Below are 57,671 nucleotides of genomic sequence, written 5' to 3' on the forward strand. Positions count from 1 at the left end.
AAATCCGCATCCCATATCTCGTTGCACTCAACAAGAAGGTGACACAGCGACGTTTCTACTTTGCAGAAACAGGACACTTTAACTTTGCGGCTACACACAAAGATCGCATAAGATAGCTTATGGAACTGCGTGTGATGTCAGCGGATGGCAGTAAGTCGCTGCGATGTAACCATCAAACAATTGACATCTGCACGTTCGAGGAGTTGAACTGCGTTGCGCAAGCCGCAATTATCAGTAGCCCCTTGCCGCCACCACACTTTGATCCCACAGACTATATTGCTCGCCCGATGGTCTTCATCGACCCGTCGACAACTGTCCCAGCGAGTGGAAAGCCAGAACAGATAAAATGTCCCAATCAGTTGAACGTTCAAAGCGTCCGTTGATTATTGCCTCGATCGTGCTGGCAACTTTCATGGTCGCCATCGAAGCCACGATCGTTGCCACAGCCATGCCAAGGATTGTCGGGCAGCTTGGTGGCTTCACCTATTACAGCTGGGTTTTCTCGGCGTTCCTATTGGCGCAGTCCACGACAACTGTCGTCTACGGCAAACTGTCGGATATTTTCGGCCGCAAACCAATTCTGATCGGCGGTATTGTCATTTTCCTCATCGGCTCTGCGCTGGCAGGTTTCGCCTGGTCCATGACATCACTGATCGCATTCCGATTGTTGCAGGGTCTTGGCGCGGGAGCGATCCAGCCGGTGACAATGACCATTGTCGGTGATCTCTATAAACTTGAGGAACGGGCCAAGGTCCAAGGCGTGCTTGCCAGTGTCTGGGCCATCTCTGCCGTGACCGGCCCGCTCGCTGGCGGTCTGATTGTCGATCATGTTTCCTGGGCATGGATTTTCTGGATCAACCTGCCTATCGGCCTGTTTACCATTATTGGCTTTACCCTCTTCCTGCATGAGAAAATCGAACCGCGCAAAGCCAGTATCGACTATCTGGGCACGATCCTGTTTACGGTTTCCATTGTCTCGCTTCTGATCATCCTGACCGAAACAGATGCTGATCTGTGGATACTGGCATCCCTCGGTGCCCTGTTCATCGCCACGGGCGTCCTGTTCTTCATGCAGGAACGCCGGGCACCGGAGCCGATCATTTCGATTGCGCTTTGGAGCCGCAGGCTTATTGCGACCAGCAATGTCGCAACGCTTCTGGCCGGCATGGCGCTGATCGGTCTGACGACCATTCTGCCAATTTATGTGCAAGGCGTGCTCGGTCGCTCACCTCTCGTTGCCGGGTTCACACTGACCATGCTGATTGTTGGTTGGCCTCTGGCAGTCATGCTGTCCATCCGCCTTTTCCGTGCATTTGGAATCCGCCCGACCTTACGCGCGGGCAGCTTCATGTTCCCGATAGGCGCGTCCTTTCTTCTCTTTCTGACACCGGAAAGCAGCCCTGTTTATGCGGGCTTCGGCGCATTCCTTATGGGGTTCGGCATGGGTCTGGTCAGCGTGACCAGTGTTGTGCTCGTGCAGGAGAGTGTCGAATGGTCCATGCGCGGCAGTGCTACGGCTTCCATTATTTTTGCCCGTAGTCTCGGCAATACGCTGGGGGCAACCACCCTTGGCGCCATATTGAACATCGGCATCGCTCACTTTGGCAGTGGTGATCTTGCTGACCGGCTGCATCAGATAATCAATCAACCGACGGGCCTTTCAAGCCTGTCGACCGATCCTGCAATCCGCTTTGTGTTCCACTCCGCTCTGCACTGGAGTTTTTGGGGTGTGTTTATCGTCGCATTGCTCACCTGCATAACGACGTGGCTCATCCCGGTGTCGCGTGAAGCCGGAGGCAAACCACCAACGCAGACAGAAATGCAGGAAGCGATGACGTCCTGACGGCACACGGATTGCCCGTTTACTCGGGCAATCCGGCTTTGCGCAACGCATCGAGATAGCGTTCAAGATGTTCGGGCGTTTTCCAGGGAACACCGACGCGCGTTGTCGTAATGCTGGTTTCGGGAGCAACGCTTAACAGGCCATCCAAAGCAGCACGGGTCGCATTGGCATCCCCCATCTCTCCCAGTGCCGCCAGAAGAACCCGGTGGCCGGTCGGGAAATTATAATTCATGTGAAGGGCTTTGCGCGCCCACTCCGCCGCGGCGTCATAATGTCCGTCGGCGAATTCTGCCATCCCGAAAAACGCAAAGGTCCAGTAGTTGGCCGGGTCCCGCGGGCTCAGCCTAATGGCCATTTTCAGGGTTTCCCGCGCGCTCTCAATTTCTCCGGCAAGCGCATAATAACCGCCGCCCCACATCCGCGCGAAAGCCAGATTGGGATTGAGATCGATGGCTGTTTCCAGACAGCGGCGTGCATCGTCGAAACGGCGCATGAAGAGCGCTACTGAACCAAGTATGGTATGGGCCTCGGCATCCCGGTCATCCAGTTCGACGGCCAACCGTGCCATGTCCTGCGCTTCGGCCATGGCTGCCTGCGGGTTGGGGCTCCAGGCATAAAGCACATCGACAATCTTGCACATGGCGTAGACGACCCGCGCCCTTGCCTGGTTCGGATCAATGGCGATTGCCTTCAGCACAAAACCCTTGGCAGCGGCGCTGTCTTCCTTTGTCCAGCGCCAGGCGTGCCAGTTGGCCCGCATCATATAATCCCAGGCATTCAGATTTGCCGGATCTTTACGCCGCGCCCGCTTCATTTCCGCGCCGATGAGTTCCGGTGTAACAACACCCACGATACTTGCCGTGATATCGTCCTGAACCGCAAAGACATCGTCCATCTGCCGGTCGAATTGCTCGGCCCAGATATGATTGCCGGTTGCAGCATCAATCAGCTGCGCGGTGATGCGTACACGAGAGCCACTGCGCCGGACGCTGCCCTCCAGCACATATCGCACACCAAGTTCCCCGGCGACCTGCTTTATGTCAACGGCCCCGCCCCTGTATGTGAACGAAGAATTGCGGGCGATGACAAAGAAGGCCTGATTGCGTGCCAGACCGGTGATAATGTCTTCGGCAATTCCGTCGGCGAAATATTCCTGATCCTTATCCGCGCTCATATCCTGAAACGGCAGCACCGCGATGGCCGGTTTGGCGACATCCTCCACCGCCGGTGTGCTGGAAGCGGCGCGCTTCACACCAGCCATGATCTCAAGCACAACCCGGTAAACGCGGATGCGCTTCTTGATATTCTTGACCTGCCGTTCGCCGAGGTCTTCAAAGGTAAAGGCCACTTTGCCAGCGACCTGCTCGAATACATTGGCAGTGATCGATATTCCGCCCGGTTCGGCCAAAGCTTCCATTCGGGCGGCGATGTTGACGCCATCGCCAAAGATATCGTCACCATCAATGACAATATCGCCTATGTTGATGCCCGCCCGGTATTGAATGCGCTGATCTTTTGTAACACTCACCTCCGCCTCCGCCACCCCGCGCTGAATGAGAACAGCGCTCTCGACTGCATCAACGACACTGCCAAATTCAACCAGCAATCCGTCCCCCGTCGTCTTGACGATACGGCCACTGTGTTCGCGCAAAACGGGATCAATCAATTGCTGGCGATGCAGGCGCAGCCGGGCAATTGTGGCCGCCTCATCCGTCTCCATATGACTGGAATAGCTGACCATATCGATTGCCAGAATAGCAACGAGTTTGCGTGCAACGCGGTCGGTGGCCAACATTATTCCCCGTTTGAATGGCTCTGCACCTGACTTTACGAGTCTATCGGGCTCAAGTCCATTTGAAACCGCTTTCAGTCGTCGGGGCGGCTATTCCTTCGCCTTGGCAAGACGCTTCAGCGCGCCGCGTCCCATAAAGCCCGCAGTGAAATATGTAATGATAAATGCAAGGACGAGACTACCAGCCAGAATAATCGCCACAAAAGTAGTATCAATCCTCCCCAGCCCAACCCCACTGGTCACAGTGTCAAGATTGAGGGAACCGGTCGCGATGTAACTCATAAGCAGCAATGTTGCGACGTTTATAACAATAGTGATGATTGCCGCGCCGAGTGAAAACCGCAATTTTTCGCCTGATGTCATCACCCGGCCTGTTGTTCTTGTGAACAGATCAAAAGCCGGGGCAAGCGCAACCACCAGAGTGATGATACTCATAGAGCTGGGTATGTCGAACTTCAGTACCGTAGTGATCACCTGAACGAAGATGACGCATAATACAAATGCGAATATGAACCGAACAAATATCGGGGCAAGACTGGTCTGAACGGGAGAAGAACTCATTTAGCGTGTCTCACATTTGGAGCGAGATAATCGGATCAGGAGCCAGGATTGGCTTTATTTAACCGCCCTTTGTCAAGCGGGCTGTTTTTGCGGCAGTTTCGCAAGCGGGCGCGAATTGGGTGCGGTCGTTCCGATAGAGACATATCAGAAAATAGTCCTTACCTCCGGCAATCGTTGCAATGATGCGCCTTGTCCTCATTGTTTTCGAAGTACCAAAAACCATTGCCTCGTCAAAGGTCATGTCAACGGCAAGGCGGCCAAACATTTGCGTTGGTTTCTTGGAAACAAAACGGGTCTTTCTGTCGGTCAGATCAGACACATATTGCGCGGCATAGGCCTCCATCGTCTGTTCGGTAACATCTTTGACGGCGCGTATATTCATGGAATACATCTCAATCAGAACGTCGCCATTTTCCGGCGTCGATGCTGTCACACCCATAGGATCGCCGGTTCCATCAGCGAACATGGTGCTTATTCTGAAATTTCCCGGATATTTGTAACTATAGGAGCCATCACGCGCATGAAACTCCTTGAGGTTTTCGGCCGATGCGCCTGAAGCGGCCATCATGATCAGACCGGAACAGCCCAAAGCCCGCAAAAAGGTTAAAACCGGCATAGAATCCCCCCTCAATCTGCGCCTGATATCTATTTCAGCTGTGTTCCGAATTTATGTCAAACCACAATACCGATGTATCAATCAGATCGCCGCAATCGCATCATTTCGTCGAATGCCTGAGTAATCAGGGAAAACCTGTTCCAGCTTGGGATGGCCGCGAACGGCGCCCATCCCATATTCGCTATCGCTCAGGGCGCCATCAGCCCAGAGTTGAATTGAAAGCACCGCCGTCGAGCAGCAGGTTCTGGCCAACGATAAAGCCGGAATATTGGCTGCACAGGAAAGCTGCAGCCGCGCCAAACTCTTCCTTCGTGCCAAAGCGGCCCGTGGGATTGGCGGCATGCGCTTCGGCGCGGGCCTGTTCAACGGAAATGCCCTTGGTTTCCGATGTCTTTTCCAGAAACCCCTTGATCCGGTCGGTTTCGTGCGAACCGGGCAACAGATTGTTGATGATCACGCCATGACGGGCGACCTGCCGCGCGGTTCCAGCAACAAAACCGGTCAGACCGCTGCGCGCCGCATTCGACAGGCCAAGCTGCGCAATGGGCGCTTTCACCGAACCGGAGGTGATATTGACCACGCGCCCCCATTTGCGCTCGATCATGCCGGGAAGGATGGCGTTCATCAGATAGATTGGCGTCAGCATATTGGCATTGACTGCCTTCAGCCATTCTTCCTCATGCCAGTCTGACCAGAGGCCAGCTGGCGGACCACCGGCATTGTTGACGAGAATATCGGGCTGCGGTTCAGCAGCCAGAAGTTCCTTGCGGCCCTCTTCCGTTGTCACATCAGCAGCAACGATCTGAACCTTGACGCCATAGGTCTCGGCAATCTCTTGCGCCGTCTGGCGCAGTACCGCTTCCGTGCGTGCATTGAGTGTAAGGTCAACGCCTGCTTCTGCCAGTTTTTCCGCAACACCGCGCCCGAGGCCCTTTGAGCTCGCACAGATAATTGCCCGCTTGCCTCTGATTCCCAAATCCATTTTGTCCTCACCTGTCCTTCGTTCCGTCAAGCGGCCTGCCGTGCAAGCACGGCAACATTGTCGCAAAGACGGTCTATTTCCTGTCTTGTATTCAGATAGCTGACCGACGCACGCGCAATTTCGTTTAGCCCACGCGCGGTCATATCAAGCGGTGTGTAAGGTATCCCATTTGCCGCAATTGTAATCCGCTTTTCCGCAAGCTTGCTTCTAATAATCTGTGGTGCCATGCCTTCCAAAGTGAAGGACACAAGGCCGGATTTTTCCGTACCAAGGTCCTGAACCGTCACGCCGGGAATGGCGCTGAGCTGATCGCGCAATTGCCCGGAAAGGCTGACAATCCGCTCGCGGATCGCAGATACGCCAAGGCTTCGCGCCTGTTTCAATGCCGCGCCCAATCCGAGAAGCAGCGCAATCGGCTTTTCACTCGTCTCGAAACGCTGGGCATCCATCCGCACATTCGGCCCGTCTTCGCCCCATGATGAGGAGAGCACATCAAGATAGGCCGGTTCCAGCCTATCCTGAAAATCCTTCCTCACGTAGAGAATGGCAGCACCGCGTGGGCCACGCAGATATTTACGACCCGAGCCCTTGAGCATATCGCAGCCAATGGTGGCCACATCCACCGGAAGCTGGCCGAGCGTCTGCGCGGCATCGATGAAATAGGGGATGCCCGCAGCCCGGGTCACCCGTCCAATTGCCGCTGCATCATTAATGAGCCCGCCATTGGCCGGAAGCCACGTCAAGGCGACAAGCCGCACGCGCTCATCGATCATGGCTGCAAGCGCCGTAGCATCAACACTGCCATCTTCATTGGCCGGGATGATCTCGATCCGCGCACCTGCTCTGTTGGCGGCCGCCTGCATGGTCGAAAGATTGCCGCCCCATTCCTGACGTCCGACGAGAATGCGATCTCCTGCTTTCAGCGGCGGTAACGCGGCGAAGGTCAGGCCCCATGCGGCCGAACCGCTACTGGAGAAGGCGATTTCCTGAGGCGTTGCGCCGATGAGACCAGCCGCGTCCGCCCTCGCTTCGTCGATCAGACCTGCGGCGTTGGCAGCGGCTTCCATCGGCCCATAGAGCGATTCACGCTGCAAGTGCTCTGTTACCGCCGCAAGTGTACTGTTCGATGGCAGCGACGAGCCGGAATGGTTGAAATGCGTGCTGATAGCACAACCCGGTGTTTCCGAACGCAGCTGTTCAATGTCGAGTGCTTCCATTACGATCAACCCTCCAGCTCGACAAGTGCATCAATCTCAACCGTAACACCACGTGGTAGGGAACTGACGCCGACAGCCGCGCGGCTGTGGCGGCCTGCATCGCCAAATACGGCCACCATCAAATCCGACGCGCCATTGGCCACTTGCGGATGCTGTGTAAAATCAGGTGTTGCAGCCATAAAAACTCCGAGCCTGACGATACGGCGCGCGGCTGCAATCGTACCATCGGTCGCCGCAGCGATCTGGGACAGCACGTTGATCGCTGCGATTTCTGCTGCTCTGCGCCCTTCTTCTGGAGAAACTGCCGCACCGACAACACCATGGACGGCATTTTCATCATCAATCCGGCTGATCTGGCCCGAGATGCTGAGCAGATTGCCCGCACGGACAACCGATACATAATTTGCAACTGGGGTGGATGCGACCGGCAATTCGTGACCAATGCTTGCTAGTTTCTCTGCTATTGTAACTGACATCATAATCTCCGGCTGAATTTAGACGCATCATCTGCGGTGCGCGCCGGTGGGTCCAATTCAAATCACCGGGATTACCGATCGATCTGGCTAATGTCTTGAAATCTCGATATCGTAACGACCAACCCAATTTTGTTCTCGAAAGCACGAGACCCCCATGCGTTCTTCCACAACCTTGCCGCCATTGCAGACACTCCGGGCCTTTGAAGCTGTCGCCCGGCTGATGAGTTTTCGAAGGGCGGGTGAGGAACTGCTCATCACGCAAAGCGCCGTCAGCCATCACATCCGCCAGCTGGAAGAGTTTCTCGGCCTGCCGCTGTTCGTCCGCAAAGCGCGCAGCATTGCCCTGACCCCGGAAGGCACTGATTATCTTGCCCGCACGACCGATGCCTTTCGTCTTATCGCCACCGCCACATCTGATCTGCGCAGCAAGAGCAATCGCAACGTGGTTCGGATCAGCTTGCTGCCTTCATTTGCCGCAAACTGGCTGGTGTCGCGGCTGCATAAATTTCAGTCCCGACATCCCAATATCGACCTTGAACTCGACCCCACCTTACGCACGGCTGATGTAGCGGGCGGCGAGGTTGATATTGCCATCCGTTATGGCGACGGCAACTGGACCGGGGTCAATTCACGCTTGCTGATGGCTGAGCAGCTCAGCCCGGTTGTCAGTCCTGCACTGCTTCAAACTGGTCCCGCAATTGCGGTGCTGCAGGATTTGTTACAGCACACGCTGCTATTTGCAAAAAAGCCCGTTGACTGGCAGGTGTGGGCTGATGCGGTGGGCCTGGATTTGTCTCAGGCACGCACCATCCAATTGACCGATTACAACATCACCCTGCAGGCGGCACTTGATGGTCAGGGCATTGCCATTGGGCGCATGCTGCTGATCCACGATCACTTGCGGACCGGGCGTCTGGTGCAACCATTTCCCCAGACAATTACTTCTACAAGAACCGCCCATTGGCTGGTGACGCCCAAGGACGGCAAAATCGGACCAGCAACACAAGCCTTCATCGATTGGTTGATCGAGGAAACCAGAACAGCTTCGGTAGAGAGAAATGGAGAACCCGGAAATGCCCTATGAACTCTATTATTGGGACGGAATACAGGGACGCGGCGAGTATGTCAGACTGGCATTGGAAGAGGCTGGCGCTGACTATATCGACATCACCCGCGAAACCGGTAGCGGGCGCGGCACAGCAGCGATGATGAAAATGCTCAAAAGCTCTGGTGGTTTGCATACGCCATTCGCGCCGCCGTTTTTGAAGGACGGGGAGCTGGTTATCTCGCATGTGGCCAATATTCTTTTTTATCTCGGGCCAAAACTCGGGCTGGCACCTGAAGATGAAGGACTGCGTTATGTCACCAATGGCCTGCAACTGACGATCACGGATTTCGTCTGCGAAGTGCACGATACGCATCACCCCATCGCAACCGAGCTTTACTATGAGGATCAAAAGGAAGCGGCAAAGGCACGCGCCACCAGTTTCATTGACCATCGCATCCCGAAATATCTCGGCTATTTTGAGCGTGTCCTGTCCAGCGGAGATCAAAAGCACAGCGTCGGTGACAAACTGAGCTATGTCGATCTTTCGCTGTTTCAGGTGATCGAGGGACTGCGATATGCTTTTCCGCGCGCAACCCAAACGCTTGATCGCGATTACCCCTTACTCGTGGCCTTGCATGATCGGGTTCAGCAGCGACCCAGTATTGCCCGTTATCTCGCGTCGCCTCGGCGTATTCCATTCAACGAAGATGGCATTTTCCGCCACTATCCAGAGCTTGATCAGGACGCGGCTTAGAGCCGACTGAGAACCACGACGTGTTTGCCCGCCGAACAAAGCTGTTTGGCTCTATTGTCATCATGAAACGTTTCATGGTCCAAGGCGATCCGTTTGGCCTCACGCCGTGCGAGTTGCAAGACCGCTGGCGACACATTTTTATCGTGAAAGATGACATCAGCCATTTGCAGCTGACGCATGGCCCGTAGTGTTAAAAGCTCCGGGTCGTCGCTTGCAACAGGAATGACAGTCAACGTTCCGGTTCGCCCGCTGCTGTCGTCGGCGATCTCCCCTGCCCTTGCCGCAAGCCTGATCTCTTCGTCAGGTGCGGGCTCCGCATCAAAAGCGCGATTGACGAAATGCTCCCAGAACTGCCGTCTCTGGCGACCCGGTTGGAGCACATCGGCGATATGACTGCGCAACTGCTTTGCCAGTTGCGCCCATGCGGCAAGTGATACGGGCAGGATCGTTTCAATCCGCCTTCGGATCGCCTGCCCCAAAATCGGTGCTGCGCCATCGGTTGATATGCCAATCACGACGGGCGAGCGATTGACGATGGAGCCGAATTGAAACTGGCAGAATGCGGGCTGGTCGATGACATTGCACGGCACCCCCGATTTTACCGCCGCGTCACGGAACTGATGGGCTTCCTGCTCGGTTGCCGCATCGGCAACAGCTATTGCCGCGCCGCGCAAATCGGTCTTCAACCAAGCACGCGGGTGATGAATGCAGATTCCGGCCGCCACTAGCGCCGACATTTCTTCGCTCATTGCACCGGTGTAGACATGAACATTGGCACCTGCCGCGGCCAGTAATTCGGCTTTCCAGGCAGCCGCAGCCGTACCACCAACGATAACACCGCGCTTGCCCTGAAGGTTGAAAAACACTGGCAGGACGGCCAGTTCCCCAATGCTTCCGGGACTCGGACTATTCTGCGGCCTGGACAAGATTTGCATCAACAATCCCCCTGATCTCGGCGCGGCAGGAGCCGCAATTGGTGCCCGCTTTCAAAGCCTCTCCGATTGCCGCGACGCTGTGGCAGCCACTGCGTGCAGCGCTGGCAATCTCATTCCGCCCGACGGAAAAACACGAACAGACGATGGCGCCTTTGTCGGGCATATCCCTGCCGGGCCGCCCTGCCAGAAGCTGGAAGCGGTTTTGCGCTAAGGCGAAACTTTGTAACAGTTGTTCGCTGGCCCAGCTGCGCGAAACGGCGACGGGTTCGCGCGCTATATAGAGCGCACCGATCAACCCATCATCGGTGAAAACAGCCATACGATGCTGACCATTCTTCTCGTCGTGATAGCGCAACAACGGCATGCCTTCGCCAGCACCGAAAAGCGCCTCGGCGAATGCGGACCAGTCGTCCAAATCCTCAAGGCCAGCCAATTCCAGCCGGTAGCCATTATTGGTTTTGGCAAGCGCCCAATAATCTGCCGCAACGGCCGGAGGTTTGTTGCGCAGGACCGCGAAACCATACCAGCCGGCAGCAAGCGGCTGAACGTCAACCCTTGCCATCTTCAGTGCGGGCTGCCCCGAGACCGGATCGGTGCGTGATGTCACCAATGTATCGACGCGCGCGCTGCTGGCGAACTGGTTGGTCCAATGCATGGGTACAAACACGTTGCCGCGCGCCTGCCGGTCGGTCAGCAGCGCCCGCACGATAATTTCGCCATGATCATTGCGTAGCTTGACAAGGCGCGCATCGGCTATTCCCCTCTCCGCCGCATCAAGCGGATGGATTTCCGCAAAAGGTTCGGCGAAATGGGCTGAAAGCCGTGCGCTCTTTCCCGTGCGTGTCATCGTGTGCCAGTGATCGCGGACACGGCCGCTGTTCAATGTAAAAAGCCCATCCTGGTGAAACGTTTCATCCGGATGAACTGCAATGAACCGCGCCCGGCCATCACCGGTATAGAACCTGCCATCGGCAAAGAAGCGCCCATCAGAGGCTACACTCCCCCGACCCTGCGGCCATTGAAAGGCTGTAAGGCTAGCATACTCCGTCGCTGATATGGCCGCTTGTGCGCCTATATCAAAGTCACGGCTGCCATTATTGTCCGTACCCGAAAGAGCCGCATGCTCGGCAAAGATCTGCGCCGGGTTCTGGTAGGGAAAGCCATTGGCGAACCCCATCCGCTTAGCCACTTCCGTGATGATCCACCAATCCGGCTTTGCCTCACCGGGTAGAGATAAAAACGGTCGCTGCCTGCTGATCCGCCGCTCGGAATTAGTAACTGTGCCGTCCTTTTCGCCCCACCCGGCGGCGGGAAGCAAAACATGCGCAAAGGCTGTTGTATCGGTGTTCGCGTTAATATCGGAGACAACAACAAACGGGCAGCCCTTCAGTGCCTGCGCCACACCATCCGCTTCCGGCATGGAATCAACAGGATTGGTCGCCATGATCCACAGGGCTTTGATCCGGCCATCACCAACAGCCTTGAACAGATCAACTGCCTTTAAGCCCGGCTTCTTTGCTATATCAGGTGAAGCCCAGAAATTCTGTACCAACTGCCGGTGTCCGGCATTCTCGATCTGCATGTGGCTGGCCAGCATATTGGCAAGCCCACCCACTTCCCGTCCGCCCATCGCATTGGGTTGGCCCGTTACGGAAAATGGTCCCATACCCGGACGGCCAATGCGGCCCGTGGCCAGATGGCAATTGATGATGGCATTGACCTTGTCGGTGCCGGATACCGACTGGTTGACGCCTTGGCTATAGACGGTCACGCAACGCTCGGTTTTTGCGAACAGTTCGTAAAAGGCTGACAGAATGTCTTGCGCTATTCCCGTTTGTCTGGAGACAATTTCCAGATTGTATGGACTGGCAATCGCCAATGCCGCGTCAAACCCGGTCGTGTGCCTGTTAATATAGTTTTGATCCAAAGCACCCCGTGCCGCCAGAAACCTGAGCAGACCAATAAAGAGTGCCGTGTCGCCATCGGGACGGATTTGCAGATGCATATCGGCGATATCCGCGGTCATGGTGCGACGCGGATCGATAAGAACAATGCGCATTTCCGGGCGCGCGACCTTGGCCGCTGCAATGCGCTGATAAAGTACCGGATGGCACCAGGCGAGGTTTGAGCCAGTCAGAACGATGAGGTCGGCCAGTTCCAGATCCTCATAGGTCCCCGGAACCGTATCCGAACCAAAGGCCCTGATATGCCCGGCCACCGATGACGACATGCAAAGCCGCGAGTTGGTATCAATATTGGCCGAGCCGATGAAACCTTTCATCAGCTTGTTGGCAACGTAATAATCCTCCGTGAGAAGCTGGCCGGAGACATAGAAGGCAACACTATCAGGGCCATGTTCCCTGATAGCAGCACCAAAGCGATCCGCCACCAGATCAAGTGCGCTGTCCCAGCTGGCGGCTTTCCCATCAATGTGCGGTTCAAGCAACCGGCCATCCAGATGAATCGTTTCATCAAGCGCCGAGCCTTTAGAACAAAGCCGCCCGAAATTGGCCGGATGATCCGGATCACCAGCGATGGCAACGGTGCCATCGGCTTTGGGCGTCGCAAGCACGCCGCAGCCGACGCCGCAATAGGGACAGGTGGTGCGGACTGTACCCGGAGAAAGCGCCTGATGCTCCATGTGGTTTATTCCGCAGCCACGGCAGCAAGTTCAAGCAAGGCCAGAATCCGGTCGCCGTCCCGCTTGACAGCAATTGTCTTCACACTGCCCTCATCAGCTCCAAGGGCTTTGCCCGTCTCCAGCGAGATGACCCAATTGTGCAGCGGGCACGTCACCGCAGCACCGTGCACAATGCCCTGACTGAGCGGTCCGCCCTTGTGCGGACAGTGGTCATCAATGGCAAAAATCTGGTCTTCCATGGTCCGGAAAACCGCGATCTTGCCATCGGGTGTGTTCACACAGCGGGCACCACGGCGCGGAATGTCGTTGATGGTTCCAATCTCAACCCAGTTCATCATTTCACTCCGCTGCCTGTTGATAACTGACACTGGCCATGGGCTGGAACTCGTGCTTGTCGACGCCCGAAACCCGCTCGGACCACGGGTCGACCTGTGCAAACTTTTGGCTGAAAACAAACCGCTCAAAATAGCCCCGGCGTTTGGCATCGTCCTGCATGATCTGGCGGCGGATTTCGTCAAGACCAACCCGTTTGGCCCATTTGTAGATGCGCTCGAGATAGCGGCCCTGTTCGCGGTACATCTGCGTCAGCGCGACGACATGCTCCAGTGCTTCGTCTTCCGTCCTGACCATACCCAGCACCTCCGTGCCCTTGATGTCGAGACCCGCAGCTCCGGCAAAATGGATTTCATAACCGGAATCCACACAGATAATCCCGACATCCTTGCAGGTGGCTTCGGCACAATTGCGCGGACAGCCCGAGACCGCCATCTTGACCTTGGCCGGGGTCCATGATCCCCACATGAACTTTTCAATGCGAATACCGAGCCCCGTCGAATCCTGCGTCCCGAACCGGCACCAGTCGGTTCCGACACAGGTCTTTACCGTGCGCAGACCCTTGGCATAGGCCTGCCCCGAGATAAATCCGGCCTTTCCAAGATCGGCCCAGACAGCGGGAAGGTCCTCCTTTTTGATCCCAAGCATATCGATGCGCTGGCCGCCGGTGACCTTTACCGCCGGTATCTCAAACTTGTCGACCACATCGGCAATCGCCCGCAATTCCCTAGAGTTGGTCACCCCGCCCCACATGCGCGGCACAACAGAATAGGTTCCGTCTTTCTGGATATTGGCATGCACACGCTCGTTGATGAAGCGGGACTGGTAGTCATCGGCATATTCATCCGGCCAGTCGGCAATGAGGTAGTAGTTGAGGGCCGGGCGGCACTTGGCACAGCCACAGGAGGTTTTCCACTCCAGTTCCTGCATGACAGCCGGAATGGATTTGAGCTTCTTCGCCTTGATCAGCCGCCTGACATCATCATGGCCGAGGTCCGTGCAACCGCACATTGGGGTAACGGCAGAGGGATTATAGGAGTCGCCAAGTGTGATCGACAGAAGCTGTTCGACAAGTCCGGTGCAACTTCCGCAGGAGGCCGAAGCCTTGGTATGAGCCCGCACATCATCGAGCGAAGTCAGCCCTTTGCCAGAAATGGCACCGGTGATTTTGCCTTTGCATATGCCGTTGCAACCGCAGATTTCCGCATCATCTGGCAAGGCTGCAACGGCCGCCATAGGGTCCAGCGGGGACCCTCCCTGATAGGACTGGCCGAAGATAAGCGTATCGCGCATTTCAGAAATATCAGTGCGCTTCTTGGTGAGGTCATGAAACCACGCACCATCGGAGGTTTCGCCGTAAAGCACCGTGCCGATGATGCGGTCATCCTTGAGCACAAGCCGTTTGTAGACACCCGCCGCCGCGTCGCGTAGCACAATCTCCTGCCTATCGTCACCCTCACCGAGATCACCAACGGAAAACAGGTTTATGCCTGTGACCTTCAGCTTGGTCGGCGTTTCGCTGTGGACGAACTTTGCATCTGCATCTCCCGCCAGCTGTGCCGACACCACCCGCGCCATTTCATAGAGCGGAGCGACGAGCCCGTAGCACTGACCGCCAACCTCGGCGCACTCTCCTATGGAGAACACATCTGAATCAGAAGTGCGCATGCCGCCGTCGACCACGATGCCGCGATTGGTTTCAAGGCCAACCTCCTTGGCAAGCATCGCGTTGGGCCGGATACCCGCCGCCATGACCACCAGATCGGCTGATAGTATCGTGCCATCGGCGAGCAAAACGCCCTCGACTTTGGTCTGGCCAATGATCTCCTTGGTGCTGGCCTTGGTCATGACGCGGATGCCGCGCTGCTCCACGGCCTGTTCGAGCAGATAGCCTGCTGCCGGATCAAGCTGGCGTTCCATCAGTGTCGGCATGATATGCAGGACCGTGACATCCATGCCGCGCGATTTGAGACCTGCTGCTGCTTCAAGGCCAAGCAGGCCGCCGCCAATCACCACCGCCCTCGCCCGCGACTGGGCGGCAAGAAGCATGGCGTTGACATCATCAAGATCGCGATAGGTCAAAACACCCGGAAGATTATTGCCGGGAACCGGCAGGACGAACGGCACGGAGCCCGTCGCAATCAGCAGCTTGTCATAGGTCTCGGTCGTTCCAGCATCCGATGTTACGGTCTTGGCTGTGAGGTCAATCCCGACAATCTTGTGCCCCTTATAGAGGGTGATGCCATGCTTGATGTACCAGCCATCACCATGGATGATGATTTCCTCAAATGCCTTTTCGCCCGAGAGCACTGGCGAGAGCATGATCCGGTCGTAATTGACGCGCGGCTCGGCGTTGAAAATTGTCACGTCATAGGCGTCTGGCGCCATTTCGAAGAGATGTTCAAGCGCCCTGCCCGGCGCCATGCCATTGCCGATGACAACGAGCTTCTGCTTTTTCGTTGCTGCTTCCATCTTATGCGGCCTCCACAAGGCGGTGACGTTCATAGAGGAACTTCAGCACAGAGGAGCGGCAGCGGATGTAAGTGGCATCCGAGGCCAATTCGATACGGCGGCGCGGACGAACCAGCGGCACATCGAGGATTTCGCCTATCTTGGCTGATGGACCGTTGGTCATCATGACGATGCGGTCGGAAAGCAGCACCGCTTCATCCACATCATGGGTGATCATCAGTACCGTATTGGCGAGTTCCGTATGGATCTGCATCACCTGATCCTGCAGATGCGCGCGGGTCAGGGCGTCAAGGGCACCGAACGGCTCGTCAAGCAGAAGCACTTTTGGCTCCATGGCGAGCGCCCGGGCAATACCCACACGCTGTTTCATGCCGCCAGAAACCTCAGACGGACGCTTATCCTTCGCATGCACCATCTGCACCAGTTCGAGATTGCGCATGGTCCATTCATGCCGCTCCGCCCGGCTTTTGCTCGATGAAAAGACCTTGTCGACGGCGAGCTTGACGTTCTCATAAACAGTCAGCCACGGCAGCAGCGAATGGTTCTGGAACACCACGGCGCGGTCGGGTCCGGGCGTGTCAACAACATTGCCTTCGAGAAACACCACGCCGCGCGTGGCCTTCGTGAGCCCCGCAACAATGTTGAGCAAAGTGGATTTTCCACAGCCGGAGTGACCGATGATTGAGATGAACTCGCCCTTTTCCACATTAAGTGAGACTTGGTTCAAAACTTGCGTGCTGGCACCGCCACGGCTGAACACCATGTCGATCAGTTCCAGAGAGAGATAGGGTTTCGACATAATAGCTTCCTCAAGCGCTGGCGGTGTTGCGGGTGACAGTCTTGGCGATGAAGGCGATGGCGCGGTCGAGCAGGTAGCCGACGATGCCGACATAGATCAGGGCGAGAATGATGTCGCTGATGCGCGACGAGTTCCATGCATCCCAGATGAAGAACCCGATGCCGACGCCGCCGATGAGCATTTCCGCCGCCACAATGGCGAGCCATGACAGGCCGATACCGATGCGCAGGCCGGTGAAAATATAGGGAGCCGCAGCCGGGATCATGATCTTGGTGAAATATTCAAACTGGTTGAGCCGAAGCACCCGCGCAACATTCTGATAATCCTGCGGAATATTGCGGATACCGACGGCGGTGTTGATGATGATCGGCCAGATGGCGGTGATGAAAATCACGAAGATCGCGGACGGGTTGCCATCCTTGAATGCGGCCAATGACAAGGGCAGCCATGCGAGCGGCGGCACTGTGCGCAGAACCTGAAAGATAGGGTCAAGCCCGCGCATCGCCCATTCGCTTTGGCCTACAAGCGTTCCAAGCGCAATGCCCGCAACAGCGGCAAGGCAATAGCCGAGGGCCACGCGCTTCAAACTGGCAAGAATGTGCCAGAACAACCCCTGATCAACGCCCTGCCCGACGTAGAATGGATGAGCGATGAGTTCCCATGTTTCCGATACGACCCTGGTGGGTGGCGGAACGCTTGAGGTCGGCGAAGAGCAGAGGATTTCCCACAGCACCAGCAGAAACACCAGCGTGATCAAAGGTGGCAATAGATGCGCCGCCAGAGAGGAAAGCCATTGCGGAAAACGACGGGAGGAACCCGGTTTTGGTGGGATCGAAAGTGTCATGATCCTGGCCGCCACAGGCTTTTCATTGGACACGGGCTTTTCATTCGAACGGATGGGGACGGGGCTGGCTGTCATGCCGGTTTCCTCAAGCAAAACGTTTGATGTCTAGGCTGGCGAGATAGGTCTGCGGGCTGTCTGGATCGAACACCTTGCCGTCGAAGAAGGTTTCCGGACCGCGTGATGTCGAAGCGGGAATATCCGCGGCGGCAACGCCGAGTTCCTTGGCAGCTTCACGCCAGATATCTTCGCGGTTCACCTTGCCGACCAGCGCGGTAATATCCGTATCCGGTGCAAATTTGCCCCAGCGGATATTCTCGGTCAGGAACCACTTTTCGTGGCTCTGGAACGGATAGGAGGTGTGGTCGCGCCAGAATTTCATCAGATGCGGACTGGCAGTCTCGACGCGGCCCCCGCCGAAATCATAATCGCCCTTCAATCGCCCGGCGATATCGGTTGTCGGCACGTTGAACCACGCACGCTTGCCAACGATGGCCGCCAGCTCATCCTTGTTGGCCATATCATCAGCCCATTGCTGGGCTTCCATGACAGCCATCAAAAGTGCCTTGGTGGCATTGGGGTTTTTCTCCACCCAGTCCGCGCGCATGGCGAAGGACTTTTCAGGATGCTTGGCCCATATCTCAGCGGTGTTGGCAGCGGTGTAGCCAATGCCCTGATTGACCAGCTGGGCGTTCCACGGCTCGCCAACACAGAAACAATCCATGGTGCCAACCTTCATATTGGCGACCATCTGGGGCGGTGGAACGACGATGGTTTCCACGTCCTTGTCAGGGTCGATGCCACCGGCTGCGAGCCAATAGCGGATCCACAGATCATGCGTGCCGCCGGGGAAAGTCATCGCAGCCTTGGCCGCATTGCCCTCCGCCTTCTTCTTGGCAAATGCTTCTTTCAGAACACCCGAGTTCACCCCGGCCTTCAAACCTGCATAGGCCGAGCCAACCGAAATACCCTGCGCATCGAGATTAAGCCGCGCGAGGATGACCATTGGCAGAGGCTGGTTGTTCTGGGTGACCTTGCCGGTGCTGATCAGGTAAGGCATCGGCGTCAGGATATGCGCGCCGTCAATGCCATTGCCTCCGGAACCAAGCACCAGATTATCGCGCGTCGTGCCCCACGAGGCCTGCTTGACCACCTCGACATCGGGCATACCGTGCTTGGCGAAAAAGCCCTTCTCCTTGGCCACGATCAGCGGGGAAGCGTCTGTCAGCGCAATGAAGCCGAGCGTCGCCTTGGTTGTCTCTGGCCCAGCGCTGGCCGCATAGGCACCTGAGGGAAGCGCGGCCTTGGCCGCTGCAAACAGCGCCATGGTGCCGCCTGCCCGCAAAAGCGTTCGTCTTGCTATGCCTGTCGACAGTGTCACTTTCATCACAATCCCCTTTGCAGCGCTGCTTTTCCGTGCAGCTTGAGCCATAAAAAAACGCCGCTGGATGAAGTGCATTCCCACTGTGAGGTGAATGAACTCGTCCAAGCGACGTCTGTGTCTTTGAAAGCATCTGATGGCGATGCTCGCGGTTCCTGTCTTCGTTGACGGAACGGTTTTATAAAAGCAATATGCGTGCCAGTTGATTAGAAAATTTATAAGATATTGTAATTATTGATATTTATATACATCCTTAGCATTTTCACATTCGGATCGGAAGCAGATGACCGCAGTCGAAATGTGCAGATGCACATGTGATTGCGCTTATTTATTGTGCAGAGCACAAATTTTGCGCATCAGACTTCGTCATCCCCTGCGACGCGTGTTTCAAGATTATGAACCTGAAAACCCTTGAGATATTCGGGGATGTTCTGTGGATCAAATATCGCCCCATCGATAAAACCATCCGCGCGATGCCCGCCTTCAACCCGCATGTCTTCAACCGGGATATCCGAACGCGGTCCGAGCGCATTGCGATAGAGATCAGGACGAAAAGCCGTCGCCACCTTCCCCTGTCTTTCCGGCGAATGCGCCACCTGCCCCCACCGGATCATCTGACTGAATATCCATTGTGCCTGACTGACCCAAGGGAAGTTCGCGGCGTTCCGGTGAAACGAGAAATAGTCAGGCACTGTTCGCTCGTGTCCATCGGGGTCGGTGGTGAAACGCCCAAGCAGCACCCGGTGCAGAATATCTTCCGATGTATCGATATAACGGGGCTCTGACAGAACCTGCGCAAGCTCGCGGCGATTATCAGGCACATCGCACCATGCCGCCGCACGGTCGAGAGCGACGATCAATCGCGCCAATGTTTCCGGGTTGCTGTCAGCCCATTCGGGTCGAACACCAATGACCTTTTCCGGGCTAGACGGCCAGATATCTTCCTTGACGGCGACAATTCTTCCGACTTCGCGGGCGACAGCCACCATATTCCACGGCGCACCAACGCAGAAACCATCGATGGCTCCAGCCGACAGGGCATCCGAGGTCATGGGCGGCGGCACGACCACCAGTTTGACGTCGCGATCCGGGTGAATGCCACCCGCCGCCAGCCAATAGCGCAGTTCATAATTATGCGATGAAAATGGATAGGTCGTGCCCAGCACCGGCAGCGGTTCACCCCGCACCTTGATATCGTCAATGACAAGTTTCAGGGCTTCGGCGTTGGCAAGCGCGCCCTCGTCACCGGTAAGATCCGCCAACGCCTGCATGCGGCGATAGAGATTAACTGAAAGGGTGATGGCATTGCCGCCTCGGCCAAGGGTGAACGGCGTAATGACAGGCGAAGGGTTCGATCCAAGATTCAAAGCAGATGCAACGGGCATGGGCGCAAGCATATGCGCGACGTCAAACTGCCGGAAGGCGAGCCGGTCCCGGATATTGGCCCAGGAAACATCCTTCACCAGTTCGAGCTGAATGCCTTCGCGCGCGGCAAACCCGAATTCCGCAGCCGCAATGAGAACAGACGCATCGACAAGCGGAATGAAACCGGCCCTGACCACGCGGACGCCTTCACTGCGCATCGCCGATGGCGCCGCCAATCCACCGCCCATGCTCTGGCCATTGTTCGTCCCGATAAAACTCACGGCCGACCTCTCTTCCTAGCTTCCGAGCATGGCTGCCGCCATGACCACGCTTTGTGCGATATCGGAAAGCTTCTTCTTCTCGTTCATGGCTGTCTGCCGCAGCAGCGAATAAGCCTCTTCTTCAGATATTTTGCGCGATTTCATCAAAATACCCTTGGCGCGCTCAATGATCTTGCGTTCTTCCAGCGCCGTTTTTGCCTCGGCCAGCTCCTGCTGCAGACGGCTGAATGCTTTAAAACGGCTCACCGCCATATCGAGAATGGGTTTGACACGTTCTTTCTTCAGACCATCAACCACGTAAGCGGAAACACCGGCATCCACCGCAGCCTCGATTGAGGAACTGTCGGAACTATCGACAAACATGGCAATCGGTTTGCGCACGGAGCGGCTAAGCTGAAAAAGATGCTCCAGCATATCCCGATTGGGTGTCTCGATATCGATGACGATGACATCGGGCTGAATCTGCTCGATCTGACGCGCAAGACCGGCAATATCATGCAAAACCACCACGCGGTCATGGCCCGCCTCCCGCAATCCCTCTTCAATAATTGAAGCGCGGATACGGTTTTCGTCAAAGACCATGATCGATAGCGAAGCGGACATGCCTTAATTTTGCGCATGCACTCAAATTGTGCAATGCTACATTAAGACACAGAGCCAAAAGTAGAAGGTAAAGGCCGTTTCGGTTGCGAAACGGCCTTCTATTATCAAGCTTTGAAAGCCGTTCTCGGCAGTTCGGACAGGACTTCCGCCCTGTTGCCACGGATGATCACGATCTCTTCCAGCCGGAGGCCAAATTTGCCACTGAGATAAATGCCCGGTTCAATGGAGAATACGTGCCCATCTTCGAGAATGGCTTCGGAGGTTGCGGTGATGTAGGGCGGCTCGTGGATATCGATGCCCATGCCATGGCCGGTACGGTGCAGGAAGAATTCGCCGTAACCCGCCTCGGTGATCACATCGCGCGCTGCCTTGTCGACTTCCCTGGCGGCAACGCCGGGTTTGGCCGCAGCAATGGCCGCCTCGACCGCACGATCAAGCACCGCATGCACCTTATCGAAATCCTCTGGCGTTTCGCCGCAGACGGCAACGCGGGTCATATCGCTGGGATAGCCATCACTGCGCCCGCCAATATCGATCAGCACAGCTTCATTGGCTTTCAACTTGCGCTCGCCGGTATGGTGGTGAGGGAATGCACCATTCTCACCAAAGCAGACGCTGGTGAACTCAGGCTTTGCATTGTTGGCCTTGTAGAAATCTCTGACCACGCCAGCGATTTCCTGCTCGGTAACACCCGGTTTCAATGCAGCAAAAGCCGCACGCATCGCCCCATCATTGATAAGGGCGTTGGCCTTGAGAGCCGCATACTCAGCCTCATCCTTGCGGGCGCGCAGATAGCCGACCGTATCATTGAGGAAAGTGCGCTTGGCACCCGGCAATACATCGATGACGAGCAGCGCAAAATCTGCACGCATCGTTTCATCAAGGGCAATCTTGATACCGGGCTTCGACGCACCCGCATCTTTCAGCAGTGCGGCAAGCGCCGCATCGGGACCTTCACCGTCGGTCCATGGATAGAATGGCAGATCCGTATGCTGACGCGAACTGTCCGCATTGAGCGCAGGCATCAGCAGCCCGGCATGGTCTTTGCTGACAATCAGCAACACTGGCCGCTCATCACCATGGGGCGAAAGCCCGGCAAGCCAGACCATATGTGAGGAAGGACCGACCACGACAAGATCGGTTCCGGTTTCAGCCATGCGTTCGCGCAGGCGCGTCATCCGAAGTTCAGACATTTTTCTATTCCCGTTGATATGGACGTTGGATATGAGCCGCCCGGCAATCCGGGCGACCCTGAAACCGTTTTGCTTAGTTTTTCTTCACGAGGCGGTAGAAGACGAAATCCGAAGTTGCGCCGTTGACATAACCCGTCACATTCTTGGCGAGCGCTACCTGTGTCGCCGCCTGGAACATCACAATAATCGGTGATTTCTCCTGCACTTTTTTCTGCAGATCAACATACATCTGGTTACGCTTGGTTTGGTCGGCTTCGGCGCGGGCTGCCTTGGTTTCAGCATTGAGTTCAGCCGGTACGGCCCAGCCATTGCGCCATGTGGTTGTCGACTGGTAATTGCCGTCGGAATTATCCTCGTTGAAGGCAAATGCCTTGGCGTTTGAATCAGGGTCCATGAAGTCAGGGCCCCAATAGAGCAGCATGGCCTCATGGGTACGGGCACGGTACTTCGTGATGACCTGACTGCCCGTGCCGGGAATGATGTTGAAGTTGATCCCGGCTTCGGCAAAACCCGCCTGCAACGACTGCGCCATATCGGTGAATGGCGTTGAATTGATCACATCAAGCGTGACATTAACAGGGGTTTTCACACCGGCATCGGCAAGGATTTTCTTCGCCTTGGCAGGATCATAGGTATAGGGCGTATCATCCAGTGAGCCCGGGAAACCGGCTGGCCAGAATGCCTGATGCACCTGCATCTGTCCCTTGAGGAACGAGTCAGTCATGCCCTTGTAATTGACGAGATAGCGCGCCGCCTCCCAAATCGCCGGGTTGGTCAGCGCCTCATCCTTCTGGTTCAAGCTGAGAAAATGCACGGCCGCCTGCGGATAGGTCTCGACATTCACTGTGCCCTTGGTGGAAAGGCTGGCGACCTGATCCGGTGTCAGGTTCTTGGCAATGTCCACATCACCAGACTCAAGCAGCAATTGCTGGGTCGCAGCTTCGGCCACATGGCGGATAATGACCGACTTCATTGCCGGTGCACCCGCGAAATAATTAGGATTGCCTGTAAGGTTGATGATCTCCGCCGGACGGAATGCTTTGAGGACAAACGGGCCGGTTCCGGCGGAATTGGACTTGAGCCACGTATTGCCCATATCGCCATTGGCTTCGTTGGCCTTAACCGTCACCGCGTCGATGACAGAGGCAGGACGCGCAGCAAGAACGTTGAGCACAAAGGCCGAAGAGAAATCGCCATCATATTTAACGACAACCGTGTTGCCGGATGCGGTGACCATCTTGTCGAAATTATCAGCAGTCCAGCCCAGCTGGGCAAGTATGAAAGCCGGGGCCTTGTTCAGTGCAATAACGCGCTTCCAGGAATAGACTACATCATCAGCCCGTAGCGGATTGCCCGAGGTGAATTTTACGCCGTCGCGCAGGGTAAAGGTGATGGTCTTGGCGGCATCATCCACCTTCCACTCCGTCGCCAGACCCGGTGCCAGCGTCTTTACGTCAGGCGCATCATATTGCACCAGACGGTCATAGGTCTGGGTTACATATTCGCCCGAGGTGAACTCATAGGCTTCAGCCGGATCGATACTGACGATATCGTCGATATTCTGGGCCACAACCAATGCATTTCCGGGGGTTGCCGCATGGGCGGTAAGCGGCGCAGATGCGGATATAATGGAAGCGGCAAACAGTGCCGCCTTGAACAGTTTCATTCTTCATTCTCCTCTGGATTGTTATTGTTATTGGGTTGTTTTTGTTGAAGCGGTCTAAAGGCGGGTCCGGAATATGGGCAATGTCCCTGTCCAGAGAACCCGCGCCGTCTTGTCCGTATCATTCCACCACGCATGGGGCCGGTTGCCGCGAAAATGCAGGCTGTCACCGGTCGAGAGCACCACTTCTTCATCGTCAAGCTGATGGGTAATGACACCTTCAAGCACATAGAGGATTTCTTCGCCCTCATGGCTGACCGTTTCGGAGCGGTAACCCGCCGGTATATGCATGATGACAGATGAAAGAATGTTCCCGGCAAAATCCGTAGCGATCTGCTCGTAAACAATGGAGGAACCGTCGACCGAATATTTCTGCCGCTCGCCCTGGCGTGTCAGCGCGTCTTCCACGTTCGGGGTGGCAATAAAATAATCCATCCCGACATCGAGGCTGCGCGAAATCTGCGCGAGCGTTCCCAGCGACGGTGTGGCATGATCCCGTTCAACCTGACTGAGATATCCGACTGAGATGCCTGCGGCATCGCAGATTTCCTGCAATGTCAGCTGCAATTGACGCCGCCGTGCGCGGATCATAGCCCCGATCTTGGGCTGTTTGTCTGTGTTGCGGACCTCGGATGACATGGGCGATTCCACTCTTAGTAAAATTTCTTTGATCTAAGCAAAAATTTTTGTATGGTCCAAGCAGAATCTTCGGCAGGCTCAGGCAAAATGCATCCGCACCCCTGAATTTTAGACCGGGATCGACGGGAACAGTCGACACGAATGGGCCAACCCAGGTGTCAAGAATGGGAAGGCACAGGATTTGGCATTCGAATCCGAAACATTGGCAGGTATTGCCACCAAGGCGGCCAAGCGGCCGGGCTTTCGCAAGAGCCGGAGTGCGCGCCTGATCTTCGGGCTGGGGGGCTTTGTCATCTCCGTGCTCATCACCTTTCTCGGACTGTTGGCCATCACCTTCTTCATTGGCCGTGTTGTCCCCATTGATCCGGTTCTGGCTGTGGTTGGCGACCGCGCGCCGCGCGCAGTCTATGAAGCGGCGCGGATACAGATGGGGTTCGACCAACCAGCCCTCGTACAATTCTTCCATTATGTCGGCTCGGTGCTTCGGGGCGATCTCGGTACATCCGTATCAACGGGCAAACCCGTTCTGGACGATCTGAAGCGCGTCTTTCCGGCAACGCTCGAAATGGCCACACTTGGCATCATCATCGGTGTGCTGCTCGGCGTTCCCATGGGGGTCTATGCCGCCAGCCGCCGGGGCAGTCTGGTTGATCAGACCATCCGCGTGGTCGGACTGCTGGGCTATGCGGTTCCCGCCTTCTGGCTTGGCCTCGTTGGACTTGCAGTTTTCTATGCCCGCCTGAAATGGGTCGCAGGTCCCGGCCGCCTCGATATTTTCTATGACGGGTTGGTCGATCCGGTCACGGGTATTGTGCTGATCGACAGCCTGCTGGCAGGTGAAACCGAGATTTTCGTCAATGCGCTCTGGCATCTCGCCCTTCCCGCATCAGTGCTTGGTTTCTTCAGCCTTGCCTATATCGCGCGCATGACGCGCTCCTTCATGCTTGACCAGCTGTCACAGGAATATGTGACCACTGCACGCGTCAAAGGCGTATCGGAACGGCTTGTCATCTGGCGCCATGCATTCCGGCCTATTCTGGTTCCGCTGATCACCGTCATCGGCCTTTCCTATGCTGCATTGCTGGAAGGTTCCGTCATGATCGAGACAATCTTTTCCTGGCCGGGTATCGGCAATTATCTGACCGTGGCGCTGCTCAATGCGGATATGTCCGCCGTGCTTGGCGCAACGCTCGTTATCGGTGCGGTATTCATTGGCATCAACAAGATTTCCGACGTGCTCTATCGCGTCCTTGATCCCCGCGCGCGTTAGGAGGCATCGATGGCAAATGTACATAGCTGGCTGATCGACGATAGCCCCGCTTCGCGGATGCAGGCCCGTCTCGGCCGCCTTTACCGGATATGCGGTGCGCTCTCGCGCAATCCACTGGCGGCTGTCGGTGCAATCATCATTCTGGTGCTGATCCTCACGGCAATATTCGCGCCGCTGATCGCAACCCATGATCCGCTGAAACAGGATCTGGCGCAGCGCCTGTTACCGCCAGGTGGTATCAACTGGATGGGCACGGACGAACTTGGCCGGGATATCTGGTCGCGTGTTGTCTATGGTGCGCGCATCACACTGGTCATTGTTGTGCTGGTAGCGGTGCTTGCCGCGCCCGCCGGGCTGATTATCGGGGCAGTCGCCGGATATTTCGGCGGCTGGATTGATCGCGTTCTGATGGGCATCACCGATATTTTCCTCTCCATGCCCAAACTCATTTTAGCTTTGGCACTGGTGGCGGCACTTGGACCCGGCATCGAAAACGCCATTATTGCCATCGCCATCACGTCGTGGCCCGGCTATGCCCGCATTGCCCGGGCGGAAACGCTGACCTTCAAGAACTCGGAATTCATCGCCGCCATTCGCCTGCAAGGTGCTTCCTCGCTGCGGGTTATTCTCGGCCATGTGCTGCCGCTATGTACCTCGTCAATGATCGTGCGCGTCACGCTTGATATGGCCGGTATCATCCTGACCGCCGCAGGCCTTGGTTTCATCGGCCTTGGCGCGCAGCCTCCCCTGCCCGAATGGGGTGCAATGATTGCGCGTGGCCGCTCCTTCATTCTGGATCAGTGGTGGGTGGCGACCATGCCGGGCTTTGCCATCATCATTGTCAGCCTTGGCTTTTGCTTCCTCGGCGATGGTTTGCGCGATGTCCTTGATCCCAAGAGCGGAGAACAGCATTGAGTACGCCCCTGCTTGAGATCGACAATCTGCGCGTCACCTTTCCCACGCCCAAGGGTCCGATTGACGTGGTGCGCGGCATCTCCTTCACCCTTGGCCGTGAACGGCTTGGCATTGTTGGCGAAAGCGGGTCGGGCAAATCGATGACCGGCCGCGCCATCCTCAAACTCATCCGCGCACCCGGTAAGGTCAGTGCCGACACATTCCGCTTTGACGGTATCGATCTGAACAAGCAGTCGGAGAAGGCAATGCGCAGTATTCGCGGCGCGCGCATCTCCATGGTGATGCAGGACCCGAAATTCTCGCTCAACCCTGTTATGACTGTCGGCGAGCAGATTGCCGAAGCGCTGCAAACCCACAAACGCCTGCCACGCCGGGAAACCCAACAGCGCGTGCTTTCCATGCTGGAGGCTGTGCGCATCGCCGATCCGGAACGTGTCGCCACGCTCTATCCGCATGAAATATCCGGCGGCATGGGTCAGCGCGTGATGATCGCCATGATGCTGATCCCCGAACCCGATCTGCTGATTGCCGATGAGCCCACCTCCGCGCTTGATGTTTCGGTGCAGGCGCAGGTGCTTGATATCATTGATGAACAGGTCAAGCGCAAGGGCATGGGGCTGATCTTCATCAGCCATGACCTCAACCTTGTTTCAAGCTATTGCGACCGCATTCTGGTTATGAATACCGGCAAAATCGTTGAGGAATGCAAGGCAGGAGAGCTACGCAACGCCACACATCCCTATACGCGCGGGCTGATTGCGGCCATTCCCCGGCTGGACGAAACCCGCGACGAGTTGCCCGTTCTCGACCGCAATGCATGGGCGGCCAAATGAGCGCACTCGTCTTGAACAATCTCGACATTTCCTATGGCGAGACACAGATCACCCACAGCATCAGCCTTGATATTGCTGAGGGTGAAAGCTTTGCTCTGGTCGGCGAAAGCGGCTCGGGTAAATCAACGGTTCTGAAAGCTGTTGCCGGGCTTGCGCCGCAATGGACGGGATCAATCACCGCCTTTGGCCAACCGCGCAGCCATGGCATTGATCAGCATTTCGCTAAGCATTGCCAGATGGTGTTTCAGGACCCCTATGGTTCCCTGCATCCGCGCAAGACGGTTGATGCCATCCTGAGCGAACCGCTGGCCGTTCACGGTATCGGCAGTCAGAACAGCCGTGTTGAGGATATTCTCGTAGCCGTCGGGCTCGACCGCAAATTCCGCTTCCGCTATCCCCACCAACTGTCTGGCGGCCAGCGCCAGCGTGTTGCCATAGCCCGCGCCCTGATGCTTGAACCCAAGCTATTGCTGCTGGATGAGCCGACCTCGGCGCTCGATGTTTCGGTGCAGGCGGAAATTCTCAATCTGCTCAAACGCTTGCGCCGCGAACAGAACCTCACCTTCCTCATGGTGACGCACAATCTGCCCGTCGTCTCGTTTCTCTGTGACCGGCTGGCTGTCATGCGCCATGGGCGGATTGTCGAAATAGCCGACGTGGCTGAACTCAAGCGCGGTGCGCTGAAAGAAACCTACTCGCGTGAACTGATGGAAATCAGCGTCGCACATACGGGTTGAAAAACGATCAAGGATCAGGAAATGACACAGGAAGACATAGCAACGGCTTTGGCCGAATTTGATGCTGATATCGCCAATGACACAAGCACCGACGGCCCATGGCAGGCATTGCAGGTGCTGTCGCAAAAGATCATCGGCGCCAAGCTGTTCACCATCATGACCGTCGACATGAAGAATGAACTGGCGCGCCGCGAATATACCTCGGATGCCAAGAGCTACCCGGTATCAGGCACCAAGCCGATCCATTATGACCGCTGGTTCGATACGGTACACAAGGAGCGCCAGTCCTTCGTTGCCAATACCATTGCCGACATTGCGACGGTGTTTTCAGATCATGAAACGATCTGGGCGCTCGGCTGCGGTTCAGTGATCAATATTCCCGTGGTCATTGCAGGCGAACTGCTCGGCACCGTCAATTGTCTCGACGTAGAGCATCACTATACGCCAGAACGTGTTGAGCTTTCCAAGCTTCTGGCACTACCCGCCAAGCTGGCGTTCCTTGCTGCCAGCAAGTCCGCGTAATGCCGCATAGTCCTGCTCGCTCTATGAGCGGGCAGGAATGACCGCGGTTGCCTCGATCTCAATCAACGCGCGATCCTCAAGCAGCGCAACAACCTGTACCAATGTCATTGCTGGAAAATGCCGTCCGAAAACCCGGCGATAGGCTTCGCCCAGCCGCTTCTGCTCGGCCACATAGGTCTTTTTGTCGGTGATGAACCAGGTCAGCCGCACAAGATCGGTCGTCTGCGCACCGGCGCTTGCAAGCACATCGACGATATTGCGCATCGCCTGTTCGGCCTGCTCGACGAAATCATCCGTCTCAAAAATCTGGTCCTTGGTCCAGCCGATCTGCCCCCCGACAAAGATGACTTTGCCTTCGGCTGCCATGCCGTTTGCATAACCCTTTGCCGCTGGCCAGCCCTGCGGATGTATGATCTCTGCCATTCCGGTTTCCTACCTGATTTCTTTCTGGAATACGTCCTGTGCCTGACGCTGCTACTGATATGCCTTGCGCAACTGGAAGCGCTGTATTTTTCCTGTCGCTGTCTTGGGCAGCGCATCGAGAAACTTGATGGAGCGTGGATATTTGTAGGGCGCTATGACCTGTTTGACATGGTCCTGCAAGCGTTTGATCGTTTCATCCGTCGCTGCCACATCGGCCCGCAGAACCACATGCGCCTGAACGATCTGGCCACGGGTTTCATCGGGCGCACCGATAACAGCGCATTCACTGACGTCAGGGTGTGCGAGCAGTGCCGCTTCCACTTCCGGCCCGGCAATATTGTAGCCAGCCGAGATGATCATATCGTCGGAGCGCGCGGCAAAGTGGAAATAACCGTCCTCGTCCTGAAAGAAGGAATCGCCGGTAAGATTCCAGCCATCGCGGACATAATTCTTCTGGCGCTTGTCGGCGAGATAGCGGCAACCGATCGGCCCGCGCACCGCAAGCCGGCCGATTTCGCCGTGCGGTACTTCTTTCATCCCCTCATCGACAATCACAGCCTGATATCCGCTGACGGGCTTGCCGGTTTTACCCGGACCTGAATCCTCCAGCCGGTTGCTGATGAAAATATGCAGCATTTCCGTTGCGCCGATGCCATCAAGCAGTGGCTTGCCGGTCTTCTGCATCCACGCTTCGTAGATGGGCGCTGGCAATGTCTCACCCGCCGAAACCGCGATACGCAGGGAAGACAAATCTGCACCCTCATTCATCGCCTGCAACATGACGCGGTAGGCGGTGGGTGCGGTAAAGCTGATCGTTGCCTTATAGGTCTCGATAATATCGATCATCTTTGGCGGCGTTGCCTGTTCCAAAAGGGTCGCCGCTGCGCCGAAGCGCAGGGGAAAAATCGCAAGACCACCAAGACCGAAGGTAAAGGCCAGCGGCGGCGAGCCGACAAAAATATCATCAGGGCGAACACCCAGCACTTCCTTGGCATAGCCATCGGCAATGATCAGAAGATCACGATGAAAATGCATGGTCGCCTTGGGTTCACCCGTGGTGCCTGAGGTGAAACCAAGCAGCGCAACATCATCGCGGCCGGTTTTCACAGCTTCGAAACGAACAGATTTGTCGAGTGCGATCCGGTCCAGTTCCGCCTCGTGATTGGCGGTTCCATCAAAGCCGACGACCTTTTTCAGAAACTTGCTGGATTTGGCACAGGTTTCCATGTCTTCAAGCAGGCGCGTATCGCACAGCGCCAAAGATATCTCAGCCTTATCGACGATCTGGGTAAGTTCCCCCACCCGCAGCATCGGCATCGTATTAACAACAACCGCACCAACCTTGGTTGCCGCCAGCCAGCAGGCAACCATAGCCGGGTTGTTGGCGGAGCGGATGAGAACGCGATTACCCGGCTCAACACCGTAATTTTCGACGAGCGCATGGGCGATGCGGTTGGTCCAGTCAGTCAATTCCTTATAGGTCCGGCGGCGGCCGTTGCCGATCAGCGCGGTATTGTCGCCGAAACCTTTGGCGACCATGGCATCGGTCAGTTCCACGGCGGCGTTCAGCCATTCCGGGTACTGGAAATTTTCCATCAGCAGCTCAGGCCATTCCTCCAATGGAGGAAGATTATCGCGGGTAAAGTGATCCGTATGCGCCGATGGTCCCAACATTCTCTTTATCCCCTTGCAAGTTCATGCCTTGCGATGATTATTTTTTGAACGTCCGACGCACCTTCATAGATGCGCAATGCCCTGATTTCCCGGTAAAGGCGCTCGACAACGCTGCCTTTGCGAACACCATCTCCACCGTGAATCTGAACCGCCTTGTCGATTACGCTTTGCGCGCGGTCGGTGGCATAAAGCTTGGCCATGGCGGCTTCCCGGCTGACCCGTTCGGCGCCGCTGTCCTTGAGCCACGCCGCCCGGTAGACGAGCAGCGCCGCCGCATCGATATCGACAGCCATATCGGCGATATGCCCCTGCACCATTTGGAGGTCGGACATCGGCGCACCGAACAGGTTACGACCATTGGCACGGCTTACCGCTTCATCCAGTGCACGGCGAGCAAAACCCAGCGCTGCCGCAGCAACAGTGGAGCGGAAAACATCAAGCACTGACATGGCAATGCGGAAGCCCTGACCCGGCGCGCCTACTAGCGCCGAGGCTGGTATGCGGCAATTGTCAAAGACAAGCCGCGCCAGCGGGTGCGGAGCGATCACTTCAAGGCGTTCGGCAATGATCAGCCCGGGCGTATCGGCAGGCACGATAAAGGCAGAGATGCCCTTGGCACCTTCGCCCTCGCCCGTGCGGGCAAACACCGTATAGACATCGGCGATCCCGCCATTGGAAATCCATGTCTTTTCGCCATTGAGCACAAAGCCGTCACCGTCACGCACTGCCGACAATTCCAGATTGGCCACATCGGAGCCGGACTGCGGCTCGCTGAGCGCGAAAGCCGAAAGTGCCTTGCCCGCGCGGGTTTTCGTCAGCCAGAATTGCTTTTGCGCATCGGTGCCAAACAGGGACAGCGCGCCAGTGCCAAGTCCCTGCATGGCAAAGGCGAAATCAGCAAGCCCATCATGCCGCGCCAGAGTCTCGCGAATGATGCACAGGCTGCGTACATCAAGCTTACTCGTGGCATCAGGATCAACCGCCGTATGCCTGAGCAACCCGGCTTCTCCGAGCTTTGCAACAAGACCTCGACAGGCGTCGTCGGTGTTCTCGTGATCGATATGGCCCGTATTGGCAACCGCCCATGCTTCCACCACATCGGCAAGCTGGCGATGCACATCCTCGAAAAACGGCCATGACAGAAAACTGCGATCAATCATCTCAATCGCCCTTGAAGACTGGGGTCTGATGCGCGACGAAGGCGTCATAGGCCCGCTGGAAATCCTGCGTCTGCATACAAAGCGCCTGCGCCTGCGCTTCCGCCTCGATGGCCTGATCGATGGACATGGACCATTCCTGATTGAGCATGGTCTTGGTCATCATATGGCCAAATGTCGGACCATCGGCGAGGCGTTTTGCCAGTTTGAAGGCCTCGTCATCCAGCGTTTGCGCATCAACAATCCGGTTATAAAAACCCCAGCGCTCGCCTTCCTCGGCGGACATGCTGCGTCCGGTGTAAAGCAGGTCGGCAGCCCGGCCCTGCCCGATAATGCGCGGCAGGATCGCACAGGCACCCATATCGCAGCCAGCAAGGCCAACACGGGTAAACAGAAACGCGGTTTTGGCAACGGGTGTCGCAAGGCGCAGGTCTGATGCCATGGCAATGATCGCCCCCGCACCCACGCAGACCCCATCGACAGCGGCGATAACAGGCTTGCCGCAATGCATGATCGCCTTGACCAGATCACCCGTCATCCGGGTGAACTCCAAAAGGCTTTTCATATCCATCTTCAAAAGCGGGCCGATAATATCGTGCACATCGCCGCCGGAGCAAAAATTGCCACCATTGGAGCCGAAAACCACCGCCTTGATGTCGTCCGCATAGACAAGCGCGCGAAAGCAGTCGCGCAGTTCCGCATAGCTGTCGAAGGTCAGTGGGTTCTTGCGCTCCGGGCGATCAAGCGAGATGATTGCAACGCCGTCGGTCACGCTCCATTTGAAATGGGTGGCCTTATAATTTGCCATCTCACGCATCGTGTTCCTCCCCGCTGTGCAAGCCCTGCGCATGTTCGATTGTATCCAGCGTTGCGAGAAGCCCGGCTGTCACATCTCCCGGAAGGCCGCCGAAAATCTCATTGATCCAGAGTTCATGCGCTGCCGCCATTTTGGCGAACTCATCTCTGCCGCGCTGCGTCAGCCGCACCAGCATGGCGCGTTTGTCGCCAGCAACGGGCACACGCAGCACCGCGCCATCCGAGACAAGCCGTTCGATAATGCCGGTGACATTGCCGTTTGAGACTCTCAACGCCGAAGAAAGCTCACTCATCTTCAGCCCTTCTTCGAACCGGTAGAGCGCGGCCATGACATCAAAGCGCGGCAAAGTTGTATCGAACTTGACCCGCAAGTTTTCGCGAACAACCGCTTCGACATGCTTGGTGGCTTTCAGCATTTTCAGCCAGACGCGCAGGCTCTGCTTCACCTGTTCAGGTTCTGTTTTGCGGGAGGCGGAAGGATTGTTCTTGCTGCTCATACTTCGCCTCCTGAAATGGATATGGCCTGTCCGGTGATCGAGCCTGAGTTTGGGCCGCATAGCCAAAGCACCGTCTGCGCAATCTCCTGCGGCTGGATCAGCCGCTTCTGCGGATTGGATGCGACAAGCGCGGCGACTGCCTCGCCGTGACTTTTGCCGGTCTTTTGCATGATGGTTTCGATGGACCGTTCCAGCATCGGCGTCTCGGTGAACCCCGGACAAACAGCGTTCACCGTAATATCGGTTTTTGCCAGTTCCAGCGCCAGTGACTGGACGAGCCCGATAACACCATGCTTGGCAGCGGCATAGGCGGCCACATAGGGATAGCCTTTCAAACCAGCCGTCGAGGCAATGGCAATCAGCCGCCCATTATTTTTCGCTGTCATGGCAGAAAGCGCATGCTGGAAGGTCAGGAAAACACCCGTCAGATTGAGATCAATCTGGCTTTGCCATGTCTTCAAATCCAGCTTCTGAAATGGTGTGCTTGTCGCCGAACCCGCATTGGCAATTGCAATATCGAGTGAACCCGTTTCGCTCTGGATACGATCAAACAGGAGCCGGGAGGATTCCTCGTCAGTTACGTCAACAGCGATAGGAATGATCAGTTTGGATTGCCCGGCAACCTCGTTAAGCGCTTCGATGCGGCGACCCGCTATCACAACCCGTGCGCCCTCACCTGCCAGTGCAAGCGCTATGGCTGCTCCCACGCCGGAACCGCCACCGGTAACCAACGCAATCTTACCTGCGAGCGACCGTTCCATTTACGCGCCCTCAATGGGAGCGATGACTTCGGCGCGCTCCGCCAGACGGTAGATTTGATCCCGGCCGGGATAATAGGGTTTTGGCCAGGTCACACCCTTGTCACCCAGCGTCACCGCCGCATGCAACGTCCAATAGGGATCAGCCAGATGCGGGCGGGCAAGACAGACAAGATCAGCACGTCCGGCGAGCAGGATGGAATTGGCATGATCAGGCTCGTAAATATTACCGACGGCCATGGTCGCCATACCCGTTTCGTTGCGGATACGGTCCGAAAACGGGGTCTGGAACATGCGGCCATAGACAGGCTTGGCATCGACTGAGGTCTGACCAGCCGAGACATCGCAAATATCGACACCGGCTTCCTGCAGCATCCGTGCGATCTCAACCGCATCTTGCGGTGTGATGCCTTTGTCACCCATCCAGTCATTGGCGGAAATGCGCATCGAAATGGGCTTTGCCGATGGCCAGACGAGGCGCACCGCCCGGAAAATCTCAAGCGGATAGCGCATGCGGTTTTCCAGCGAACCGCCATATTCATCCGTGCGATTATTCATCACCGGGGTTATGAACGACGAGAGCAAATAGCCATGCGCCGCATGGATTTCCAGCATGTCAAAACCGGCTCTGTCTGCCATCTCAGCCGAAGCCACGAACTGATCACGCACACGATCCATATCGGCGCGGGTCATTGCCGTTGGTGTCTGATTGTCGGGGGACCAAGATAAATCAGACGCGGAAAGCACCGGCCAGTTGCCCTCAGGCAAAGGCACATCCGTTCCTTCCCAGCCAAGACGGGTCGATCCCTTCGCACCGGAATGGCCAAGCTGACAACTGATCTTCGCTTCGGTTTCCGCATGGACAAAATCAACAATGCGCTTCCACGCCGCTTCATGCTCAGGCGTGTACATGCCGGTACAACCGGGGGTGATCCGCCCTTCCGGACTGATGCAGGTCATCTCGATAGTCACGAGGCCAGCACCGCCCTTGGCACGCTCGCCGTAATGCACGAGGTGCCAGTCGGTGGGCGTGCCGTCAACAGCCTTGTACTGCGCCATCGGCGAGACGACGATGCGGTTTGTCAGCGTCATATCGCGCAGCTTGAACGGTGCAAACATTGGCGCGCGGCGCGTTCCCTTTTTTGCGCCGGCCTTTTCCTGAAACCAGCCTTCCGCGCTTCCCAACCAGTTCCGGTCGCGCAGGCGCAAATTCTCGTGGCTGATACGCTGCGAGCGGGTCAGCAGTGAATAGTTGAACTGCACCGGATCAAGCTCGAAATAGCGCTCGACTTCCTCGAACCATTCAAGCGAATTGCGCGCCGCCGATTGCAGCCGCAGCACCTGCAAGCGCCGCTCGTCCTCATATTTGGCGAAGGCGTCTGCAATGGATTTTTCCGCATGGAGATAATTGGCGAGGGCAATCGCGCTTTCCAGCGCCAGTTTTGTGCCCGAACCAATGGAAAAATGCGCTGTAGCTGCCGCATCGCCCAGCAACACCACATTGTCAAACGACCATTTTTCACACAGAACACGCGGAAAACTGATCCATGCGGAGCCGCGAATGTGAGTGGCATTGGTCATCAATGCATGACCGCCGAGATATTTGGCGAAAATCCGCTCGCAGACCGCAATGGATTCCTGCTGGCTCATACTGCCAAAGCCGAACTTGTCCCATGTCTCCTGACTGCACTCGACAATGAATGTCGCCGTATCGCCGTCAAACTGATAGGCATGCGCCCAGACCCAGCCGTGCTCGGTTTCCTCGAAAATGAAGGTGAACGCGTTGTCGAATTTCTGGTGTGTGCCAAGCCAGACAAATTTGCATTTACGGGTATCAACTTCAGGCTTGAAATGTTCAGCAAAGACCGTGCGGGTGCGCGAATTCAAACCATCGGCAGCAACGACCAGATCATAAGTCTTCGCCAGCGCCGGTATATCATCAACGGGTGTTTCGAATTGCAGGTTTACGCCCAGTTCACGGGCGCGGTCCTGCAAAAGCATCAGCAGTTTCTTGCGCCCGATGCCGCAAAAGCCATGGCCGGTTGAAACGGTTTCGGTCTGCTTGAAGTGAACGGCGATATCATCCCAATAGGCAAAATGCGCGCGGATCGCATCAGCACTCACCGGATCGTTGGCCGCAAGGTTCGCCAATGTCTCGCTTGAAAGCACGACGCCCCAGCCGAACGTATCATCAGGCTTGTTGCGCTCGATCACGGTGATGTCGTGGCCGGGATTGCGCAGCTTCATGCTGATCGCGAAATAGAGACCGGCGGGTCCTCCTCCAAGGCAAGCGATCTTCATCAGGCATACTCCCGTTAAACCCCGCTCATCGTGTCACCGCATCAAAATAATTTCAAGCATGAAATTTCAAGCTTGAATAATTTTCAATTTATGGGGATAGTCAGTTTAAGCAGAGCAAACTGCAGGGGGGGATGCGATATGGAAAACTATATCCAAACCGAGGTGAAGGATGGTTACGCCATCCTGACACTGACGCGCCCCGATGCAGGCAATGCGGTATTCCCAGCCAAAGGCCAACCTGACTTCAGGAGGCGCTAATGGCTCATCCAGTCAACATCATTGGCATTGTCGGTGCTGGCACCATGGGACGGGGTATCGCCCATCTGATCGCACGATCCGGCATAAGGGCAATTCTGCATGATACGCAGGAGGGCATGGCTGCGAAAGCCAAAGCCACGATCCTTGCCGAGATTGACCAGCGTATCGCGCGTGGCAAATCGACGGAAGGCGAGCGCGATGCGTGCGCCGGAAATATCGTCATTGCCGAGACCTTGAATGATCTGGCGCCTGCACAATTGGTTGTCGAAGCCATCATCGAGACGCTGGAAGCCAAGGCTGCGCTGTTCCAATCATTGGAAGCGATTTGCACTCCGGATTGTCTCCTCGCTACCAACACCTCATCCCTATCCATCGATGCAATCGCCCGCTCCATCCGGGATCCCAAACGTTTTGCCGGACTGCATTTCTTCAATCCGGCTCCGCTGATGAAACTCGTTGAAGTCGTCGCCGGTTCGCAGACCGAAACCGACGTGACAACGAAGCTATCCGATCTCGTTGTGAGGCTCGGGAAGACACCGGTCGAGGTGCGTGACAGTCCGGGATTTCTGGTCAATCGCTGTGCCCGTCCCTTTTATGGTGAGGCGCTCCAACTGCTTGAAGACGGCGTTGCCGATGCCATAACCATTGATGCCTGCCTTAAATCGTCAGGTGGTTTTCCTCTCGGGCCATTTGAACTGATTGACCTTGTTGGTGCCGATATCAACCTTGCCGCAACGAAATCCGTATGGGAAGGGTTTGAGCGGTCACCACGCTTCAAGCCTTCGCCGCTTCTCGAAGACATGAAGGCCGAGGGCAGACTTGGCCGCAAAACCGGCAATGGGTTCTTCACCTATCCCCGTCAGGACAATGTGCTCTCGGGGGAGAGCCACATATCCACAGTTGAAGCGTTGAAACGGCAGTTGGAGACGCGCACGGGTGTTGCCGTTCATCTGAGCGATGGCCGCACTGCACATGAGCTTGGTACAGCCAACCACCAGCCCACCATTGTGCTGGACCGGCAGATCGGCAACTGGCGCGGTCCCGTGACGCTTGCCTTCGCGCAATACGAACTGAGAGAGGCCGATATTCACTCCATAGCACTGCAAGCCAAGGCGCTCGGTGTTGAACTGCATGAAATTGCGGATACACCGGGGCTCATCTTCCTGCGCGTGGCGGCTATGCTGATTAATGAAGCAGCCTTTGCGTTTGAACAGGGCCTGTCCACGACAACGGGAATTGATACCGCGCTGAAACTCGGCCTGAATTTCCGGCATGGCCCGCATGAAATGCTTGATACGCTTGGTCTACCCGTTGTTAGCAATACGCTTGAGCGCTGCGGTCAAATCCATCCTTCTGGCCGATATGATCCGTGTCCGGCTCTAACCCGTTTTGCGGAGGATAAGACAACGCAGAATTAGAGCGCGTGAGCACTTGCATCGAAGATCAATTTGCAATTGAGATGAACCATAAAAATAAGGGGAACGACGCAATGAAGACAATAGCAGCAGCATTGGTGGCAGGTCTGGCCTTTTCGGCTCAGGCGATGGCCGAACCTGTAAAGATCGGCATGATCACTACACTGTCAGGCGGCGGCGCAGGCCTTGGCATCGATATCCGCGATGGCTTCCTGCTTGCCATCAAGGAGTCTGGCAACAAGGATATCAAGGTCATCGTTGAGGATGATGCGCAAAAGCCGGAGCTTGCGGTGCAGATCGCCGACAAGATGGTCCAGAGCGAAAAAGTCGATATTCTCACCGGTATTGTCTGGTCAAACCTTGCCATGGCGGTTGTTCCCGGTGTTGTTGGTCAGGGCACGTTCTATCTGTCCACCAATGCGGGTCCATCGGCGCTTGCCGGGGAAAAATGCAACCCCAATTACTTCAACGTTGCCTATCAGAACGACAATCTGCATGAGGCGATGGGCAATTACGCTAATACAGCCAATTACAAAAAAACCTTCATTCTTGCCCCGAACTATCCAGCGGGCACAGATGCACTCACCGGCTTCAAGCGTTTCTACAAGGGCGCTTTGGCGGGCGAACTCTACACGAAGGTCGGCCAGACCGACTATGCCACCGAGATCGCGCAGATCCGCGCGTCGGGTGCTGACAGCGTCTATTTCTTCCTGCCCGGCGGCATGGGTATCGCCTTCATGAAGCAATACTCACAATCGGGTATTTCCACGCCTGTCATGGGCCCCGGCTTCTCCTTCGATCAGGATGTGCTTGGAGCCATCGGCGATGCAGCCTTGGGTGTCAAGAACTCGTCGCATTGGTCAAAAGACCTCGATAATGCGGCGAACAAGAAATATGTCGCTGCCTTCAAGGCTGAATATAAGCGCCTGCCATCGCTCTACGCGACACAGGGCTATGACACCGCCAATCTGATCCTCTCGGCTGTCGCCAAGGCGAGCGTCAAGGACAAGGATGCGTTCCGCGCTGCCCTCAAGGAAGCCAAGTTCGATTCCGTGCGCGGCAAGTTCAAGTTCGGCAACAACAACCACCCAATCCAGGACATCTATGTGCGTGAAGTGATCAAGGAAGACGGCGTTTTGACCAACAAGATCGTCGCCACCAGCTTCACCGATCATCAGGATGCCTATGCAGCCAACTGCAAGATGTAGGCGGTAAAACCCGGTGCGCGGATGAAAAGTCCGCGCACGTTGCTATGCCTGTTATGGATTGGATGAAACTTGTCGTCGGCTCTCATCATTGAACAAGCCCTGAACGGCCTGCAGTTCGGCATCATGCTGTTTCTGATGGCCGCCGGATTGACGCTGATTTTCGGCGTCATGGGTGTGATCAACCTCGCCCATGGCTCGCTCTATATGGTCGGTGCTTTCGCCTGCGCTGCCGTGGCGGCCTATACCGGCTCGTTCTGGCTCGGTCTGGTGGCCAGTCTCATTGCTGCCGCCGCTGCCGGAGCGATTGTCGAAGTCACCGTGATCCGCCGCCTCTATAACCGCGATCATCTGGATCAGGTGCTTGCCACCTTCGCGCTCATCCTGATCTTTTCGGAAGGCACCCGCTGGGTTTTCGGCTCCTTCCCGCTCTATCTCGACATCCCAAAAGTCTTGCAGGGCGCAATAAGCCTGCCGGGCGGCGCGCAGTATCAACTCTACCGGCTCGCTATCATTGGCGCGGGACTTGTCGTTGCCATCGGGCTCTATCTGCTGATTGCAAAAACACGGTTGGGCATGCGCATCCGTGCTGGCGAATCCGACCGCGAAATGATCGGCGCGCTTGGCGTCGACATTGCCTCGCTCAACACCATCGTTTTTGCGCTTGGAGCGGCGCTTGCAGGTCTTGCCGGAGCACTCGTCGGCGCATTGCAATCGGTGCAGGTAGGCATGGGGGAACCTGTGCTCATTCTTGCCTTTGTCGTTATCGTCATCGGCGGTATCGGCTCCATCAAAGGTGCGCTTGCCGGTGCCATTCTTGTTGGCGTTGTCGATACGATGGGGCGCTTTGTCCTGCCGCAACTGTTCACGCTGTTCATGGAGCCCTCACAGGCGGCTACGGCGGGCGCTGCTGTCGCCTCCATGCTGATCTACATCGTCATGGCCTTCATCCTCGCAGTGCGGCCAAAAGGCCTCTTTGCGGTCAATGCGTGAGGGGTGAAATGGTGAACCGCGAACGTCTTGTGAATATTGTTCTTGCCCTGATTTTGCCCGCACTGGCCTTCATTGCCTCTGGCATGGGCGAGCCCTTCTACATCACGCTTGCCACCCGTATCGCCATTCTCGCCCTTGCCGCTGTCGGATTGAATCTGGCACTCGGGCTTGGTGGCCTTGTCTCGTTCGGCCATGCGGCATTCTTCGGCATTGGCGGGTACGTGGCTGGAATATTTGCCACCCATGCCTTCAACCAGATACCGCTTCTCTCCTCGCCCTTTGTCATCATGGCGACAAACCAGATGCCGGTCATCTGGATTGTTAGCGCCATTGTTGCCGGTCTGGTTGCATTTCTCATTGGCTTGATCAGCCTGCGCACATCGGGCGTCTATTTCATCATGATCACCCTCGCCTTTGCCCAGATGATCTATTATTTCGCCATTTCCTGGCCCGCCTATGGCGGCGAGGATGGGCTGTCGATCACGATACGCAATGGCTTTCCCGGTGTGAACACACTTGCTCCACTCAACTTCTTCCTGATTGCCTATGCCCTGCTCCTGCTTGCGCTGTTCGCCTTCGCGCGTCTGCGGGATTCCCGTTTTGGTGCCGCCCTGCAGGCAACCCGGCAAAACGAGGTGCGCGTCGCGTCCATCGGCATCCGGCCACTGCGCATCCGGCTGGTTGCCTTCATTCTATCGGGGATGATCACCGCCATCGCGGGCGCCCTCTTTGCCGATCTCAACCGCTTTGTCGGTCCGTCCATGCTTTCGTGGAGCATGTCCGGCGAATTGATCGTGCTGATCATATTGGGAGGCACCGGCCGTCTCTTTGGCCCCGTTGCGGGGGCCATCCTGTTTGTCCTGTTCGAATTTGCCCTTGGCGGGCTGACCGAGCATTGGCAACTCTTCCTTGGTCTCATTCTCCTCGCGGTCGTCCTGTTCGGGCGCGGCGGTCTTGTTGGACTTCTCGCCGGTAAGGTGCGTCATGGCTGAACCCGTTCTGAGCATCCGCAATCTCTGCAAATCCTTCGGCGCACTGAAGGCAACCGATGATGTCAGCCTTGACCTTTATCCCGGCGAAATCCATGCGCTGATCGGGCCGAACGGGGCGGGCAAATCCACGCTCATTCACCAGATCGCCGGGACATTGAAACACAATAGCGGTGCGATCCATTTCATGGGCCATGATATTTCGGCTCTGGATGTTTCGCAGCGCGCGCAACGCGGACTTGGCCGCACCTTCCAGATATCGTCGCTGACACCGGAGTTCTCGGCACTGCGCAATGTCATGCTCGCTGTTCAGGCCAATGAGGGTTCGAGCTTCCGCTTCTGGAAGCCCGTCATGGCCGATGCTTCGCTCAAAGACAGAGCGCGAGACATGCTTAGCCGTGTTGGGCTGCTTGACCGCGCTGATATACCCAGCGCCGAGCTTTCCCATGGGGAACGCCGCCAGCTTGAGATCGCCATTGCGCTGGCACTTGGTCCCAAGGCCTTTCTGCTTGATGAACCGATGGCGGGCATGGGACCGGAAGGCTCAAAGCGGCTGACAGCATTTCTTGATACGCTTCGGCATGAAGCACCAATCCTTCTTATTGAACACGATATGGATGCGGTCTTCGCCTTGGCCGACCGTATTTCGGTGCTCGTCTATGGCCGCATCATTGCAACCGGCTCCGTCGATGAGATCCGGCAGAACCCGCTTGTGCGCGAAGCCTATCTCGGGGAGAGCGTCTGATGCTGCTGGAACTTGCGAAGGTCGAAACATTCTATGGCGCATCGCAGGCGCTTTTCGGTGTTGATCTTGCGATGGCAGAAGGCGAAGTCGTCGCGCTTATGGGCCGCAACGGCATGGGTAAAACCACCACCATTCGCTCGATCTTCGGCCTCTCACCGTTGCGTCATGGTACCATCCGCTTTGCCGGTAATGACATCTCGGCAACGAAACCCTATCGCATTGCGCGGCTGGGTCTTGGCCTCGTGCCGGAAGGACGCCGCTGCTTTCCCAATCTGACCGTCGCGGAAAATCTGCTGGCCTCGGCGCGCAGTGGCTTCTGGACGATCAAGGAGGTCAACACGCTCTTCCCTCGCCTTGCGGAACGCTCCAGCCAATATGCCAATTCCCTTTCGGGCGGCGAACAGCAGATGCTTGCGGTTGGCCGCGCGCTGATGACCAATCCCAAACTGATTGTTCTCGATGAGGCAACAGAGGGGCTGGCGCCAGTCATCCGGCAGGAGATCTGGAAGGCCATCGCCGCGCTGAAGCAACAGGGCCAGTCCATTCTGGTTGTTGATAAAACCCTGTCGGAACTGCTGCCGGTAGCTGACCGCTGCGTGATCCTCGAAAGGGGACGCAATGTCTGGAACGGCCTGCCGGGAGAATTAACCAGCGAGATTCAGGATCGCTATCTTGGTGTGTGACGGCTAAATCGAATAGCCGTCACACATCATTGTCTATGAGCGGCCTTTCCAGCCGAGAAGCCGCATGGCATTGGCTGTTACCAGCACCGTCGCGCCCGTATCGGCAAGGATCGCGGGCCACAGGCCAGTCAGGCCAATGATGGTCGTCACCAGAAACACCGCCTTCAACCCAAGCGCGACGGTGATGTTCTGGCGGATATTGCTCATCACTGTCTTCGACAGATCAATCATATTGGCAACATCGATCACCCGGCCATGCAGGATCGCCGCATCGGCGGTTTCAAGCGCCACATCGGTGCCACCGCCCATGGCAATGCCGATATCGGCTGCGGCAAGCGCCGGAGCATCGTTGATACCGTCGCCAACCTTGGCAACAGTCAGGCCGGAACGCTGCATCTCGCCCACAATCCGCTGCTTATCCTGTGGCAGCAATTCGGCTCTTGGCTCAATGCCCAGTTTGGAGGCAATGGCTTCGGCGGTGCGGCTGTTATCACCTGTCAGCATCACGGCGCGAATGCCCTGCTCTTTCAGGATGGCAAGTCCGCGCTCCGCATCGGCACGCGGCTCATCGCGCATGGCCAGCAATCCGGCCAGCTTACCCGCTACAACTACAACGGAAACCGTCTTTCCCTGATCATTCAGCTTTTCAATTGAAGCTGTTTGTTCGGCATTGAGCGGCGTGGTTGCAGCGACTGATTGCGGCGAGCCGAGAAACACTGTCTTGCCGGAAACGGTTCCTTCAACACCTTTGCCTGATACCGCCTTGGCCGATGTAGCGGGCAGAACTGCAACGCCACCAGCCTTGGCCCGGTCAAGAATGGCCATGGCCAGCGGATGGCTGGAGCCGGTTTCGAGAGCAGCGGCCATCGACAGGATTTCCTGCTCGGACATACCGAATGAAACGATATCCGTGACGACGGGTTTGCCTTCGGTCAAAGTGCCCGTCTTGTCGAAGGCAACAGCCGTGACTTTTCTGAAGGTCTCAAGCACGGCGCCGCCCTTCATCAGCAGGCCGCGCCGCGCACCGGCGGAAAGACCTGCGGCAATGGCAGCGGGCGTCGAAATAACCAGCGCACAGGGACAACCGATCAACAGAATGGCGAGACCCTTATAGACCCATTCACTCCAGATACCGCCCATGAACAATGGCGGCACGACAGCAACAAGCGCCGCAACAACCATGATGGCAGGTGTGTAGTAGCGCGAAAAACCGTCAATAAAGCGCTCGGTTGGAGCCTTGCTTTCCTGCGCCTCTTCAACGAGCCTGATGACCCGGGCAATCGTATTGTCACTCGACGTCGCCGTCACATTGATCCGCAGGACACCATCGGTATTGATCGTACCGGCGAAAATCGCATCGCCAACATTTTTGCGTTTTGGCGTGCTTTCGCCCGTTACCGGCGCCTCATCTATTTCGCTTGTGCCTTCGGTGACATCGCCATCGGCGGGAATACGGTCGCCCGGTCGGACAAGGATGATGTCGCCAATAGCCAAACTATCGGCAGGTACAGACGTGGTATTGCCACCACGCTCCACCAGTGCGGTTTTGGGGACGAGATCAGCCAGACCCTGAATACTGGCACGGGCGCGGCCAGCCGCAACACCTTCAAGCAATTCGCCAATCAGAAACAGGAACACTACGGCCGCAGCTTCTTCACCCGCGCCGATAAACACAGCACCAATCGCGGCGATGGTCATCAACATTTCAATGGAGAATGGCGTGCCAGATCGAGCAGCCATGATCGACCGGCGGGCGATCGGAATAAGACCGACAAACATCGCGACCACAAAAGCCCAGTTGGCAATATCGGGAAAGACTTTGCCGACGCCGTAGGCCGCAACCAGAGCCACGCCGCTGATGATGGTCAAAAAGCCCTTGCGGCTCTGCCACCAGCGGCTTGGCTTTGAACTTTGCGCCGACGCAGCGGTAGCGACCACAGGAGCATTTGCTTTTGCTTGGTCATGGCCTGAATGATCGTGACCCACATGGTCGTGATCATGGTGATCCCCGTGGTCATGTCCTTCGTGGGAATGGCCTGCATGGTTGTGGTTCGCGTGATCGTGACCGCTGCATGTTGGAGCGGCCGCCGGTGCAGTGCTTTTGGCAGTCAGCGGCGAAACCTTGTAGCCAAGCCCGCCCACCTTTTTCTGGAGAACAGTCAGATCCGCCGTCTCATCGTGTTTGACTGTCATTGTCCCGGCGGTGACCGAGACGGAAATGTCAGATACTCCCGGCAAGCGGCGCACCGCCGTATCGATCTTGGCCGCACAGCTGGCACAGTCCATGCCCTCGACCCGGAAGCGGGTTTGCGTTGGCGCTGCTGTCATGATTCAACCTCTCTTGACTCTGTTGACGGCAACGCTACATGCTCTAGTGACTAGAGGAGCAAGCGAAATGTTGAAAGAAATTTCAATCGGTGAAGCAGCCAAGCGCAGCGGCGTCAAAGTGCCGACGATCCGTTATTATGAGCAGATCGGGTTGCTGGCAGAACCGGCGCGCACGGATGGCAACCGCAGGCATTATGAAGAGACGGATATTCGCAGGCTGGCGTTCATTCGCCATGCGCGGGAACTGGGTTTTGAAATCGGCTCCATCCGCACCCTGCTACATTTGCAGGATGATCCCAATCAACCCTGTGAAACGGCAGATGGTATCGCCAATGCGCGGCTCATCGAGGTTGAGCAGCGCATCCGCAGCCTGAATGCACTGAAAGCCGAGTTGGAATTGATGGTCGAAGGATGCAGGCATGGCCGCGTTGGGGAATGCCGTGTGATCGAAATTCTGGCCGATCATGGCAAATGCGTTCATCCGCATCATTAAGATTGCGGTCTATTAAACCGCAATCTTAATTGCATCAGAGATTATAGAACCAGCAACGGCGTCTTGCTGGGAACGCGATCATAAAGATCCATCACGTCCTGATTGAACATGCGAACACAGCCCGAAGATGCGGATTTGCCGATGGAGTTCCAGTCGGGCGAACCATGAATCCGGTAGAGCGTATCGACGCCGCCCTGGAAGATGTAAAGCGCACGCGAACCAAGCGGATTGTTCACACCCGGCGGCATGCCCTGCCGCCACTTTTCCAGCTTCGGATCACGGGAGATCATGGCGGATGGCGGTGTCCAGGTCGGCCATTTGCGCTTCCACTGAACAATCGCGCGGCCCTTCCACGAATAGCCCTGACGGCCCAGCCCAACGCCATAGCGCATGGCCTTGCCATTCTTCAGAACCAGATAAAGAAACTTGTCGACCGTGTTGATCACAATCGTGCCGGGCTTCTCGCCTGTCGGATCATCCACGATCTGCCGCAGGAATTTCTCATTGACCTTGGCAAAGGGAATGGCTGGCAGTTTGTAGCCATCCTCTTCAACCGCACGGTACATGCTGACGTAATCAGGCTTTGCCGGTTCAACCGGCGCTGCAACCGGTGGCTGTTCCGGCGCGGGAGGCGTTTGGACGTCGGCGACTTCGAGGGACTGTTTGGGCAATTGGGCACAGGCCGCAACTGCGGAAACAGCAGCAAGCGACAGCCCGGTCAGGAATGACCGGCGCGAAACAAGGGATGACATTCTGTATGCTTTCAAACGTTGGGATAGGCAGGGCGGACAGGCGGTCGTGGATACCGCTTTGCTGTTCCTTTGAGATCGGATCGCGGCAACCTTGTGTCAAAAACAAGGCGGACCGCAATGCCTACGGCGCTGTTGCAATATCATCACAGTATATATCGCGCTGTAACCTTACGTGATTTAGTTACATATATGAGCCGCAACCTAGTCCTTGGTGCTGCCTTCCCATGTGCCATGGGAAATACCCTTCTGCTTTTCCATATGGATGATAACCGCATCGATCTCAGCGGGATCAATGGCCGTGCTCACCAGCGTGGCGACGATCTCCACTGTCTCCTCATCGCCCTGATCCAAAATCTCCACGTCGCTGACGGGATAATCCGCATCCTCCAGTTTTTCGACCAGAAGATCGCGCATGGCGGGCATGGCCGCGCGGGTTGATATCAGCTTGACCTCATAGGTTGCTTCCGCCGCCTGTTCGTTGATCGGGATGCGGTTGATGACATTGACAAGCGGGCGCAGCAGGGTGTTTCCAGCCAGCACAAACACCGTCAGCAATGCGGCTTCTGCAAGCATATCCGTACCCGCACAGGCACCCACCGCCGCCGAACACCAAAGTGTCGCCGCCGTGTTGAGGCCCCTAACATTCATGCCCTCTTTCATGATCACGCCGGCACCGAGAAAACCGATACCTGATACCACATAGGAAATGACCCGCACCGCTTCCGTCGTTCCGGCAATGCGCTGCGCCAGATCAACGAAAGCCGCAGCGCCGATTGCCACAAGCACATTGGTGCGCAGACCGGCGGTGCGCTGCCGGTATTGTCGTTCCGCGCCGATCAGCGTGCCGAAGATGAAGGCGGCAATAAAGCTGATCGTTGTGTCAAGGAAGGGATAGAGATCGAATGTCTGTATGAATTTCATTTTAGCACCGTGGCTGGCTGGTTGTCCCAAACTAGCATTTCTCCGGTTAACAATGATGACAGCCTTACCCCATCTGCAGAGCAGATGGAGCGCTGGCTGTCATGGCAAAACAGGCCGTTTGGCACAACGTGTCGCCCTCCGGGCTGTCGGCACAATAATCGGCATCGCCTTGGGACGATCGTTCTGCCACCCGCGCTGTTATCACGGGTATGTTCTGCGCACGTGCCTGTTGCACGAGTTCCTGCACATGCCTTCCGCCGGGAAAGGCCAGCAATGCATCCGGCCTGCTATCCTCAAGCATGAAACGGTTGCGTTTTGCGTCGGCCTGCTTGCCCAGCAGGGACCAGTTGGCCGGATAGCGAACGATATGAACATCGTTCTGCCGGGCCCAGTCCTCGGCGGCCGAACCAAGTGCGGGCAAACCGCCATGGATCAGAACCGTCACCGGATATTCCAAATGGATGCGATTGAGTTCGCTGAGGATGACGGCAGCATCGTCAAAATGCCGCCCGCCTGAGATCAAAAGGCGCATGATTGTGCTCCTTGCCTGTTGTGTATTGAAAACCAGCTACCAGCGCGCACGGCGCAAAATGCGGATAGCTGCATGATTGCAGGACGACGACCATTGGATCAGACGCCGGCTGTGCTTGCGGCTGAGCAGCCCTCGGCGATAGAGCCGGGCCGCCATCCAGAATAACCCCTGCCCGATAATTGCCAGCAACCAGCAGACCCAGCGCAGAACCTGATCCTTCAGCCGCGAACGGCGTGGTTCCGGGCGACGGGATGCGGGGCGGGACCGGCGTTTTGGCAGGCCGTCCCATGGGCCTCGGGGTGTTGTTCCGGCGTGAAAATGCAGGATGGAAATGTTTGTGACCATATCAGATCTCCTCTGACGTCAATTGTCCGAGCCGCGCGTTCAGCAGCACCAGAAATGGGAGGATGCGGGCGGCGCGGGCCGCCCGCTGGTTGAAGCTTAGAACCACTGGCCAAAACGGCGGATATAGACAGTCTTCATCGTCTGGGCGACGACGCAGTAGCTGAATAGTGTTGCCACCAGCCATGGGAAGTAGCTCCATGGCAAAGGCTGCAATCCGACCAGCGTGCCAAGCGGTGAGAAGGGAACATAAATCCCAAGCCCCATGACGAGCGTCGACATCAGGAGAACCGGCAGGGCAGCCGTGCTCTGGATGAAGGGGATCTTCTGCGTGCGCAACATGTGTACAACAAGCGTCTGCGACAACAGGCCCTCGATGAACCAGCCCGATTGGAACAGCGACTGATGTTCCGGTGCATTCGCCGCAAAGACAAACCACATCAGGGCAAAGGTGGTCATATCGAAGATCGACGAGGTTGGTCCGATCCACAGCATGAAACGCCCGATATTTTTGGCGTCCCACTTGCGTGGCTTGCTCAAAAACTCTTTGTCCATCTTGTCCCATGGTAAGGCCAGTTGCGAGATGTCGTACATCAGGTTCTGGATGAGCAGATGGATCGCCAGCATCGGCAGGAACGGGATGAACGCGCTGGCCACAAGCACCGAGAACACATTGCCGAAGTTCGAGCTGGCGGTCATGTTCAGATACTTCATGATGTTGCCGAAGGTCTCCCGGCCCTTGATGACCCCCTCTTCGAGAACCATCAGGCTCTTTTCCAGAAGGATGATATCAGCCGATTCCTTGGCAATATCCGCGCCGCTATCCACCGAAATACCCACATCCGCATCGCGCAAAGCAGGCGCATCATTGATGCCGTCACCGAGAAAGCCAACAGTGTGACCATTGGCCTGCAAGGCTTTGAGCACCCGCGATTTCTGCAGCGGTGTCAGCTTGGCGAAAACCACCCGCTCTTCCACGAGAAGGCGCAGGGCATTGTCATCAAGCTTTTCAATTTCGCGGCCAAGCACAGGCACACCAGCCTCAAGCCCGACCTCGCGGCAGATCTTGACGCTGACCACCTCATTGTCACCGGTCAAAAGTTTGACCGCGACCCCATGTTCGGCAAGCGCAGCAATGGCTGGACCTGCGGTTTCTTTCGGTGGATCGAGAAAGGTCAGGAAACCTTCAACAATCAGCTCGCTCTCATCGCCAATGCCATATTGAGCCTTGGTATCCCCGGCAGGAATTTCCCGTGTGGCCACAACCAGAACGCGAAAGCCATCTTCGTTATAGGAACGGGCGATAGCAGTCAGTGCCTTCCGGCTTGCCTCATCCAGCACACGCACATCCTTGCCGTCGCGCATCTGCGTTGCGATGGTCAGCATTTCTTCCACTGCGCCTTTGCAGACGAGCAGGTGCTCACCGGCGACACCCTCGACCACCACGGACAGGCGGCGGCGAATGAAATCAAACGGCAATTCATCAACCTTGCGATAGAAGGCGGCTGACCGCATGGCGTCTGACGATGCATCGGTAAAGCGCAGGACAGCCTGATCCATCAGGTTTTTCACACCGCTCTGGTGGTGGCTGTTGAGCCATGCCAGACGCAGGACATTCTCGTCACGCTTGCCATGGATATCCACGTGATGCTCCAGAATGATCTTATCCTGAGTCAGTGTTCCCGTCTTGTCCGTGCACAGAATGTCCATGGCGCCAAAGTTCTGGATGGCGTTCAAACGCTTGACCACGACCTTGCGCCGGGCCATGGCAACAGCACCCTTTGCAAGGTTGGACGAGACGATCATCGGCAGCATTTCCGGTGTCAGACCGACGGCAACCGCAAGTGCAAACAGCAGGGCTTCCACCCAGTCACCCTTGGCAAAACCGTTGATGAGAAACACCACCGGCACCATCACCATCATGAACCGGATGAGCAGCCAGCTGACGCTGTTGATACCCCGGTCAAATGCGGTCTGTGCGCGCGAGCCGACAATGGATTTGGCAAGCGAGCCGAAATAGGTGCGCGACCCAGTGGCCACCACAACGGCCGTAGCTGTGCCGCTGACAACATTGGTGCCCATGAAACAGATATTGGGTACATCAAGCATGTCAGCCTGATCCGAAGCAACGCCCAGTGCTGACTTCTCGGCAATGGCGCCCAGCGTGTCGTATTTTTCAACGGGAATGGCCTCCCCGGTCAAAACGGCCTGACTGACATAGAGATCGCGGGATTCAATCAGGCGCACATCGGCCGGGATCATGTCTCCGGCAGACAGGCGCACGACATCTCCAGCCACGAGTTCGCGCATCGGGATTTCGAACACTTCACCTTCCATCGTCACACGATGGCGCCGCAGCACGGTTGCCGTGGTCCGCACCATGGCTTTCAGCGATTCAGCAGCCTTGCCGGAACGGTATTCCTGCACAAAGCGCATGACGCCACTGGCCAGCACCATGACCATGATGATGATGACTTTGGTTGGATCGGGAGCATCGCCGCTCTGCATCGGCAGCCAGCAATCGGTGAAGGCGCTGATGGCTGCCAGCACAATCAGCACCATGATGAAAGGATTGTTGAAGGCGGTCAGAAGCTGGATCAGCGCATGCGGGCGGCGATCATGGGCGACCTCGTTTGCACCATCTTTGGTCAGACGCTCCGCTGCATCGCGGATTGTCAGACCGTCGCGGTGGCTTCTGACATTGGCAAGGGTGCTATCGATATCGTTCTGTGCTTCCCGCACAGCGCGCATCGAAAGCTTGCGGCTATCTTTCTTCTCCGCATTCAATGCGGAATTCTTGAGAATAACGTTCATTTTCTGGTCTCCTGCCGCGACATGCGACAGCGACACCAGCTCCGGATCACCTGAATTTCAGGCGCAGAGAACCGTGCCGAGCCGTCACATTCACGGTCGGTTTTGTTACATTCGATTTTGGGGATAGCCCGCCGCGCTTGCCTGTCATCGGCAGCGCAGCGGGCCTACTAGGATAATCGTCCATGAGATACTCCTTCATTGACGCCAGCGGCGCGCGCTTGGCGTGTGAGGAAAAAACGCGATCAGATCATGCGACCGGACTGATACACAGCCAGAACCATCCCCAGCTTCTCAACTTGGGACAGAGTTTCTGCGGGTGGCTCATTGTCAGCATGCCAATGCATTTCAAGCCGGCCATTGACCGGATTGACGCGCCAGTCTGCGTGCAGATTGGCAAAAAGGGGCTGTTTTTCAGCAATAGCGGCAACAATGTTCCGCTGTAAGCCGAGACGCCCCCGTGTGCGGGTGGCGAAGGCGCGAACGCCTGGAAGAGTTGCGAACGTGATGTTCATGGCTCACCTCATTGACCGGAAGCGATCCGGCCTGGGTGAGCGACGGTGGAGCCTTAAGCCCTAACGTTGCTCATCCGGTGTACCGGATCGAGTCCTGCTCGTTAGTTGTTTCAAGCGCCCGCGCCACCGTATCAACGGCAGTCAGGGCGCAGCTAGATTTGCTGTCCATCGTCTTCTTTGTGATTTTGAAAAATGACCCGGGTAACCCGAGCAAAACCCGGATACGCCTGCCTTAGCGGAGTGTCAACCACAAAGGTGATCCGTCCGATCAATTGTACGGGAAGTTGATTTACCACGCCTCGGTTGTATCTACTTGCTGGAGAGATTGTCGCTTTCGCGGTAAACCAGACAGATGAAGTTAGCTTATGGGACTTCCCCGTGCTAATCCCTCCCAAACACTGTTCCTCAAGCCGAAACGGCTTTTGTCTTCATCCTCGCGTGCCAAAATGATCAAACGTTTTTTCGCCTATTACGCACCCTATAAGGGGCTCTTCGCGCTGGACTTTTCCTGCGCTGTCTTTTCGGGTCTGCTGGAACTTGGTTTTCCGATGGCTGTGCGTGCCTTCATCGATGTGCTGCTGCCGAGTGAAAACTGGACCTACATTCTGCTGGCCGCGATGGGACTTTTGGCCGTTTATCTACTCAACACCGGTATTACCGCCGTTGTTGTCTATTGGGGCCACAAGCTTGGCATCAACATCGAAACCGAGATGCGCCGCAAGAGCTTTGACCATCTGCAAAAGCTTTCCTTCCGCTTCTATGACAATAACAAAACCGGGCACCTCGTTGCCCGCGTGACCAAGGATCTGGAAGAGATCGGCGAAGTAGCCCATCACGGACCGGAAGATCTGTTCATCGCTGTAATGACCTTCATCGGCGCTTTCCTGCTTATGTTCTACGTCAATCCGCATCTGGCATTTCTGACCTTGGCGATTGTGCCCTTTGTGGCATGGGTTGCCAGCCGTTATGGCGGGCGGATGACGCGCAACTGGCAGAACCTTTACCGCCGCGTCGGTGATTTCAATGTCCGCATCGAAGAGAATGTCGGCGGTATGCGTGTTGTCCAGGCTTTTGCCAATGAGGATCACGAGCGCGATCTTTTTGCCCATGACAATGCGCGCTACCGGGAAACCAAGCTCAGCGCCTACCGCATCATGGCGGCAAGCACCTCGCTGAACTATATGAGCATGCGCCTGATCCAGCTGATCGTCATGATCGCGGGCAGCTACTTCGTCATTACGGGAAGTCTTTCCAGTGGTGGCTTTGTCAGTTTCCTCCTGCTGGTGACTGTGTTCGTTCGCCCCATCGAAAAGATCAACTCCGTCATCGAGACCTATCCGAAGGGCATTGCCGGTTTCAAGCGCTATACCGAACTGCTGGATACCGAGCCGGATATTGCGGACCGGCCAAATGCAACCGATGTGAGCGGGCTTCAGGGCAATATTCGCTATGAGAAAGTGAGTTTTGGCTATACCTCGGACCGAACTGCCTTGAGCAATATCGATCTGGAAATCAAGGCTGGTGAGACGGTCGCTTTCGTTGGCTCTTCCGGTGCAGGAAAGACGACATTGTGCTCATTGCTTCCACGCTTTTACGAGGTGGTATCAGGTGCCATCACCATTGACGGCGTTGATATCCGTGACATGACCCTTGCCTCGTTGCGCAGCCAGATCGGCGTTGTCCAGCAGGATGTTTTTCTGTTCGGCGGCTCTATCCGCGAGAACATCGCCTATGGCCGCCTTGATGCTTCAGACGAAGACATCATTCTGGCTGCACGGCGTGCCCGTCTGGATGAAATGATTGCAGGCCTGCCTGCGGGGCTTGAAACCATCGTGGGCGAGCGCGGCGTCAAACTCTCGGGCGGTCAGAAACAGCGGCTGGCCATTGCCCGCATGTTCCTGAAGAACCCGCCCATCCTCATACTTGATGAGGCAACCTCAGCTTTGGATACGCAGACCGAGCGGGAAATTCAGGCATCGCTTGCCGAACTTGCCGAAGGCCGCACAACACTGGTTATCGCCCACCGGCTGGCAACCATCCGCAATGCGGATCGTATCGTTGTGGTTGATGACGCCCAAATCCTTGAACAGGGCAGCCATGCCGAACTGCTGGCAGCTGGCGGCGCATATAAGCGCCTCTATCAGGTGCAGTTTGGCGATGCCGGTGCTGAAATCATCCTTGACCGGTTTAGCAAAAAATCCTGATCCTGATTGTATGGCGCTGTGAGCTTTACAGCGCCGGTCAGAAAAGTATGCTCCTGTGACAGAGCAATTTTGTTTATCCGGGGACACCCCAGATAAACGAAATTTGCCTGAGAGCTTTGGGAGGAGCGATTGATGATTAGGGAAAGCTACGTTCACGGTGCCAGCAATCAGCCGTTGATTGGCGAGACGATCGGACGGCACTTTGACCACATTGCCGGGCAGTTTCCGGATCGCCCCGCGCTCGTGGTGCGGCATCAGAATGTACGCCTGACCTATTCCGAACTGCGCCAACGCGTTGACGCGCTGGCCGCCGGTTTCATCGCGCTTGGCCTGAAACCCGGCGAGCGCATCGGCATCTGGTCGCCCAACAACATGGAATGGGTGCTGACCCAGTTTGCCACCGCCAAGGCGGGTCTTATCCTCGTCAACATCAACCCTGCCTATCGCTCGCATGAGCTTGAATATGCGGTCAACAACGTCGGCTGTTCAGCGCTCATCCTGTCTCCCGCGCTTAAAACCAGCAACTATCTTGATATATTGCGCGAAATTGCCCCCGAGGTTGCGACCAGCACGCCCGGCATGCTTGTCTCGAAGAAATTGCCGACACTGCACACCGTCATCCGTCTCGGCACCGAGAAAACCCCGGGAATGCTGAATTTTGCCGATGTCGAAGAGGCTGCAACCCCTGAGGCAAGAGAACAGCTCGAAGCGCTCGCTTCGGTGCTGCAATTCGATGATCCAATCAATATCCAGTTCACCAGCGGCACCACGGGTAGCCCCAAGGGCGCGACACTCACCCACCACAACATTCTCAACAATGGTTTCTTCATCGGCGAGGCCATGCGCCTCACTGAAATCGACCGTCTGTGCATTCCCGTACCATTTTACCACTGCTTTGGCATGGTTCTCGGCAATCTCGCCTGTCTCACTCATGGTTCCTGCATGGTCATACCGAGTGAGGCGTTTGATCCGCTGGCGGTCCTGCAAACCGTGGAGGCGGAAAAGTGTACCGGATTGCATGGCGTACCCACCATGTTCATCGCCATATTGGGCCATGCGGATTTCAAGACATTTGATCTCAGCAGCTTGCGCACCGGCATCATGGCCGGTTCACCCTGCCCCATCGAAGTTATGCGCAAGGTCATTCAGGAAATGCACCAGAGCGAGATCACCATCGCCTATGGGATGACGGAAACCAGCCCTGTCAGTTTTCAGAGTTCGACAACCGACCCACTGGAACGGCGGGTTTCAACCGTCGGGCGCATTCATCCCCATGTCGAGGTGAAAATCATCGACGCTGATGGTGTGATTGTTGCGCCCGGAATTACCGGCGAATTGCTCACACGCGGCTACAGCGTTATGCGTGGTTATTGGGGCGATGACGCGAATACGGCAGCAACCATTGATGCGGCGCGGTGGATGCACACGGGCGATCTCGCCACCATTGATGCGGAGGGCTATTGCAACATTGTCGGGCGTATCAAGGATCTGGTCATCCGTGGCGGCGAGAACATTTATCCGCGCGAGATCGAGGAGTTTCTCTATACCCACCCTGATATTGCCGATGTGCAGGTGTTCGGTATCCCCGATAGCAAATATGGCGAATGCCTGTGCGCCTGGATCAAGGTGCGTCCCGCTTCAAATCTGACCGAGCACGAGGTTCTGCAGTTCTGCAAAGGCAAAATTGCCCACTACAAGGTCCCGGCACATATCCGCTTTGTCGACGTGTTTCCGATGACCGTCACCGGCAAGATCCAGAAATTCATCATGCGGCAGGCCATGATTGATGAACTGAACCTTCAGGAAGCGAAAACCGCCTGAGCGGCTTTCGCCTTCTATTCCGCTGCGTGCGGTACTGTCGGCGCACCACTTTTGTTGAAGAGCTTACGCCAGAGGTTTACTGAGCCACGCGACATGTCTTCCATATAAAGGAAGATCACGGGCGTAATGAACAGCGTCAGGATTTGCGAGGCAAAGAGGCCGCCGACAACGGCCACGCCAAGCGGCTGACGCAATTCCGAACTCGCACCCGCGCCAATGGCAATCGGCAGCGTACCCATCAACGCCGCGAGCGTTGTCATCATGATCGGGCGGAACCGGACAAGACAGGCTTCGCGGATCGCATCATGCGGGCTATCGCCTGCCCTTTGCCGGACAAGGGCAAAGTCGACCATCATGATCGCGTTCTTCTTCACGATACCGATCAGCATCAGCATACCGATAATGGCGATCACACTGAGGTCAAAGCCGAACAGCTCCAACGTCGCGAGCGCACCAGCGGCGGCAGCCGGAAGCCCCGTCAGAATGGTCAGCGGATGGATAAAACTCTCATAGAGAATACCAAGCACAATATAGATCGTCAGGATAGCCGCACCGATCAGCAACCCCTGATTGGACAAAGCTTGCTGGAACACTTTGGCTGTACCGGTGAAGGTCGAGCCAATTGAATCCGGAACATTGAGTTCCGTCTTGATCTTGTTGATCTCTTCCACGGCCCGTCCCAGCGCTACCCCCTGCGGCAGGTTGAAGGAAATCGTCACCGCAGGCAGCTGGCTCAACTGGCTGACTGCGAGCAATCCCGCCCGCCGCTCCACATGGGCGAAGGCGGAAAGCGGGATAAGCTTGTTGGTTGTGGTTGAGCGTATCTGCATCTGGTCGAGCTTGTCGGTCGTCCACGGAATGGATGGGTCCAATTCGAGAATAACCTCATAGCTGTCGCCGGTGGAAAAGATGGTCGAAGCCTGATTGGTGCCAAAGGCGTAATAGAGCGAATTGCGCAACTGCGTCGAGGTGATACCCAGCAGCCGCGCCTTGTCGGCATCGATGACCAGATTGGCCTGCAACGCATTGTTCTGCAGATCACTCGTCACGTCGGCAAAATATTGCCGGTCCTGTTGCAGCGCCAGAAGGAACTTTTGCGACCATGGATAGAGATCGTCGGCATTGATGCCCTGCAGGACAAATTGATACTGCGCGCGCGACGACGTGCTGCCGATACGCAGGTTCTGGATGGCGATGGGATAGCTGTTGATACCTGGAACCTTGGCCAGCGACTGGCGCAAATCCGTCAGCAGCGGATCAAGCGCCAGACGCTGCGATTTCGGTTTCAGTTCAACGAAGAAACTGCCCTGATTGAGGCTGGAAGAATTGAACCCGCCACCGATGGTCGATGCCACATGCGCGACATAAGGCTTGCTCATCAGAACATCGGCAACCTGTTTCTGCAAAGCGACCATGGCATCGAAAGAGATATCCTGCCGCGCTTCGGTGGAGATGGAAAGCTGGCCAATATCTTCGGTTGGCAGAAAGCCTTTGTCGATCGAGGAGAATAGGTAAAGCGTCGCGACAACGGTCAGAAGGAAGACGCCAAGAACAACGACGCGGAAGCGCAGGCAGATATCAAGCATACGCCTGTAGGCATCAAGAACCGCATCGAAAACCCTCTCCGTAAACGGCTTCTTGCCCGCTTTCTCATGCGGAATGGCTGGCATGTGGCTGCACAGCATCGGCGTCAATGTCAGGGATATCAGCGCCGAAGCGACAATCGCCACGGTGACGACAACGGCAAACTCATTAAAGATACGGCCAACGACGCCGCCCATCAGCAGGACGGGGATAAATACCGCAACAAGGGAGGCAGTGATGGAGACGATGGTAAAGCCGATCTCCTCGCTGCCCTTGAGCGCGGCTTCACGCGGCGACATGCCGTCCTCGATATGCCGGGATATGTTCTCCAGCATGACGATGGCGTCGTCCACGACGAGCCCCACCGACAGCGTCAGGCCAAGCAGGGAGATATTGTCGATGGAAAAGCCAAAGACATACATCACACCCAGCGTCGCAATCAGCGACAACGGTACAGCGACCGTCGGAATAAGCGTCGCTGCGATGCGGCGCAGGAACACGAAGATCACCATGACGACAAGTCCGATGATCAGAACAAGCGTGAACTGTACGTCAGACACCGCCTGCCGGATGGAGGTCGAGCGGTCATTGAGCACGTTGAGCTTGGTGGATGCGCCAAGCTCTTCGGCAAATTTTGGCAGCATGGTGCGGACCCGGTCAACCACGTCAACCGTATTGGCACCGGGCTGGCGGAAGACGGCGAGCACAAGCGCCTTCTTGCCGTCATAACGGCTCTCGGTCT

At 56.5% G+C, this 57,671-nt stretch carries 50 protein-coding genes (1 of these 50 running past the window's edge); 17 read left to right on the forward strand and 33 right to left on the reverse strand.

All coding sequences use genetic code 11. The annotated features are described in order from the left end of the window. Window positions 1–346 precede the first annotated feature (346 nt). Complete coding sequence (locus BLU05_RS22000; RefSeq protein WP_091884906.1) at window positions 347–1,843, forward strand: MDR family MFS transporter; 1,497 nt, start codon at window positions 347–349, stop codon at window positions 1,841–1,843. Between the two features lie 19 nt (window positions 1,844–1,862). Here the strand turns inward: BLU05_RS22000 and BLU05_RS22005 are convergent, their stop codons facing one another. The 6 genes from BLU05_RS22005 to BLU05_RS22030 all read right to left on the reverse strand — a co-directional run bounded on the left by BLU05_RS22005 (window position 1,863) and on the right by BLU05_RS22030 (window position 7,487). Further along, the gene (locus BLU05_RS22005) at window positions 1,863–3,638 is read right to left on the reverse strand and encodes an adenylate/guanylate cyclase domain-containing protein (RefSeq protein ID WP_091884910.1); all 1,776 of its coding nucleotides are present in this window, start codon (window positions 3,636–3,638) and stop codon (window positions 1,863–1,865) included. 87 nt (window positions 3,639–3,725) lie between these two features. Next, window positions 3,726–4,196: an ABZJ_00895 family protein gene (locus BLU05_RS22010; RefSeq protein WP_139210505.1), complete on the reverse strand. Its 471-nt coding sequence runs from the start codon at window positions 4,194–4,196 to the stop codon at window positions 3,726–3,728. A 58-nt stretch (window positions 4,197–4,254) separates the two neighbouring features. Then, complete coding sequence (locus tag BLU05_RS22015) at window positions 4,255–4,812, reverse strand: hypothetical protein (protein WP_091884916.1); 558 nt, start codon at window positions 4,810–4,812, stop codon at window positions 4,255–4,257. Between the two features lie 199 nt (window positions 4,813–5,011). After that, complete coding sequence (locus tag BLU05_RS22020; protein ID WP_091884918.1) at window positions 5,012–5,794, reverse strand: SDR family oxidoreductase; 783 nt, start codon at window positions 5,792–5,794, stop codon at window positions 5,012–5,014. 26 nt (window positions 5,795–5,820) lie between these two features. Beyond that, the gene (locus tag BLU05_RS22025) at window positions 5,821–7,011 is read right to left on the reverse strand and encodes an aminotransferase class V-fold PLP-dependent enzyme (RefSeq protein WP_091884920.1); all 1,191 of its coding nucleotides are present in this window, start codon (window positions 7,009–7,011) and stop codon (window positions 5,821–5,823) included. A 5-nt stretch (window positions 7,012–7,016) separates the two neighbouring features. Continuing rightward, window positions 7,017–7,487 (reverse strand): RidA family protein, encoded by a 471-nt coding sequence (locus BLU05_RS22030; protein WP_091884923.1) that lies wholly within the window; start codon window positions 7,485–7,487, stop codon window positions 7,017–7,019. A gap of 154 nt (window positions 7,488–7,641) precedes the next feature. Here BLU05_RS22030 and gcvA point away from each other — a divergent pair, with 154 nt between their 5' ends. Together gcvA and BLU05_RS22040 are read left to right on the forward strand one after the other, a co-directional pair. Beyond that, window positions 7,642–8,571, forward strand: coding sequence for a transcriptional regulator GcvA (gene gcvA / locus BLU05_RS22035; protein ID WP_091884925.1), 930 nt, complete (start codon window positions 7,642–7,644; stop codon window positions 8,569–8,571). Next, on the forward strand, window positions 8,561–9,289 hold the full coding sequence (locus BLU05_RS22040; protein WP_091884928.1) for a glutathione S-transferase: 729 nt from the start codon (window positions 8,561–8,563) through the stop codon (window positions 9,287–9,289). Before gcvA ends, BLU05_RS22040 begins: the two co-directional genes overlap by 11 nt. Here BLU05_RS22040 and BLU05_RS22045 read toward each other — a convergent pair. The 12 genes from BLU05_RS22045 to BLU05_RS22100 all read right to left on the reverse strand — a co-directional run bounded on the left by BLU05_RS22045 (window position 9,286) and on the right by BLU05_RS22100 (window position 24,435). After that, the gene (locus BLU05_RS22045; protein WP_091884930.1) at window positions 9,286–10,224 is read right to left on the reverse strand and encodes an NAD(P)-dependent oxidoreductase; all 939 of its coding nucleotides are present in this window, start codon (window positions 10,222–10,224) and stop codon (window positions 9,286–9,288) included. The genes BLU05_RS22040 and BLU05_RS22045 overlap by 4 nt on opposite strands. Then, on the reverse strand, window positions 10,196–12,865 hold the full coding sequence (locus BLU05_RS22050) for a nitrate reductase (RefSeq protein WP_091884933.1): 2,670 nt from the start codon (window positions 12,863–12,865) through the stop codon (window positions 10,196–10,198). The genes BLU05_RS22045 and BLU05_RS22050 overlap by 29 nt, the downstream gene beginning before the upstream one ends. A 5-nt stretch (window positions 12,866–12,870) precedes the next feature. After that, on the reverse strand, window positions 12,871–13,200 hold the full coding sequence (gene nirD / locus BLU05_RS22055; protein ID WP_091885241.1) for a nitrite reductase small subunit NirD: 330 nt from the start codon (window positions 13,198–13,200) through the stop codon (window positions 12,871–12,873). Window positions 13,201–13,204: 4 nt separating this feature from the next. Beyond that, entirely contained in the window at window positions 13,205–15,670 is a 2,466-nt protein-coding gene (gene nirB, locus BLU05_RS22060; protein WP_091884936.1) for a nitrite reductase large subunit NirB, read from the reverse strand. A 1-nt stretch (window position 15,671) separates the two neighbouring features. Next, window positions 15,672–16,469 (reverse strand): ABC transporter ATP-binding protein, encoded by a 798-nt coding sequence (locus tag BLU05_RS22065; protein WP_091884938.1) that lies wholly within the window; start codon window positions 16,467–16,469, stop codon window positions 15,672–15,674. Window positions 16,470–16,479: 10 nt separating this feature from the next. Further along, on the reverse strand, window positions 16,480–17,313 hold the full coding sequence (ntrB, locus tag BLU05_RS22070; protein WP_091885244.1) for a nitrate ABC transporter permease: 834 nt from the start codon (window positions 17,311–17,313) through the stop codon (window positions 16,480–16,482). 85 nt (window positions 17,314–17,398) lie between these two features. Beyond that, window positions 17,399–18,697 carry a CmpA/NrtA family ABC transporter substrate-binding protein gene (locus tag BLU05_RS22075; RefSeq protein ID WP_091884941.1) on the reverse strand — a complete coding sequence of 433 codons (1,299 nt, stop codon included), beginning with the start codon at window positions 18,695–18,697 and terminating at the stop codon, window positions 17,399–17,401. Window positions 18,698–19,047: 350 nt separating this feature from the next. Continuing rightward, on the reverse strand, window positions 19,048–20,304 hold the full coding sequence (locus BLU05_RS22080) for a CmpA/NrtA family ABC transporter substrate-binding protein (protein WP_091885247.1): 1,257 nt from the start codon (window positions 20,302–20,304) through the stop codon (window positions 19,048–19,050). Between the two features lie 48 nt (window positions 20,305–20,352). Further along, window positions 20,353–20,940, reverse strand: a complete 588-nt coding sequence (locus tag BLU05_RS22085) for an ANTAR domain-containing response regulator (RefSeq protein ID WP_091884943.1) — start codon at window positions 20,938–20,940, stop codon at window positions 20,353–20,355. Between the two features lie 104 nt (window positions 20,941–21,044). Beyond that, entirely contained in the window at window positions 21,045–22,133 is a 1,089-nt protein-coding gene (locus BLU05_RS22090; RefSeq protein ID WP_091884946.1) for a M24 family metallopeptidase, read from the reverse strand. Between the two features lie 73 nt (window positions 22,134–22,206). After that, window positions 22,207–23,799 (reverse strand): ABC transporter substrate-binding protein, encoded by a 1,593-nt coding sequence (locus tag BLU05_RS22095; RefSeq protein ID WP_091884949.1) that lies wholly within the window; start codon window positions 23,797–23,799, stop codon window positions 22,207–22,209. 54 nt (window positions 23,800–23,853) lie between these two features. Beyond that, complete coding sequence (locus BLU05_RS22100; protein ID WP_091884951.1) at window positions 23,854–24,435, reverse strand: helix-turn-helix domain-containing protein; 582 nt, start codon at window positions 24,433–24,435, stop codon at window positions 23,854–23,856. Window positions 24,436–24,700: 265 nt separating this feature from the next. On the opposite strand from BLU05_RS22100, the gene BLU05_RS22105 reads away from it, so the two are divergent. From BLU05_RS22105 to BLU05_RS22125, 5 genes are read left to right on the forward strand one after another with little or no spacing between them, the layout of a single operon-like run. After that, window positions 24,701–25,705, forward strand: a complete 1,005-nt coding sequence (locus BLU05_RS22105) for an ABC transporter permease (protein ID WP_348271772.1) — start codon at window positions 24,701–24,703, stop codon at window positions 25,703–25,705. A gap of 9 nt (window positions 25,706–25,714) precedes the next feature. Then, a complete protein-coding gene (locus tag BLU05_RS22110; protein WP_091884956.1) occupies window positions 25,715–26,620 on the forward strand; it encodes an ABC transporter permease in 906 nt (301 codons plus the stop codon). Then, window positions 26,617–27,453 carry an ABC transporter ATP-binding protein gene (locus BLU05_RS22115; RefSeq protein WP_091884959.1) on the forward strand — a complete coding sequence of 279 codons (837 nt, stop codon included), beginning with the start codon at window positions 26,617–26,619 and terminating at the stop codon, window positions 27,451–27,453. The genes BLU05_RS22110 and BLU05_RS22115 overlap by 4 nt, the downstream gene beginning before the upstream one ends. After that, a complete protein-coding gene (locus BLU05_RS22120; protein ID WP_091884962.1) occupies window positions 27,450–28,190 on the forward strand; it encodes an ABC transporter ATP-binding protein in 741 nt (246 codons plus the stop codon). The genes BLU05_RS22115 and BLU05_RS22120 overlap by 4 nt, the downstream gene beginning before the upstream one ends. A 21-nt stretch (window positions 28,191–28,211) precedes the next feature. After that, window positions 28,212–28,712 (forward strand): GAF domain-containing protein, encoded by a 501-nt coding sequence (locus BLU05_RS22125; protein WP_091884964.1) that lies wholly within the window; start codon window positions 28,212–28,214, stop codon window positions 28,710–28,712. Between the two features lie 21 nt (window positions 28,713–28,733). On the opposite strand, the gene BLU05_RS22130 is transcribed toward BLU05_RS22125, so the two are convergent. From BLU05_RS22130 to BLU05_RS22160, 7 genes are read right to left on the reverse strand one after another with little or no spacing between them, the layout of a single operon-like run. Continuing rightward, a complete protein-coding gene (locus BLU05_RS22130) occupies window positions 28,734–29,135 on the reverse strand; it encodes a RidA family protein (protein WP_091884967.1) in 402 nt (133 codons plus the stop codon). Between the two features lie 51 nt (window positions 29,136–29,186). Then, window positions 29,187–30,809: an AMP-binding protein gene (locus BLU05_RS22135; RefSeq protein ID WP_091884970.1), complete on the reverse strand. Its 1,623-nt coding sequence runs from the start codon at window positions 30,807–30,809 to the stop codon at window positions 29,187–29,189. Window positions 30,810–30,814: 5 nt separating this feature from the next. Beyond that, complete coding sequence (locus BLU05_RS22140) at window positions 30,815–31,969, reverse strand: acyl-CoA dehydrogenase family protein (RefSeq protein WP_091884972.1); 1,155 nt, start codon at window positions 31,967–31,969, stop codon at window positions 30,815–30,817. Between the two features lies 1 nt (window position 31,970). Then, a complete protein-coding gene (locus BLU05_RS22145; protein ID WP_091884975.1) occupies window positions 31,971–32,783 on the reverse strand; it encodes an enoyl-CoA hydratase family protein in 813 nt (270 codons plus the stop codon). Next, window positions 32,776–33,279: a MarR family winged helix-turn-helix transcriptional regulator gene (locus BLU05_RS22150; RefSeq protein ID WP_091884978.1), complete on the reverse strand. Its 504-nt coding sequence runs from the start codon at window positions 33,277–33,279 to the stop codon at window positions 32,776–32,778. The genes BLU05_RS22145 and BLU05_RS22150 overlap by 8 nt, the downstream gene beginning before the upstream one ends. Beyond that, on the reverse strand, window positions 33,276–34,040 hold the full coding sequence (locus tag BLU05_RS22155) for an SDR family NAD(P)-dependent oxidoreductase (RefSeq protein WP_091884979.1): 765 nt from the start codon (window positions 34,038–34,040) through the stop codon (window positions 33,276–33,278). The genes BLU05_RS22150 and BLU05_RS22155 overlap by 4 nt, the downstream gene beginning before the upstream one ends. Next, the gene (locus BLU05_RS22160; protein WP_091884981.1) at window positions 34,041–36,338 is read right to left on the reverse strand and encodes a bifunctional salicylyl-CoA 5-hydroxylase/oxidoreductase; all 2,298 of its coding nucleotides are present in this window, start codon (window positions 36,336–36,338) and stop codon (window positions 34,041–34,043) included. A 257-nt stretch (window positions 36,339–36,595) separates the two neighbouring features. Between BLU05_RS22160 and BLU05_RS22165 the strand changes: the two genes are divergently transcribed. The 6 genes from BLU05_RS22165 (at window position 36,596) to BLU05_RS22190 (ending at window position 42,626) form a co-directional block, all read left to right on the forward strand. After that, the gene (locus BLU05_RS22165) at window positions 36,596–38,014 is read left to right on the forward strand and encodes a 3-hydroxyacyl-CoA dehydrogenase NAD-binding domain-containing protein (protein WP_091884984.1); all 1,419 of its coding nucleotides are present in this window, start codon (window positions 36,596–36,598) and stop codon (window positions 38,012–38,014) included. A 71-nt stretch (window positions 38,015–38,085) separates the two neighbouring features. Further along, window positions 38,086–39,219 carry an ABC transporter substrate-binding protein gene (locus tag BLU05_RS22170; RefSeq protein ID WP_091884986.1) on the forward strand — a complete coding sequence of 378 codons (1,134 nt, stop codon included), beginning with the start codon at window positions 38,086–38,088 and terminating at the stop codon, window positions 39,217–39,219. 69 nt (window positions 39,220–39,288) lie between these two features. Continuing rightward, window positions 39,289–40,209, forward strand: a complete 921-nt coding sequence (locus BLU05_RS22175) for a branched-chain amino acid ABC transporter permease (RefSeq protein ID WP_091884988.1) — start codon at window positions 39,289–39,291, stop codon at window positions 40,207–40,209. 11 nt (window positions 40,210–40,220) lie between these two features. Continuing rightward, a complete protein-coding gene (locus BLU05_RS22180; protein WP_091885250.1) occupies window positions 40,221–41,201 on the forward strand; it encodes a branched-chain amino acid ABC transporter permease in 981 nt (326 codons plus the stop codon). After that, window positions 41,194–41,943 (forward strand): ABC transporter ATP-binding protein, encoded by a 750-nt coding sequence (locus BLU05_RS22185; RefSeq protein WP_091884990.1) that lies wholly within the window; start codon window positions 41,194–41,196, stop codon window positions 41,941–41,943. Before BLU05_RS22180 ends, BLU05_RS22185 begins: the two co-directional genes overlap by 8 nt. Then, window positions 41,940–42,626 carry an ABC transporter ATP-binding protein gene (locus tag BLU05_RS22190; protein WP_175540718.1) on the forward strand — a complete coding sequence of 229 codons (687 nt, stop codon included), beginning with the start codon at window positions 41,940–41,942 and terminating at the stop codon, window positions 42,624–42,626. The genes BLU05_RS22185 and BLU05_RS22190 overlap by 4 nt, the downstream gene beginning before the upstream one ends. Window positions 42,627–42,659: 33 nt before the next feature. Here BLU05_RS22190 and BLU05_RS22195 read toward each other — a convergent pair whose 3' ends face one another. After that, complete coding sequence (locus tag BLU05_RS22195; RefSeq protein WP_091884993.1) at window positions 42,660–44,954, reverse strand: heavy metal translocating P-type ATPase; 2,295 nt, start codon at window positions 44,952–44,954, stop codon at window positions 42,660–42,662. A gap of 70 nt (window positions 44,955–45,024) precedes the next feature. Here BLU05_RS22195 and BLU05_RS22200 point away from each other — a divergent pair, with 70 nt between their 5' ends. After that, complete coding sequence (locus BLU05_RS22200; protein WP_091885257.1) at window positions 45,025–45,447, forward strand: MerR family transcriptional regulator; 423 nt, start codon at window positions 45,025–45,027, stop codon at window positions 45,445–45,447. A gap of 41 nt (window positions 45,448–45,488) precedes the next feature. Here the strand turns inward: BLU05_RS22200 and BLU05_RS22205 are convergent, their stop codons facing one another. The 6 genes from BLU05_RS22205 to BLU05_RS22230 all read right to left on the reverse strand — a co-directional run bounded on the left by BLU05_RS22205 (window position 45,489) and on the right by BLU05_RS22230 (window position 51,320). Further along, window positions 45,489–46,199, reverse strand: a complete 711-nt coding sequence (locus tag BLU05_RS22205; protein WP_091884995.1) for a L,D-transpeptidase — start codon at window positions 46,197–46,199, stop codon at window positions 45,489–45,491. Window positions 46,200–46,400: 201 nt separating this feature from the next. Next, entirely contained in the window at window positions 46,401–47,120 is a 720-nt protein-coding gene (locus tag BLU05_RS22210; RefSeq protein WP_091884998.1) for an MgtC/SapB family protein, read from the reverse strand. Window positions 47,121–47,184: 64 nt separating this feature from the next. Further along, on the reverse strand, window positions 47,185–47,652 hold the full coding sequence (locus BLU05_RS22215) for a DUF2493 domain-containing protein (RefSeq protein WP_091884999.1): 468 nt from the start codon (window positions 47,650–47,652) through the stop codon (window positions 47,185–47,187). Window positions 47,653–47,688: 36 nt separating this feature from the next. Next, entirely contained in the window at window positions 47,689–47,997 is a 309-nt protein-coding gene (locus tag BLU05_RS22220) for a hypothetical protein (protein ID WP_091885002.1), read from the reverse strand. A gap of 96 nt (window positions 47,998–48,093) precedes the next feature. Next, the gene (gene mgtA, locus BLU05_RS22225; protein WP_091885004.1) at window positions 48,094–50,808 is read right to left on the reverse strand and encodes a magnesium-translocating P-type ATPase; all 2,715 of its coding nucleotides are present in this window, start codon (window positions 50,806–50,808) and stop codon (window positions 48,094–48,096) included. A gap of 242 nt (window positions 50,809–51,050) precedes the next feature. Beyond that, entirely contained in the window at window positions 51,051–51,320 is a 270-nt protein-coding gene (locus BLU05_RS22230; RefSeq protein ID WP_091885007.1) for a hypothetical protein, read from the reverse strand. A 446-nt stretch (window positions 51,321–51,766) separates the two neighbouring features. Between BLU05_RS22230 and BLU05_RS22235 the strand changes: the two genes are divergently transcribed. Beyond that, complete coding sequence (locus BLU05_RS22235) at window positions 51,767–53,524, forward strand: ABC transporter ATP-binding protein (protein WP_091885260.1); 1,758 nt, start codon at window positions 51,767–51,769, stop codon at window positions 53,522–53,524. A 132-nt stretch (window positions 53,525–53,656) separates the two neighbouring features. Next, entirely contained in the window at window positions 53,657–55,345 is a 1,689-nt protein-coding gene (locus tag BLU05_RS22240; RefSeq protein ID WP_091885009.1) for an AMP-binding protein, read from the forward strand. Between the two features lie 14 nt (window positions 55,346–55,359). On the opposite strand, the gene BLU05_RS22245 is transcribed toward BLU05_RS22240, so the two are convergent. Next, on the reverse strand, window positions 55,360–57,671 hold the 3' portion of the coding sequence (locus tag BLU05_RS22245) for an efflux RND transporter permease subunit (protein WP_091885012.1). The gene runs 808 nt beyond the window's last position; 2,312 of the gene's 3,120 nt are visible here — the last part of the coding sequence; its start codon lies off the right edge, out of view; the stop codon is at window positions 55,360–55,362.

Origin of the sequence: Phyllobacterium sp. OV277, from assembly GCF_900104355.1 — a bacterium.
In the GTDB taxonomy this organism is placed as follows: Bacteria; Pseudomonadota; Alphaproteobacteria; order Rhizobiales; family Rhizobiaceae; genus Phyllobacterium.

Bases quoted from the DNA above. Each gene is read 5' to 3' on its own strand.
- BLU05_RS22235 (WP_091885260.1), top strand. From the start codon at position 51,767: ATGATCAAACGTTTTTTCGCCTATTACGCACCCTATAAGGGGCTCTTC.
- BLU05_RS22005 (WP_091884910.1), bottom strand. From the start codon at position 3,638: ATGTTGGCCACCGACCGCGTTGCACGCAAACTCGTTGCTATTCTGGCA.
- BLU05_RS22080 (WP_091885247.1), bottom strand. From the start codon at position 20,304: ATGGGCGGTGGATTGGCGGCGCCATCGGCGATGCGCAGTGAAGGCGTC.
- BLU05_RS22075 (WP_091884941.1), bottom strand. From the start codon at position 18,697: ATGAAAGTGACACTGTCGACAGGCATAGCAAGACGAACGCTTTTGCGG.
- BLU05_RS22025 (WP_091884920.1), bottom strand. From the start codon at position 7,011: ATGGAAGCACTCGACATTGAACAGCTGCGTTCGGAAACACCGGGTTGT.
- BLU05_RS22050 (WP_091884933.1), bottom strand. From the start codon at position 12,865: ATGGAGCATCAGGCGCTTTCTCCGGGTACAGTCCGCACCACCTGTCCC.
- BLU05_RS22135 (WP_091884970.1), bottom strand. From the start codon at position 30,809: ATGTTGGGACCATCGGCGCATACGGATCACTTTACCCGCGATAATCTT.
- BLU05_RS22170 (WP_091884986.1), top strand. From the start codon at position 38,086: ATGAAGACAATAGCAGCAGCATTGGTGGCAGGTCTGGCCTTTTCGGCT.
- nirB (WP_091884936.1), bottom strand. From the start codon at position 15,670: ATGGAAGCAGCAACGAAAAAGCAGAAGCTCGTTGTCATCGGCAATGGC.
- BLU05_RS22145 (WP_091884975.1), bottom strand. From the start codon at position 32,783: ATGCGTGAGATGGCAAATTATAAGGCCACCCATTTCAAATGGAGCGTG.
- BLU05_RS22020 (WP_091884918.1), bottom strand. From the start codon at position 5,794: ATGGATTTGGGAATCAGAGGCAAGCGGGCAATTATCTGTGCGAGCTCA.
- BLU05_RS22195 (WP_091884993.1), bottom strand. From the start codon at position 44,954: ATGACAGCAGCGCCAACGCAAACCCGCTTCCGGGTCGAGGGCATGGAC.
- BLU05_RS22215 (WP_091884999.1), bottom strand. From the start codon at position 47,652: ATGCGCCTTTTGATCTCAGGCGGGCGGCATTTTGACGATGCTGCCGTC.
- BLU05_RS22125 (WP_091884964.1), top strand. From the start codon at position 28,212: ATGACACAGGAAGACATAGCAACGGCTTTGGCCGAATTTGATGCTGAT.
- BLU05_RS22150 (WP_091884978.1), bottom strand. From the start codon at position 33,279: ATGAGCAGCAAGAACAATCCTTCCGCCTCCCGCAAAACAGAACCTGAA.
- BLU05_RS22120 (WP_091884962.1), top strand. From the start codon at position 27,450: ATGAGCGCACTCGTCTTGAACAATCTCGACATTTCCTATGGCGAGACA.
- BLU05_RS22185 (WP_091884990.1), top strand. From the start codon at position 41,194: ATGGCTGAACCCGTTCTGAGCATCCGCAATCTCTGCAAATCCTTCGGC.
- BLU05_RS22015 (WP_091884916.1), bottom strand. From the start codon at position 4,812: ATGCCGGTTTTAACCTTTTTGCGGGCTTTGGGCTGTTCCGGTCTGATC.
- BLU05_RS22110 (WP_091884956.1), top strand. From the start codon at position 25,715: ATGGCAAATGTACATAGCTGGCTGATCGACGATAGCCCCGCTTCGCGG.
- BLU05_RS22045 (WP_091884930.1), bottom strand. From the start codon at position 10,224: ATGCAAATCTTGTCCAGGCCGCAGAATAGTCCGAGTCCCGGAAGCATT.
- BLU05_RS22030 (WP_091884923.1), bottom strand. From the start codon at position 7,487: ATGTCAGTTACAATAGCAGAGAAACTAGCAAGCATTGGTCACGAATTG.
- mgtA (WP_091885004.1), bottom strand. From the start codon at position 50,808: ATGAACGTTATTCTCAAGAATTCCGCATTGAATGCGGAGAAGAAAGAT.
- BLU05_RS22240 (WP_091885009.1), top strand. From the start codon at position 53,657: ATGATTAGGGAAAGCTACGTTCACGGTGCCAGCAATCAGCCGTTGATT.
- BLU05_RS22100 (WP_091884951.1), bottom strand. From the start codon at position 24,435: ATGTCATCCGAGGTCCGCAACACAGACAAACAGCCCAAGATCGGGGCT.
- BLU05_RS22085 (WP_091884943.1), bottom strand. From the start codon at position 20,940: ATGTCCGCTTCGCTATCGATCATGGTCTTTGACGAAAACCGTATCCGC.
- BLU05_RS22130 (WP_091884967.1), bottom strand. From the start codon at position 29,135: ATGGCAGAGATCATACATCCGCAGGGCTGGCCAGCGGCAAAGGGTTAT.
- BLU05_RS22140 (WP_091884972.1), bottom strand. From the start codon at position 31,969: ATGATTGATCGCAGTTTTCTGTCATGGCCGTTTTTCGAGGATGTGCAT.
- nirD (WP_091885241.1), bottom strand. From the start codon at position 13,200: ATGAACTGGGTTGAGATTGGAACCATCAACGACATTCCGCGCCGTGGT.
- BLU05_RS22160 (WP_091884981.1), bottom strand. From the start codon at position 36,338: ATGAAGATCGCTTGCCTTGGAGGAGGACCCGCCGGTCTCTATTTCGCG.
- gcvA (WP_091884925.1), top strand. From the start codon at position 7,642: ATGCGTTCTTCCACAACCTTGCCGCCATTGCAGACACTCCGGGCCTTT.
- BLU05_RS22210 (WP_091884998.1), bottom strand. From the start codon at position 47,120: ATGAAATTCATACAGACATTCGATCTCTATCCCTTCCTTGACACAACG.
- BLU05_RS22155 (WP_091884979.1), bottom strand. From the start codon at position 34,040: ATGGAACGGTCGCTCGCAGGTAAGATTGCGTTGGTTACCGGTGGCGGT.
- BLU05_RS22205 (WP_091884995.1), bottom strand. From the start codon at position 46,199: ATGTCATCCCTTGTTTCGCGCCGGTCATTCCTGACCGGGCTGTCGCTT.
- BLU05_RS22220 (WP_091885002.1), bottom strand. From the start codon at position 47,997: ATGGTCACAAACATTTCCATCCTGCATTTTCACGCCGGAACAACACCC.
- BLU05_RS22065 (WP_091884938.1), bottom strand. From the start codon at position 16,469: ATGTCGAAACCCTATCTCTCTCTGGAACTGATCGACATGGTGTTCAGC.
- ntrB (WP_091885244.1), bottom strand. From the start codon at position 17,313: ATGACACTTTCGATCCCACCAAAACCGGGTTCCTCCCGTCGTTTTCCG.
- BLU05_RS22165 (WP_091884984.1), top strand. From the start codon at position 36,596: ATGGCTCATCCAGTCAACATCATTGGCATTGTCGGTGCTGGCACCATG.
- BLU05_RS22095 (WP_091884949.1), bottom strand. From the start codon at position 23,799: ATGAAACTGTTCAAGGCGGCACTGTTTGCCGCTTCCATTATATCCGCA.
- BLU05_RS22040 (WP_091884928.1), top strand. From the start codon at position 8,561: ATGCCCTATGAACTCTATTATTGGGACGGAATACAGGGACGCGGCGAG.
- BLU05_RS22090 (WP_091884946.1), bottom strand. From the start codon at position 22,133: ATGTCTGAACTTCGGATGACGCGCCTGCGCGAACGCATGGCTGAAACC.
- BLU05_RS22010 (WP_139210505.1), bottom strand. From the start codon at position 4,196: ATGAGTTCTTCTCCCGTTCAGACCAGTCTTGCCCCGATATTTGTTCGG.
- BLU05_RS22230 (WP_091885007.1), bottom strand. From the start codon at position 51,320: ATGAACATCACGTTCGCAACTCTTCCAGGCGTTCGCGCCTTCGCCACC.
- BLU05_RS22000 (WP_091884906.1), top strand. From the start codon at position 347: ATGTCCCAATCAGTTGAACGTTCAAAGCGTCCGTTGATTATTGCCTCG.